This is a genomic window from Pseudomonas sp. microsymbiont 2 (assembly GCF_054788395.1).
This window is the reverse complement of record NZ_CM139112.1, coordinates 854,829-912,499: the sequence shown is the minus strand read 5'-3', so window position 1 is coordinate 912,499 and position 57,671 is coordinate 854,829. Positions and strand designations below refer to the sequence as shown.

Here is a 57,671-nt window from a genome sequence, read left to right as displayed (position 1 = left end):
CGTCGTTGAGCAGCGACAGCAGCCAGAGGAAATCGTCCGGCAGCGGCGAGGCCCACTCCATGCGCTCACCGGTGGTCGGGTGGTCCAGCGCCAGGAAGCGCGCATGCAAGGCCTGGCGCGGGAAGTTCTTCACCGCCTCGACCATGGCCACGCTGGCCGCGGGCGGAATGCGGAAACGCACACCATAGGTCTGGTCGCCGACCAGCGGATAACCGACATGCGCCATGTGCACGCGAATCTGGTGGGTGCGGCCGGTTTCCAGCTTGACCCGCACATGGGTGTGCGAACGGAAGCGCTTGAGCACGCGGTAGTGGCTGACGGCCGGCTTGCCGCCTTCGGTCACCGCCATGCGCTGGCGCTCGCCACCGTGACGGCCGATCGGCGCGTCGATCTTGCCGCCGGCGATCACCACGCCAACCACGATGCACTCGTAGACACGGCTGACCGAACGCTTCTGCAACTGGTCGACCAGGTTGGTCTGCGCCTGCAGGGTCTTGGCCACCACCATCAGGCCGGTGGTGTCCTTGTCCAGGCGGTGGACGATACCGGCGCGCGGCACGTTGACGATGTCCGGCACGTGGTGCAGCAGGGCATTGAGCAGGGTGCCGTCGGGATGACCCGCTGCCGGGTGGACCACCAGGCCCGCGGGCTTGTTGATCACCAGGATCTGGTCGTCCTCGTAGACGATGTCCAGCTCGATGTCCTGAGCCACCCATTCGCCCTGGGCCTCCTGCTCGGCCTCGAGGGCCAGGATGGAGCCGGTGTGGACGGTGTCGCGCGGTCGCAGCACCGCGCCATCGACGGTCAGGCGGCCATCCTTGATCCACGAGGCCAGGCGCGAACGCGAGTACTCGGCGAACAGTTGGGCGGCGACTTGGTCGAGGCGTTGGCCGCCCAGTTCGGACGGGACCTCTGCGCTAAGTTGAATGATCTCGGACATGCTCGAATCGACGGGCGTTCAGCCTTTGGTTTCGGCTGCGCGCTTGTGGTTAAATACGGCTTCTTTTGCCCCGGGGTTTGGCCGGGGGCGCTCATCATAACAGGACGGCACCGCCCAAGACAGCGGCCGTCAAAGGGACGCAAGCCGCCATGCAAGTGAAACACCTGCTGCTGATCGCCATCCTCGGGCTCACCGCTGCCTGTTCCTCGAACAAGGAAGTCATTGACGAGAACCTCAGCGAGGCCGAGCTGTACCAGCAGGCGCAGGCCGACCTGGACAACTCCAGCTATACCAGCGCCGTGAACAAGCTCAAGGCCCTGGAATCGCGCTATCCGTTCGGCCGCTACGCCGACCAGGCCCAGCTCGAGCTGATCTACGCCAACTACAAGAACTCCGAGCCCGAGGCCGCCAAATCCGCCGCCGAGCGCTTCATCCGCCTGCACCCGCAGCACCCGAACGTCGACTACGCCTACTACCTCAAGGGCCTGACTTCGTTCGACCAGGACCGTGGCCTGCTGGCGCGCTTCCTGCCGCTGGACATGACCAAGCGTGACCCGGGCGCCGCCCGCGACTCGTACAACGAGTTCGCCCAGCTGACCAGCCGCTTCCCCAACAGCCGCTACGCCCCGGACGCCAAGCAGCGCATGATCTACCTGCGCAACCTGCTGGCCGCCTACGAAATCCACGTGGCCAACTACTACCTGAGCCGCGAAGCCTACGTGGCCGCTGCCAACCGTGGCCGCTACGTGGTGGAGAACTTCCAGGAAACCCCGTCGGTGGGCGATGGCCTGGCGGTGATGGTCGAGTCGTACCAGCGCATGCACCTGGACGAGCTGGCCGCCACCAGCCTTGAAACGCTCAAGCTCAACTACCCGGACCACCCAAGCCTGGTCGATGGCCAGTTCGTCACCAAGGTGGACGAGAGCGGCAATCGCTCCTGGCTGTCCAAGGCCACCCTGGGCCTGATCGAGACCGACACGCCACTGCCGCCGGGCGAGACCCGTGCCAACCAGGACGTGGTCAAGCAATTCCAGGACGCCCGTTCGGAAATGCCAGCCGAGCTGCTGCCCAAGGACGAGAACGGCGACCCGATCCTGCCGGAAGGGCCGAAAGGCGCCGAGGAAGAACGCTCGTGGTTCAGCTACATGACCTTCGGTCTGTTCGACTGACCCACGCCGTGACACGAAAGGGAGGCCCGAGGCCTCCCTTTTTTATTGGCAGCGTCCTAGACTGTCGGCTTCTTTTCTCGACAAGCTGGACACCATGGTTCGCCTACTCTTCTGGATCGCCCTGATCGCCGCCGCGTTCTGGCTGTGGCGCAAGTTCAAAGCCTCTCAGCAATCGCCTGCCGAGCCGCGCCTGCAGGACCCGCTGAAGATGGTGCGCTGCGCCCATTGCGGCGTGCACCTGCCCAACGACCGGGCGTTGCAGCGTGGCCAGGAGTGGTACTGCAGCCAGCAGCATCTGGAGCAAGGGCCAGGCCAGCAACGCTGACCGACGCGCCTTACACGATCCCTGCAGGAGCGGCCTTGTGTCGCGAAAGGGCTGCGCAGCAGCCCCAGGGTTTCAGCGTTGACGCAAAGATTGTCGGGGCCGCCCTGCGGCCCTTTCGCGACACAAGGCCGCTCCTACAGGGGAGGAGAACGGCAAACTCAGCCCAACCGCCCCTCAGGCGCATACGGCGCCGGGTCAATGATCGGCTCGGCCCCTGTCAGCAAGTCGGTGAACAGCTGGCACGACGCCGGCGCCAGCACCAGCCCGTTGCGGTAATGCCCGCAGTTCAGCCACAACCCTGCCTGCCCCGGCACCTTGCCGATATACGGGATGCCTTCCGGCGACCCTGGGCGCAGGCCGGCCCAGTGCCCGACCACCTCGGCATCCGCCAGGGCCGGCAACAACTCCAGCGCCGAAGCCTTCAGGCTCTCCAGCGCCTCGCCAGTCGGGGTCTTGTCGTAACCGGCATGTTCCAAGGTGCTGCCCACCAGAATGTGTCCATCCCGACGCGGGATCGCATAGCGGCCTTTGGCCAGGACCATGCTCGGCAGGAAGTCCTCGGCGCACTTGAACAGGATCATCTGGCCCTTCACCGGTTCCACCGGCAGCGTCAGCCCGAGGCTGCGCAGCAGGTCACCGCTCCAGGCACCGGCACTGAGCACCACATCGTCGGCGGCAATCACGCCTTTCTCGGTCTGCACACCAACGACGCGCTCACCTTCATGGACGAAACCCGTGATCTGGCAATGCTCGCGCAGGGTCACGTTCGGCAACGCCTGCAGCGCGGCCTTGAGCGACTTCACCAGCCGCGGGTTGCGCACGTTGGCCACGCCCGCCATGTAGATGGCATGGCGGTAACCCGGGCCGAGCACTGGCACGGCGTCGTAGGCCGCCGAAATATCCACCGCGCTGAGCGGGCGATGCTCGCGCGCCGCCCAGGCCAGGGCCTCGGCCTCGTCGTCCAGATCCAGCCAGTACAGCCCGGTGGTGTGCACCTCGGGATCGACACCGGTGCTGGCGAACAGGCGCTCGCCCAGCTGTGGATAAAAATCCTGCGACCAGTGCGCCAGCGCGGTCACCGCCGGGCTGTAGCGCCACGGATACAGCGGCGAAACGATGCCGCCACCGGCCCAGGACGACTCACGCCCCACTTCGCCCTGGTCGCACACCACCACACGGTCGACCTCGGCCGCCAGGTTGAACGCCGTCAGCAGGCCGATGACTCCACCGCCGACAATCACTACTTGCTTGCTCATCGTTCGATCCAACATCTGAAGTAATTCCACGGTGCGCGGGCACCTCATGCGCTTCAGCTGCCCCAGCATGCGTCACTGCTTTCACCGCTGCCCGGGTTGTCGCGCCCGCCGCTCTGATCCAGGCGAAAGTCGCCGCAGCGGTCGTCGGCCATGAAAGCTTGTGGCAAGCGCGTGGCGAGCAACTGGAAACCGTCGTTGTCGCGTCGGGCCTGCAGGCGGTAGTAGCGATTGCCAGCGGGTAACGTAGTGGTCAGCTGCTCGGTGTCGGCATAACCGCCCGCGCGCACCCGATGCTGCTCCAGGCGCAACGCCGCGTCCTGCAGCAGGCCGACCACCTCGCTGCGCGCGGCGCGCCGCAGCTGGTCGCTGTAGCTGGGGTAGGCAATGGCTGCCAGCATGCCGATCACGGCCACGACAATCAATAACTCGATCAGACCAAGACCGCGCTGCATGTCAGTCGCCCTCCAAACGCTGGCGCCAGCTGACCCGGGTGACGCTGGCCATGTCATCAACGGCATACACCGCTTCCAATAGCTGACGAGCACGGACCTGGCGACTGACGGCAGTCACCCGCACCAGCGTCAGGCGATCGCCCGGCGGCATGCCTGCGACACGCGTACTAGGCCCAAGGGTCTGCAGCAGGACGAAGCCACTGTCGGTACGCAACCAGGGCAAGGACGGTTGCTCGCCCGGCTGGCCTGGCGGCTGGCACGGCAGGCATGGCGCAGGCACACCGTTGGCCAACAGGGCGGCGCCCTCGAACAGGCTCGACTCCGCCTGCTCGAAGGCCTGGGCGACGGCCAGTTGCTCGCCCAGCTGGCGTTGCTGCAGCAGCCCTTCGCGCACTGCCATGCTGGCCAGCAGGCCAAGCACCAGGCTCAAGGTGAGCGCCAGCAGCAGCACCACGCCACGCTGCCGGGTCATGACTCGGTCCGCCCGTTGCGTAGGGCGACGCTCACCGCATGCCGCTGCTCGAGCAAGTGCTGCCGATCGAACAGCGTCAGGCGGATATCCAGGCGCTCGCCCTCGCGCTCCCGCACCCGGCGCACCTCCAGCGCGCGCACGTTGTCGACCAGCGCGGCGTGCTGCGCATTGCTGGTGAGCATGAGGCTGCCGTTGCGCACGCGGTAGCTCACCCGGCGCACGGGCAAGGCCAGCCACTGGCCCTCCCCCACATGCTGCCCCCGTAGCACCTTGGCCCAGCTGCGGCAGTCGCTGAGCACCGTCCAGTCGGGCGGCCCGAGCAGCCCCGGCAGCTGTGCGCCAATCAGGGTGAGGCCGTCGTCGCTGATCTCGATGGGGTGGGCGAACGCCTGGGCGCTGGCAGGATCGTCGAAGTCTGCGGCCTCAAGGCTCAGACAACCGAACATGCCGGCCTGGCGGACATCCTCGACCAGTCGCTGCAAGGCCAGGCGCGCATCGTCCTGCAGGCGAGCCGACGCGCCCTGCAGGCGCGAGGCGTGATGGGCCGAGACGAACACCTGGCCGGTGACCGCCAGCAGCATGGCGCCAAGCGCCAGGGCCAGCAACGCCTCCATCAGGCCGAGCCCGGTCTGCCGGTACCTCATGGCGCGACCCGGCCTTGCAGGCTCAATGCCTGGCGCTGTTCTCCCGTGCCGGGCCAATCGAGCTCCACCGACAGCATGCCCGCCGACAGGCTCAGGTGCCCTTGCGCCGAGGTGCCCAGCTGCCGGATCACCTGGGCCTGCCACGCCGCCTGCATTCCGGCATCGAGCGAACCCGCCGCCCTGCCCTGCTCCAGCATGCCCTGGGCGAGCTGCAGCGCCTGGCCCGAAAGCCGTGCGCCCTCGGTCGCCTGCATGCCACGCAACTGCAAGGCCGCCGATGCGAACAGGCCCAGCGCCAGCACCGTCATCGCCAGCAAGATCTCCAGCAGGGTCATGCCCCCTTCCCTTGCACGCATCGCCCCTCCTGGGATCTTTCCTCGCCCGATAGCCGAACCGGCCGACTGGCGCCCATGCCACTCTGCCCGGAAGCTACAGCGAAGCACTTCCCGGGAGGAATGCACGGTGAGGCAACAGGGGGTAACACTGATACAAATGATGTGCATGCTGGCCGTGGCGAGCCTTCTGACTCACCTGGGATTGACGGCCTACAAAAACTTCAGCGAAGAACAGCATCTGGCGGCGGTGGCCAGGGAGCTGGAGCAGGCCTTGCGCGCGGCGCGCAACCAGGCGGCACTGTTGCGCAGGGCAGTGCTGGTCGAACCACTGGAAGGCGACTGGGGCAAGGGCTGGCGCTCGTCGCAGGAGCGCGATGGCCAGTTACTGGCCGAGCAGCGCCTGAGCAGGCCGGTGCCGATCAGCGCCACCTCAGCCAGGGCGGTGAGGTTCAGTGGTCGGGGGGCACCGTTGGGTATCGGCTTCGGCGGCACCACACTGGACATCTGCCAGCGCACCACCCTCGACAGTCGTCACCAGGTGGTGCTGAGCCCTACCGGCCGGGTCAGCCTGCGCAGCGACGGAGGCCGCCGCTGTGCAGGTGGCTGAGTCAGATCAGCGAGCGAACCCGCAGCTCCTTGGGCATGGAGAAGGTGATGTTCTCCTCGCGCCCGTCGAGCTCCTCGGCGCCGGTGGCGCCCCAGGCCTTGAGCTGCTCGATCACGCCACGCACCAGTACCTCGGGGGCCGAGGCGCCGGCGGTGATGCCGATGCGCTCGACACCGTCGAACCAGTCACGCTGCAGGTCTTCGGCGCCGTCGATCAGGTAGGCTGGCGTGCTCATGCGCTCGGCCAGCTCGCGCAGGCGGTTGGAGTTGGAGCTGTTGGGGCTGCCGACCACCAGCACCACGTCGCACTCGTCGGCCAGCTGCTTGACGGCGTCCTGGCGGTTCTGCGTGGCGTAGCAGATGTCGTCCTTGCGCGGGCCACCGATGTTCGGGAAGCGCGCGCGCAAGGCGTCGATCACCCGGCTGGTGTCGTCCATCGACAGGGTGGTCTGGGTGACGAAGGCCAGGTGGTCAGGATTACGCACTTGCAGGTTGGCGACGTCCTTCTCGTCTTCGACGAGATAGATGCTGCCGCCGTTGCTGGCGTCATACTGCCCCATGGTGCCCTCGACTTCCGGGTGCCCTTCATGGCCGATGAGGATGGTCTCACGCCCATCGCGGCTGTACTTGGCGACCTCGATGTGCACCTTGGTCACCAGCGGGCAGGTGGCGTCGAACACTTTCAGACCACGGCCGGCGGCCTCCTGGCGTACCGCTTGCGAGACGCCGTGGGCGCTGAAGATGACGATGACGTCGTCCGGTACCTGGTCGAGTTCTTCGACGAACACCGCGCCACGGTTGCGCAGGTCCTCGACCACGAACTTGTTGTGCACCACTTCGTGACGCACGTAGATCGGTGGTCCGAAGACTTCCAGGGCACGGTTGACGATCTCGATCGCCCGGTCGACCCCCGCGCAGAAGCCGCGCGGGTTGGCGAGTTTGATTTGCATGCTCGGCTCCAGGCTCACACGGCCTTCACGTCGAGGATCTCCACCTCGAAGTTCAGGGTCTTGCCAGCCAGTGGATGGTTGAAGTCGATGGTCACCTGGTGTTCGTCGAACGCTTTCACCACACCCGGCAGCTCGGTGTTGGCGGCATCGTTGAAGATCACCAGCAGCCCTTCGGACAGTTCCATGCCCTCGAACTGCGAACGCGGCATCACCTGCACGTTCTGCGGGTTGTGCTGGCCGAAGGCATGCTCCGGCGCCAGGCTCAGTTTGCGCTTGTCGCCGGCCTTGAAGCCGAACAGCGCGGTCTCGAAGCCCGGCAGCAGGTTGCCGTCGCCGACCTTGAACGTGGCCGGGGCCTTGTCGAAGGTGCTGTCGACGGTGTCGCCGTTTTCCAGGTGCAGCGCGAAGTGCAGGGTGACTTCGGTGTTCTGGCCGATACGGGTGTCAGTCATGGACGGCTTCCTCGGACTTCTTGCTCTTGAACATGTCCAGCGCCAGCATCACCGCGCCTACGGTGATGGCGCTGTCGGCCAGGTTGAAGGCCGGGAAGTACCAGCGGTTCTGCCAGTGCACCAGGATGAAGTCGACCACGTGGCCCAGCACGATGCGGTCGTACAGATTGCCCAGCGCGCCGCCCAGCACCAGTGCCAGGGCAACGGCCAGCCAGGTCTCGTTGCGCCCCAGGCGCTTGAGCCAGACCACCAGCACGGCGCTGACCACCACGGCGATCAGGGCGAACAGCCAGCGCTGCCAGCCGGAGCTGTCGGCCAGGAAGCTGAACGCGGCACCGGTGTTGTAGGCCAGGGTCCAGCTGAAGTAGTCGGGGATGACCACGATCTGCTGGTACATGCTCAGCGAGCTGTCGAAGTACAGCTTGGTGGCCTGGTCGAGGACCAGCACCACCAGGCTCAGCCAGAGCCAGGCAAGGCGCCCGAAGCGCCCCGCAGGAGCGTTAGGCATAGTGGCGCACCTCACCGGAACCGCTCAGGTTGTCCACGCAACGACCGCAGATCTCCGGGTGCTCCGGGTGGCTGCCGACGTCGGCGCGGAAGTGCCAGCAACGGCCGCACTTGGCATGGCCGGACTTGACGACTTTCAGCTTGAGGCCTTCGACTTCGGTTGTCACCGCGTCGGCCGGGGCCTGGACGAACGGCACCACGCTGGCGGCCGAGGTGATCAGCACGAAGCGCAGCTCGTCGCCGAGCTTGTTCAGGTCGGCGGTCAGGCCTTCTTCGGCGAACAGGGTGACTTCGGCCTGCAGGTTGCCGCCGATGACCTTGGCGGTGCGCTGGTTCTCCAGCTCCTTGTTGACCGCGGCCTTGACCGCCATCACGCGATCCCAGTAGGCGCGATCCAGCTCGGTGCCCTCCGGCAGCTCGGTCAGGCCCTGGTACCAGGTGTTGAGCATCACCGACTCGTTGCGCTCGCCCGGCAGGTACTGCCAGATCTCGTCGGCGGTGAACGCCAGGATCGGCGCGATCCAGCGCACCAGCGCCTCGCTGATGTGGTACAGCGCGGTCTGGCAGGAGCGGCGGGCGACACTGTTGGCGCCGGTGGTGTACTGGCGGTCCTTGATGATGTCGAGGTAGAAGCCGCCCAGCTCTTGCACGCAGAAGTTGTGCACCTTGGAGTACACGTTCCAGAAACGGTACTCGCTGTAGTGCTCTTCCAGCTCGCGCTGCAGCAGCAGGGTGCGGTCGACCGCCCAGCGGTCCAGGGCCAGCATGTCTTCGGCCGGCAGCAGGTCGCGGGCCGGGTCGAAGCCGGACAGGTTGGAGAGCAGGAAGCGCGCGGTGTTGCGGATACGCCGGTAGGCGTCGGCGCTGCGCTGCAGGATCTGCTCGGAAACCGCCATCTCGCCGGAGTAGTCGGTGGCCGAGACCCACAGACGCAGGATGTCGGCGCCCAGGGTATCGTTGACCTTCTGCGGCTCGATGGTGTTGCCCAGCGACTTGGACATCTTGCGGCCGTTCTCGTCCACGGTGAAGCCGTGGGTCAGCAGCTCGCGGTACGGCGCGTGGCCGTCGATGGCGCAACCGGTCAGCAAGGATGAGTGGAACCAGCCGCGGTGCTGGTCGGAGCCTTCCAGGTACAGGTCGGCGCGCGGGCCGGTGGCGTGACCGATGTCATGGGAGCCGCGCAGCACGTGCCAGTGGGTGGTACCGGAGTCGAACCACACATCGAGGGTGTCGGTGATCTTGTCGTACTGGCCGGCCTCGTCACCGAGCAGCTCGGCGGCGTCGAGTTTGAACCAGGCCTCGATGCCTTCTTTTTCGACGCGCTGGGCCACGGCTTCCATCAGCTCGACGGTGCGCGGGTGCAGCTCGCCGGTCTGCTTGTCGAGGAAGAACGGAATCGGTACGCCCCAGTTACGCTGACGCGAGATGCACCAGTCCGGACGGTTGGCGATCATCGAGTGCAGGCGCGCCTGGCCCCAGGCCGGGACGAACTTGGTCTCTTCGATGGCCTTGAGCGCGCGCTCGCGCAGCGGCTCGCCGGTGCTTGGCTGCTTGTCCATGCCGACGAACCACTGCGCGGTGGCGCGGTAGATCAGCGGGGTCTTGTGGCGCCAGCAGTGCATGTAGCTGTGGCTGATGGTTTCGGTGTGCATCAGCGCGCCGACTTCGCTGAGCTTGTCGACGATGGCCGGGTTGGCCTTCCAGATGAACTGGCCGCCAAAGAACGGCAGCGACTCGACGTACACGCCGTTGCTCTGCACCGGGGTGAGGATGTCGTCGTTGACCATGCCGTAGCGCTTGCAGGTGACGAAGTCGTCTTCACCATAAGCTGGCGAGGAGTGAACCACGCCGGTGCCGGCGCCCAGTTCGACGTAGTCGGCCAGATAGATCGGCGACAGGCGGTCGTAGAACGGGTGACGGAAGTTGATCAGCTCCAGGGCCGAGCCCGGCGCGGTGGCGATGATCGAACCTTCGAGGTTGTAGCGCTTGAGGCACGACTCGACCAGTTCCTCGGCCAGCACCAGCAGGCGCTCGCCGGTATCGACCAGGGCGTACTTGAAGTCCGGGTGGATGTTCAGCGCCTGGTTGGCCGGGATGGTCCACGGGGTGGTGGTCCAGATCACGATGGCGGCGGGCTTGGCCAGCGAGGCCAGGCCGAAGGCGGCGGCCAGCTTGTCGGCATCGGCGACCGGGAAGGCCACGTCGATGGTCTGGGACTTCTTGTCGGCGTACTCGACCTCGGCTTCAGCGAGCGCCGAACCGCAATCGAAGCACCAGTTCACAGGCTTGAGGCCCTTGAACACGAAACCTTGCTTGACCATCTCGGCCAGGGCGCGGATTTCCCCGGCCTCGTTGGCGAAGTTCATGGTCTTGTACGGGTTGTCCCAGTCGCCCAGCACGCCCAGGCGGATGAACTCGGTCTTCTGCCCTTCGATCTGCTCGGCGGCGTACTCGCGGCACAGCTCGCGGGTGCGATCGGCGGTCAGGTGCTTGCCGTGGGTGACCTCGACCTTGTGCTCGATCGGCAGGCCGTGGCAGTCCCAGCCCGGGACATAAGGCGCATCGAAGCCCGACAGGGTCTTGGAGCGGACGATCATGTCCTTGAGAATCTTGTTCAGCGCATGACCGATGTGGATCTTGCCGTTGGCATAGGGCGGGCCGTCGTGCAGGACGAACTTCGGACGATCCTTGCCAATCTCGCGCAGCTTACCGTACAGGCCAATGCTGTCCCAGCGCTGCAGGATCTGCGGTTCGCGCTGAGGCAGGCCGGCCTTCATGGGGAAGGCGGTGTCCGGAAGGTTAAGCGTGGCTTTGTAGTCGGTCATTTCAGGCTCTTCGTTAGCGGTTGAGCGTGCCAGTGGGCACGTGCGGCGGCGATGTCCGCGTCGATCGCCGACTTCAGCGCCTCCAGGGAGGCGAAACGCTGCTCTTCACGCAGCTTGTGGTGGAATTCCACCGTCAGGCGCCGGCCATACAGGTCGCCGGCGTAGTCCAGGAGATGAATCTCCAGGTGAGGACGCCCGTCACCGGCGACGGTGGGGCGCACTCCAATATTGCCGACACCCGGCCAGTGCTTGCCGTCGATCTCGATGCTGGCCAGGTAGACCCCGGACAGCGGCACGCGGCGGCGCTTGAGCTGGATGTTGGCGGTGGGGGTGCCGAGCTGGCGCGCCAGCTTCTGGCCGTGCAGCACGCGGCCGGTGATGCGATAAGGGCGGCCCAGCAGGTGCTCGGCCAGCTCGAAGTCACCCTCGGCCAGGGCCTTGCGCACTTCGGTGCTGCTGACGCGCAGGCCATCCTGGATCACGGTGTTGGCCGCCTCGACGGTGAAACCATGATGCTTGCCAGCCTCGGTGAGGAAGGCGAAATCGCCGGCACGGTCGCAGCCGAAGCGAAAATCGTCGCCCACTTCGAGGTGACGCACACCCAGGCCATCGACCAGCACTGCCTTGACGAACTGCTCGGCGCTGAGCTTGCTCAGGCGCTGGTTGAACGACAGGCACAGCACCCGGTCGATGCCCTCGCCGGCCAGCAGCTCGACCTTGTCACGCAGACGCGCCAAGCGCGCCGGTGCGCTGCCCGGGGCGAAGTATTCGCGGGGCTGCGGCTCGAAGATCACCACGCAGGTGGGCAGGCCCAGTTCCTGGCCGCGTTCGCGCAGGCGCGCGAGAATCGCCTGGTGACCCCGGTGGACCCCGTCGAAGTTGCCAATGGTGGCGACACAGCCCCGGTGCTCGGGGCGCAGGTTGTGAAGACCTCGAACCAGCTGCATAACGCGCTTCTTGCTCATAAAGTGGCCGATTATAACCACACCCGGGCGCTGACGACAGGCAGCAGCGCCACCATGGGGCGTGGAATGTGAAAAACCGACGCCTGACCCTCTTCCCGCCTCAGTGCAGGGCTTTGCGGGCGAAGTGCCGCGGACGGAAACCACACAGGTACAGGCAACCGAAATAGGTCACCACGCCCGCCAGGATCAGGGCGCCCAGGCGCACAAAGCGCTCGAGCATGTTGCCCTGCTCCCAGGCCGGCAGGTAGTGCATGCCCAGCAACAGCACGCCCGACATCAAGCTGACCGCCAACACCAGCTTCGACAGGAACAGCGCCCAGCCCGGCTGTGGCTGGAACAACTGCTGGCTGCGCAGTTTCCAGAACAGCAGGCTGGCATTCAGGCATGCGCCCAAGCTGATCGCCAGGGCCAGCCCGGCGTGGGCCAGCGGGCCGATCAGGGCCAGGTTGAACAACTGGGTGCAGACCAGGGTAAAGACCGCGATCTTCACCGGCGTGCGGATATTCTGCTGGGCATAGAAGCCAGGTGCCAGCACTTTGACCAGGATGATCGCCAGCAGGCCCACCGAATAGGCGATCAGCGCACGCTGGGTCATGGCCGCGTCGAAGGCGCTGAACTTGCCGTACTGGAACAGCGCCACGGTCAGCGGCTCGGCCAGGATCGCCAGGGCCAGGGTGCAGGGCAGCACCAGCAGGAAACACAGGCGCAGGCCCCAGTCGAGGATGCGCGAGTACTCTTCACGGTCCTTGTTGGCGTAGGTCTTGGCCAGGGTCGGCAGCAAGATCGTGCCCAGGGCCACCCCCAGCACGCCGGACGGCAGCTCCATCAGGCGGTCGGCGTAGTACATCCACGACACCGAGCCCGCCACCAGGAACGAGGCGAAGATGGTGTTGATGATCAGCGAGATCTGGCTCACCGAGACCCCGAGAATGGCTGGCAGCATCTGCTTGAGCACGCGCCATACGCCAGTATCGCGAAGGTTGAGCCGTGGCAGCACGAGCATGCCGATCTTCTTCAGCGCCGGCAGCTGGTACAGCAACTGCGCCAGGCCGCCCGCCAGCACGCCCCACCCCAGGGCCATGATCGGCGGGTCGAAGTAAGGTGTCAGCAGCACGGCGAAGGCGATCATGGCCACGTTGAGCAGCGTGGGCGTGAAGGCCGGGACCGTGAAGCGGTTCCAGGTGTTGAGGATCGCGCCGACCAGCGACGACAGCGAGATCAGCAATATATAAGGAAAGGTCACCCGCAGCAGCGAGGTGGTCAGCTCGTATTTCTCGGCGCTGTCGACGAAACCCGGCGCGGTGGCCCAGACCACCCAGGGCGCGGCGAGAATGCCCACGACGGTGACCAGGGCCAGGACCAGGGTCAGCAGGCCGCTGACGTAGGCGATGAAAGTGCGCGTGGCCTCCTCGCCCTGCTGGGTCTTGTATTCGGCCAGGATGGGCACGAATGCCTGGGAGAACGCGCCTTCGGCGAAGATCCGCCGCAGCAGGTTGGGCAGTTTGAAGGCGATGAAGAAGGCGTCGGTGGCGATGCCGGCACCGAAGACCCGGGCCAGGATGGTGTCGCGCACGAAGCCTAGCACCCGGGAAATCATGGTGATGGAACTGACCGCGGCCAGGGATTTGAGCAGGTTCATCGAAAAGTTTCACGCCAGGGGACAGAGGACGCTGCCAGAGCGCGTCCGAATGTGCGATACTCCCGCGCCTTCGCAGGGGAGCCAAAAATTCCCGAGTTTACAGGTCGCGTCGCAGAAAGGAATCTTTCCGCTCGTTGCCCCACCATTCGGCGGAACCCTGCAGGTGGCCTTGACATCCGTTCGACTCATCGGCATGATTCGCGGCCTATTTTGTTTGCTATTTACCTAAAGTCTTTCGAGGAGCTCGACGGTGGCCAACACACCTTCCGCCAAGAAACGTGCAAAACAGGCTGAGAAGCGTCGCAGCCACAACGCCAGCCTGCGTTCCATGGTCCGCACCTACATCAAGAATGTAGTCAAGGCCATCGACGCAAAAGACGCCGAAAAAGCGCAAGCCGCCTACGTTCTGGCTGTACCTGTAATCGACCGTATGGCCGACAAAGGTATCATCCACAAGAACAAGGCTGCTCGCCACAAAGGCCGTCTGAATGGCCACATCAAGGCGCTGAAAGAAGCTGCAGCTGCCTAAGCGACGTTCTTGTCGAAAAAACCGACCCTAGGGTCGGTTTTTTTATGCCTGTGATTTTTCACCGCCAGCACTCCCCTCTATCTGTAGGAGCGGCCTTGCCGAGGCCGCTCCTACAGGCACCAGGTCAACCGTTCGATCACTTGCCGATCTGGATCTTCGGCGCCCATTCCAGCCAGGCATCCTCGGCCTTGTCGAACAAGGCGAAGGTCTGTTGTGGCCGAGCAGGATTGCCCATCTGCTCGCCGTCCGGCGTGGCAAAGGCGATACCGCCTTCGATCAGGGTCTCGACCGACTCGGTGCGCACCGTGGCGCCCTTGAACAGCCCCCAGTCGAAGCCGAACCCACTGCTGTTCCAGAAACGGCTGCCGCCACGTACCAGCCCGGCGTAACGCGGTTCGATCAAGATGTGGATAAGTACCCGGTCGGCGGTCTGGCCCAGCTCGAAGCCGGTCACCCTGCCCACCGTGACCTCTCGATAGGTCACCGGCACACCCGGCTTGATCGAGCCTCGGCGCGCCGCGCTCAGGGTCAGCGGCAGGCCGACCTCCTCGCCTTTCACTTCCGGTGCATCGCTCAGGGCGATGAAGTCACGCTGCGGCCCCTTGTCCTTGAGCGCCGGCAGCACCTCCAGGTACTGGCCGCCGATCAATGTATCGAGGTTCTGGGTACGCACCAGACCCAAGGCCGGCTTGACCACCCAGAACTGGGTGCCAGCACGGGCGATACGCTCGGCCGCCTGGGTAATCCGCGCACGCAGCACCACGGCCTGCAGGTCGCTGGTCAGGTCGACACTCTCGACACTGCCCACGTCCAAGCCGCGGAAACGGATCGGCGTGCCCGGCTTCAGGCCTTCGGCACGGTCAACACGGATGGTGACCAGGGTGCCGGCACGGTTGGCCGCATCCTGGCTTTCATGCAGGCGGAAACGTGGAATATGGCGCTTGAGCGGCACATCCGGCTTTGGCGTATCGAAGGCAATACCGCCCGCCATCAGCGTCTGCAGCGACTCGCTCTTGACCTGGATGCCCGAGAGCCCGCCGGTCAGGGTGATGCCACTGGCGTTCCAGAAGCGAGTGGAGCCATTGACCAGCTTTTCGTACTCCTTCTCGATATGCACGCCGATCAGGATCCGCTTGCTGTTACGGGCGAACTGGTAACTCTGCACGCTACCCACGCGCACCTGGCGGTACATCACCGGGCTGCCGACTTCCAGCGAACCCAGGGTGTCAGCGAACAGCACCATGTGCAGGCCCGGCGCCTTCAGGTCCAGCGGCGGCGCCTTCGGACGCGCCTCGAACTCACGCAGAGGCTTGGCCCCCACCTCTCCCGGACGAACTGCGATGTAGTTACCCTTCACCAAAGCCTCGAGGCCGGTGATGCCAGCGAGCGAGATCGACGGCTTGACCACCCAGAACTGGGTGCCTTCGACCAGATAGTCTTCGGCCAGCGGGTCCAAGGTCAGCTCGGCCGTGGCGCTGGACAGATCGCCCTCGATCTTCAGGTCCTTGAGCGAGCCGATCTGGATACCTTTGTACAGTACCGGGGTGCGCCCCTTCTGCAGGCCTTCGAAATCACTGAGCTTGACCTTCACGCGGATACCGGCCTGAGCCGCGTCAAAGTCTTCGTAAAGGCGGAACGGCAGGCTCGGGTCGGTGGGCGGGCTGTCCTTGCGGTTCTCCGGGGTCGCGAAGGCAATGCCACCGGCAACGATGCTCGACAGCGACTCGGTGCGCACTTTCACCCCCGACAGGTCGGCATCGATACTGACCCCGCTGGCATTCCAGAACCGCGTGTGCTTGCGCACCAGGCTGGCATACGCGGGGGCGATGAAGACCTTGATCTCGACCGTGCCCTGGTCCTCGGAGAGGCGATAGCTCTTCACCCGACCAACTTGGATCTGCTTGTAGAACACTGGGCTATCTCGGTTGAGCGACCCCAGACGCTCGGCCTTGAGCGTGAGGTGTAGACCAGGCTCGGCATCGGACATTGGCGGAGCTTCCTTGAGCGCGGTGAAACGCTTGGTCGGCTCCCCCTCCCCCGGATCGACAGCGATATAGTTGCCCGAGACCAGCGTCTCCAACCCCGAAATGCCCGCCAGGCTGACGCTCGGCTTCACCAGCCAGAAACGCGTGCCCTTGGTCAGGTGCGGCCCCGCCTCCTTACGCATCTCGATGGTGGCGACGACACCACGGTTGTCCCCCTTGTCATCCAGCACCAGGGCAGTGACCTTGCCCACCGACATGCCTTTGAAGATGACCTCGGTCTTGTTGGCGACGATGCCCTCCCCGGTCTCGAAACGCACCTGGATCGCGATACCCGCGTCCTGGTAGGCCTGCCAAGCCAGCCAGCCACCGATGGCCAGGGCGATCAGCGGGAGAATCCAGATGGCCGACCAGTTCGAAGCAGGCCGGGTTTTAGCCGTTGGCAAATCACTCATGGTCGTCATCCGACTCCGTGTTATCCCAGATCAGTCGGGGATCGAAAGTTAAAGCAGCGAGCATCGTCAGGATCACCACGCTGGCGAAGGCGACGGCGCCCAGGTTGGCTTCGACACTGGCGATGCGGCCGAAATTCACCACGGCCACGAGGATGGCGATGACGAAGATGTCCAGCATCGACCAGCGGCCGATGAATTCGATGAAGCGGTACATCAGGATGCGCTGCCGCGCCGAGAGCGGCTGGTGGCGCTGCACCGAATACAGCAACAAGGCGATGCCCACCAGCTTGAAGGTCGGCACCAGGATGCTGGCGATGAACACCACCGCGGCGATCGGCAGCATGCCGTGCTTGAGCAACGTGATGACGCCGGACATGATCGTGTCAGGGCTACCCTGGCCCAGCGCACTGACGGTCATGATCGGCAGCACGTTGGCCGGGATATAGAGGACCATGGCCGTGATCAGCAGCGCCCAGGTGCGCACGATACTGTTGGGACGCCGGCCATGCACGACGGCACCACAGCGGGTGCAGGTCTGCGAGGCCGTATCAGGCTCCTGCCGGTTCAGCTCATGGCATTCATTGCAGACCAGGATGCCTGCATCAATCGCCCGCATGGACATCCTCCCCCGACAAAGCCACCCAGATCTGGTGTGGCGACATGACCACTTCGAGCCATACCTGAACCAGCAACAGGCTGATGAAGCAGAACAGGCCGAGACCAAGACTGAGTTCAGCCAGATCGACCAGCTTGACGATGGCGACCAGCACGCCCATGAAATAGACCTCGAGCATGCCCCACTCACGCAGATGGTGGTAGACACGATAGATCAGCAAGCCGTAGCTGCGGCCAATATCCAGGCGGATGCTCAGCAATACCGCCAGCTGGCAGAGCAGCTTGAGCAAGGGAATGGCCATGCTGCACAGGAACACCACCACGGCGATACCGCGCATTTGCGAATTGTACAGGCCGAGCACGCCACTCCAGACGGTGTCGTCGGACGTCTGTCCGAGCAGGTGCAACTGCATGATCGGCAGGAAATTGGCCGGCACGTACAGCAGCAAGGCCGTCAGCACTAACGCCAGACTACGGTTGACCAGGTTGTGCCGGTGGGCATAGAGCTCGTAGCCACAACGCGGGCACTGAGCCTTCTCATCATTTTGCAGCGTTGGCTTGCGCATCAGCAGGTCGCACTCGTGGCAGGCCACGAGTTCATCCAGCGGCAACTGCGCGAGCGCTTCAGGGTCGTCAGGGTTGGGCATAAATGCGTTCTGAATGGATACGTCGGCTCTATTCTAGTGTTCCGACTCGAATTGTGGGAGACGGCCATTGTGAGGAACTGTATGGGTGTGCGAGTCACATTTTTCGAATGCGATACGACGCCCCCTGTAGGAGCGGCCTTGTGTCGCGAAAGGGCTGCGAAGCAGCCCCGGCGATATCTGCTTGATGCATAAATCCTGGGGCCGCTACGCGCCCCTTTCGCGACGCAAGGCCGCTCCTACAGGGGGCGGTTTTGGTTTGGCGGATGCGGAAAAGACAAAACCCCTACCTGCTCGCGCAGATAGGGGTTTTGCGAAATGAATCTTGACGATGACCTACTCTCACATGGGGAAACCCCACACTACCATCGGCGATGCATCGTTTCACTGCTGAGTTCGGGATGGGATCAGGTGGTTCCAATGCTCTATGGTCGTCAAGAAATTCTGTTGCCAGAAGATCCGGATGGATACTCTAGCGAATTCGGATATGTGAATTTGTGGCTCTTTATTTCAAGAGCAGCGAACTTTCGGTTCTTTCGTCTTCACCACCACAATTTGGCTTTCATGCACAAATTGCTTGGGTGTTATATGGTCAAGCCTCACGGGCAATTAGTATTGGTTAGCTCAACGCCTCACAGCGCTTACACACCCAACCTATCAACGTCGTAGTCTTCGACGGCCCTTCAGGGAGCTCAAGGCTCCAGTGAGATCTCATCTTGAGGCAAGTTTCCCGCTTAGATGCTTTCAGCGGTTATCTCTTCCGAACATAGCTACCCGGCAATGCCACTGGCGTGACAACCGGAACACCAGAGGTTCGTCCACTCCGGTCCTCTCGTACTAGGAGCAGCCCCTCTCAAATCTCAAACGTCCACGGCAGATAGGGACCGAACTGTCTCACGACGTTCTAAACCCAGCTCGCGTACCACTTTAAATGGCGAACAGCCATACCCTTGGGACCGGCTTCAGCCCCAGGATGTGATGAGCCGACATCGAGGTGCCAAACACCGCCGTCGATATGAACTCTTGGGCGGTATCAGCCTGTTATCCCCGGAGTACCTTTTATCCGTTGAGCGATGGCCCTTCCATACAGAACCACCGGATCACTAAGACCTACTTTCGTACCTGCTCGACGTGTTTGTCTCGCAGTCAAGCGCGCTTTTGCCTTTATACTCTACGACCGATTTCCGACCGGTCTGAGCGCACCTTCGTACTCCTCCGTTACTCTTTGGGAGGAGACCGCCCCAGTCAAACTACCCACCATACACTGTCCTCGATCCGGATAACGGACCTGAGTTAGAACCTCAAGGTTGCCAGGGTGGTATTTCAAGGATGGCTCCATGAGAACTGGCGTCCCCACTTCAAAGCCTCCCACCTATCCTACACAAGCAAGCTCAAAGTCCAGTGCAAAGCTATAGTAAAGGTTCACGGGGTCTTTCCGTCTAGCCGCGGATACACTGCATCTTCACAGCGATTTCAATTTCACTGAGTCTCGGGTGGAGACAGCGCCGCCATCGTTACGCCATTCGTGCAGGTCGGAACTTACCCGACAAGGAATTTCGCTACCTTAGGACCGTTATAGTTACGGCCGCCGTTTACCGGGGCTTCGATCAAGAGCTTCGCTTGCGCTAACCCCATCAATTAACCTTCCGGCACCGGGCAGGCGTCACACCCTATACGTCCACTTTCGTGTTTGCAGAGTGCTGTGTTTTTAATAAACAGTCGCAGCGGCCTGGTATCTTCGACCGGCATGGGCTTACGGAGCAAGTCCTTCACCCTCGCCGGCGCACCTTCTCCCGAAGTTACGGTGCCATTTTGCCTAGTTCCTTCACCCGAGTTCTCTCAAGCGCCTTGGTATTCTCTACCTAACCACCTGTGTCGGTTTGGGGTACGGTTCCCAGTTATCTGAAGCTTAGGAGCTTTTCTTGGAAGCATGGCATCAACCACTTCGCGCTCTAATGAGCACTCGTCATCAGCTCTCGGCCTTGAGATCCCGGATTTGCCTAAGATCTCAGCCTACCACCTTAAACTTGGACAACCAACGCCAAGCTGGCCTAGCCTTCTCCGTCCCTCCATCGCAATAACTGGAAGTACAGGAATATTAACCTGTTTTCCATCGACTACGCTTTTCAGCCTCGCCTTAGGGACCGACTAACCCTGCGTCGATTAACGTTGCGCAGGAAACCTTGGTCTTTCGGCGTGCGAGTTTTTCACTCGCATTGTCGTTACTCATGTCAGCATTCGCACTTCTGATACCTCCAGCAAGCTTCTCAACTCACCTTCACAGGCTTACAGAACGCTCCTCTACCGCATCACCAGAGGTGATACCCGTAGCTTCGGTGCATGGTTTGAGCCCCGTTACATCTTCCGCGCAGGCCGACTCGACTAGTGAGCTATTACGCTTTCTTTAAAGGATGGCTGCTTCTAAGCCAACCTCCTAGCTGTCTAAGCCTTCCCACATCGTTTCCCACTTAACCATGACTTTGGGACCTTAGCTGACGGTCTGGGTTGTTTCCCTTTTCACGACGGACGTTAGCACCCGCCGTGTGTCTCCCATGCTCGGCACTTGTAGGTATTCGGAGTTTGCATCGGTTTGGTAAGTCGGGATGACCCCCTAGCCGAAACAGTGCTCTACCCCCTACAGTGATACATGAGGCGCTACCTAAATAGCTTTCGAGGAGAACCAGCTATCTCCGAGCTTGATTAGCCTTTCACTCCGATCCACAGGTCATCCGCTAACTTTTCAACGGTAGTCGGTTCGGTCCTCCAGTCAGTGTTACCTAACCTTCAACCTGCCCATGGATAGATCGCCCGGTTTCGGGTCTATACCCAGCGACTAAAGCGCCCTATTAAGACTCGCTTTCGCTACGCCTCCCCTATTCGGTTAAGCTCGCCACTGAATATAAGTCGCTGACCCATTATACAAAAGGTACGCAGTCACCTAACAAAGTAGGCTCCCACTGCTTGTACGCATACGGTTTCAGGTTCTATTTCACTCCCCTCTCCGGGGTTCTTTTCGCCTTTCCCTCACGGTACTGGTTCACTATCGGTCAGTCAGTAGTATTTAGCCTTGGAGGATGGTCCCCCCATGTTCAGACAAAGTTTCTCGTGCTCCGTCCTACTCGATTTCACTGGCAAGAGATTTTCGTGTACGGGGCTATCACCCACTATGGCCGCACTTTCCAGAGCGTTCCACTAATCTCAAACCAGCTTAAGGGCTGGTCCCCGTTCGCTCGCCACTACTAAGGGAATCTCGGTTGATTTCTTTTCCTCAGGGTACTTAGATGTTTCAGTTCCCCTGGTTCGCCTCTTGCACCTATGTATTCAGTACAAGATACTCAGCTTATGCTGAGTGGGTTCCCCCATTCAGAGATCTCTGGATCACAGTCTGTTTGCCGACTCCCCAAAGCTTATCGCAGGCTACCACGTCTTTCATCGCCTCTGACTGCCAAGGCATCCACCGTATGCGCTTCTTCACTTGACCATATAACCCCAAGCAATCTGGTTATACTGTGAAGACGACATTCGCCGAAAATTCGCATTTCGCTCATTGCTGAGCAGAACTCACAAATTTTACCTTAGCCTGAATAACCAGCAGTGAAACTGGCATTCAGTCTATCTATCACATATCCGAATTTTTAAAGAACGATCTGACAAAAGTCAGAAATCAACATTCATCAGCGAATGCTCATTTCTAAGTTCTGATCAACTAGACACTACTGCGAAAGTGGTGGAGCCAAGCGGGATCGAACCGCTGACCTCCTGCGTGCAAGGCAGGCGCTCTCCCAGCTGAGCTATGGCCCCGCATATTGGTAGGTCTGGGCAGATTTGAACTGCCGACCTCACCCTTATCAGGGGTGCGCTCTAACCAACTGAGCTACAGACCTATATAGGGTCTTGATCGTCTTCACATATGAATCAAGCAATTCGTGTGGGAGCTCATCAGCAGGCTGATGTCTTCGATTAAGGAGGTGATCCAGCCGCAGGTTCCCCTACGGCTACCTTGTTACGACTTCACCCCAGTCATGAATCACACCGTGGTAACCGTCCTCCCGAAGGTTAGACTAGCTACTTCTGGTGCAACCCACTCCCATGGTGTGACGGGCGGTGTGTACAAGGCCCGGGAACGTATTCACCGCGACATTCTGATTCGCGATTACTAGCGATTCCGACTTCACGCAGTCGAGTTGCAGACTGCGATCCGGACTACGATCGGTTTTGTGAGATTAGCTCCACCTCGCGGCTTGGCAACCCTCTGTACCGACCATTGTAGCACGTGTGTAGCCCAGGCCGTAAGGGCCATGATGACTTGACGTCATCCCCACCTTCCTCCGGTTTGTCACCGGCAGTCTCCTTAGAGTGCCCACCATAACGTGCTGGTAACTAAGGACAAGGGTTGCGCTCGTTACGGGACTTAACCCAACATCTCACGACACGAGCTGACGACAGCCATGCAGCACCTGTGTCAGAGTTCCCGAAGGCACCAATCCATCTCTGGAAAGTTCTCTGCATGTCAAGGCCTGGTAAGGTTCTTCGCGTTGCTTCGAATTAAACCACATGCTCCACCGCTTGTGCGGGCCCCCGTCAATTCATTTGAGTTTTAACCTTGCGGCCGTACTCCCCAGGCGGTCAACTTAATGCGTTAGCTGCGCCACTAAAATCTCAAGGATTCCAACGGCTAGTTGACATCGTTTACGGCGTGGACTACCAGGGTATCTAATCCTGTTTGCTCCCCACGCTTTCGCACCTCAGTGTCAGTATCAGTCCAGGTGGTCGCCTTCGCCACTGGTGTTCCTTCCTATATCTACGCATTTCACCGCTACACAGGAAATTCCACCACCCTCTACCATACTCTAGCTCGCCAGTTTTGGATGCAGTTCCCAGGTTGAGCCCGGGGCTTTCACATCCAACTTAACGAACCACCTACGCGCGCTTTACGCCCAGTAATTCCGATTAACGCTTGCACCCTCTGTATTACCGCGGCTGCTGGCACAGAGTTAGCCGGTGCTTATTCTGTCGGTAACGTCAAAACAGCAAGGTATTAACTTACTGCCCTTCCTCCCAACTTAAAGTGCTTTACAATCCGAAGACCTTCTTCACACACGCGGCATGGCTGGATCAGGCTTTCGCCCATTGTCCAATATTCCCCACTGCTGCCTCCCGTAGGAGTCTGGACCGTGTCTCAGTTCCAGTGTGACTGATCATCCTCTCAGACCAGTTACGGATCGTCGCCTTGGTGAGCCATTACCTCACCAACTAGCTAATCCGACCTAGGCTCATCTGATAGCGCAAGGCCCGAAGGTCCCCTGCTTTCTCCCGTAGGACGTATGCGGTATTAGCGCTCCTTTCGAAACGTTGTCCCCCACTACCAGGCAGATTCCTAGGCATTACTCACCCGTCCGCCGCTGAATCAAGGAGCAAGCTCCCGTCATCCGCTCGACTTGCATGTGTTAGGCCTGCCGCCAGCGTTCAATCTGAGCCATGATCAAACTCTTCAGTTCAATACTGCTTGGGTTTTTAAGAAACCCTAAACTTGGCTCAGCAATCTCAAATGACTATGTGATTTCTCGCATGGCCACTTGTGATGCTGATAATCTTGGCGACTATCAGTCCGTACTCACAAGCACCCACACGAATTGCTTGATTCAATTTGTTAAAGAGCGTTTGGTTAAGAGCTTTTCGCCTCAACCGAGGCGCGCATTCTACGCTTTCCTCATTTCGTGTCAAGCGTTTATTTTGAAGTTTTTCGTTTCACTTCAAACACTTGACTCGCTGCGATCTCTCGTAGCGGGAGGCGAATCATACAGCGTTACAACCTGCTGTCAACTGCCTTTTTCACCGCTGCCGATCGTGAGACCGAAGCCCTTTCAGCTTCTTCGAACTCGCTAACTCTTTGAATCTCAAGGAGTTTCGCGTTCCGTTGTCGCTGGAAGTGGGGCGCATTATAAGGGGATCTGAAAGCGCGTCAACCTTTAATTTCAAGAAAATGAAATATTTAGCGAAAGGACCGCGTCAGGGCCGCCAGGGGCCCGCCACAACCCTTGCAGCGCCTATCAGATCGAGCGCCGCCCGCGCGGCGCATCGCGACGCAAGGCCGCTCCTACATTTGTTGCAACGTGCCGAACCTGTCAGGCCATGGTTGCCCGCCTTGGTGCATGCCTTGAGACAGGTGAGGCGCCAGTGGTGCCCACACTGAAACCGCGTCGTACCAACAAGGCGGACCAGGTGATGGCCCAGGAGCGATTGGCCCGAAACAAATGTAGGAGCGGCCTTGCGTCGCGATGCGCCGCGCGGGCGGCGCTCGATCTCATAGGCGCCGGAGAAACCTCGGCGAACACCTCTGAGACACAGCACCATCCTCAAGACAGGCCCTACCCGCCCCTCTCCTCAAACCGCTCTCCCCCGGCCCACCAACCTCGGTACCCGCCGCCACACAGACGGAATCCTCAACACCAACAACACTCCACCAATCCCGGCATAGATCGCCCACTCCCTCAGATCCGAACGCACGATCCACAAAAAGTGCAGCAACCCCAACCCGAGAATCACATAGACGAGCCGATGCAGCTTCTTCCAGCGCGCGCCCAATCGCCGCTGGCTATAGCGATTGGACGTGACCGCCAACGCCAGCAACCCCAGAAAACCGAGCGCCCCCACAATGATGTAGGGACGTTTGCGTAACTCCACCCCAAACTGCCCCCAGTCCAGCCCCAGGATGAACACCAGGTACGCCATCAAGTGCAGCACTATATAAGCAAAGCACCACAACCCCAGTTGCCGACGCACCACGATCCACCCTGACCAGCCGCTCAACCGCTGCAAGGGCGTCATGCTCAGAGTAATCAACAGAAACACCAGCGCCCCCAGGCCAAGACGATCCATGAGGATCTTCCCCGGGTCCGGGTCGAGCAACCCCATCAGTGCCTCGTACAGCCACCAGGCTGGAAACAGACAACCCGCGATGAAGATCGCCAGGCGAAACCAGGGATAACGCATCAGTAGTTCTTCCGCAGGTCGAGGCCGCTGTACAACGACGCCACTTCATCGGCATAGCCATTGAACATCAATGTATCGCGCACATTGGGACTGAACAGCCCACTGGGCAGCCGCCGCTCCCGAGCCTGGGTCCAGCGCGGGTGATCGACCGTCGGATTGACGTTGGCATAGAAGCCATACTCATCCGGCGCCAACCCCTGCCAGGTGGTGTGCGGCTGCTCCGCCACCAGACTGATGCGCACGATCGACTTGATGCTCTTGAAGCCATACTTCCACGGCACCACGAGGCGCAACGGCGCGCCGTTCTGGTTGGCCAGCTCGCGGCCATACATGCCCAATGCCAGGATCGCCAGCGGATTCATCGCCTCGTCCAGTCGCAGCCCCTCCACGTAGGGCCAGTCGATCAAGGCGAACCCGGAACGCTGCCCCGGCATGCTCTTCGGATCCTGCAGGGTCTCGAAACGGATATAGCGCGCTTTCGAAGTCGGCTCGACCTGCTTGAGCACCTCCGCCAGCGGGAAACCCAGCCACGGAATGACCATCGACCAGGCTTCGACACAGCGCAGTCGATAGATACGTTCCTCCAGCTGGTATGGCTTGACGAAGTCCTCCAGCGCATAGCGCCCGGGCTTGGCCACCTCGCCATCGACCACCAGACTCCAGGGCTCGGTCTTCAGCGACCCGGCATTGGCCGCCGGATCACCCTTGTCGGGCCCGAACTCATAGAAGTTGTTGTAATGGGTAGCGTCCTTGAACGGCGTGATCGCCTCGCCCTGCACGGTCACCGCCTGCCAGCGCGCCGCGGCAAGCTTGTCGGCGAACCACGCAGGCGCCTTGCCGGGGACGACATCGGCATAGCGCGGCGCCTCGGCGGCGACACCCATTCGCGGCAGCGCGCCCAGCGCCAGCCCTGCAAGGGCTCCACCGAGCATGTGACGACGGGAAAGGTAGATCTGTTCGGGGGTGATCTCCGATGACTTGCACTCGGAGGATCGGGGAAGCTTGATGAGCATGGCGGCTCCACAGTACGGGCAACTGATGTACCCGTAAGACTATGGAGCCGGCAGGTTATTCCGCGATTAAATCTTTCAGCTTTTGCGACGACGGACGCGCAGCAGGTACTGCACGGGGCCGGAGATCGCGTAACCGAGGAAGATCAGCAGCAGAATGCGCGGCGGATCGCTGAACACCACGGCAAATACCAGCACCACGGCCAGGATCGCGACAAAGGGCACGCGCCCCTTGAGATCCAGTTCCTTGAAGCTGTTGTACTTGATATTGCTGACCATCAGCATGCCAGCCGCGGCCACCAGCAGCGCCACCAGGAACGACAGCTTGGAGCCTTGGATGCCGTAGTCGCTGAAAGCCCACACGGTACCGGCCACCACGCCTGCCGCCGCCGGGCTGGCCAGACCGATGAAGTAGCGTTTGTCGGCGGTGCCGACCTGGGTGTTGAAACGCGCCAGACGCAGCGCCGCACCCGCCACATAGATGAAGGCGACCATCCAGCCGACCTTGCCCATGTCGCCCAGTGCCCAGCCGAAGGCCAGCAATGCCGGGGCCACGCCGAAGGCGACCATGTCCGACAGCGAATCGTACTCGGCGCCAAAGGCGCTCTGCGTGTTGGTCATTCGCGCGACACGGCCATCGAGGCTGTCGAGGATCATGGCGACGAAGATCGCGATGGCGGCAAAGGCGAAATACTTGCTCGCCTCGCGCGGGTCACCGGCGCTCAGGGCGCTCTGTGCGCTCATCGAACTGATGATGGAATAGAAGCCGGCGAACAGGTTCGCGGTGGTGAACAGGTTGGGCAGCAGGTAGATGCCGCGGTGACGGACCTTGCGCCCTTCGGCGTCATGGCCTTCTTCGACGTGCTCATCGATAGGTAGCAGGCTTTCGGCGTCGGAGGGCTTGTTCGGCTCTTCGGGACGTTCGCTCATGAAATGTACCTTGCAACAGGTTGGAATATGTTCGACACGGGCTCGGAAAAACGGATCTAACTGCGAGCCACTGGTCGCTTTATACCAGAAGCTGACCGCGCAAACGAAAAAACGCGGCCGAAGCCGCGTTTTTCATTTATCGAAGCAGGACCTTAGTTCTTGGTCTTGTCGACGATCTTGTTGGCCGAGATCCACGGCATCATCGAGCGCAGTTGCTCGCCGATGATCTCGATGCCGTGGGCGGCGTTGTTGCGACGCTTGGCGGTCATCGAAGGATAGTTGGTGGCGCCTTCGCTGATGAACATCTTCGCGTACTCGCCGTCCTGGATGCGCTTGAGCGCATTGCGCATGGCCTTGCGGGACTCTTCGTTGATGACTTCAGGGCCGGTGACGTATTCACCGTACTCGGCGTTGTTGGAGATCGAGTAGTTCATGTTGGCGATACCGCCTTCGTACATGAGATCGACGATCAGCTTCAGCTCGTGCAGGCACTCGAAGTAGGCCATTTCCGGGGCGTAGCCGGCTTCGACCAGGGTTTCGAAACCGGCCTTGACCAGCTCGACGGTACCGCCGCACAGAACGGCCTGCTCACCGAACAGGTCGGTTTCGGTCTCATCCTTGAAGGTGGTCTCGATGATGCCAGTACGGCCACCACCGACGCCAGCGGCGTAGGACAGGGCGACGTTCTTGGCGTTGCCCGAGGCGTCCTGGTAGATGGCGATCAGGTCAGGGATGCCGCCGCCCTTGACGAACTCGGAGCGCACGGTGTGGCCCGGTGCCTTCGGCGCGATCATGATCACGTCGAGGTCGGCACGCGGAACGACCTGGTTGTAGTGGATCGAGAAACCGTGGGAGAAGGCCAGGGTGGCGCCCTTCTTGATGTTCGGCTCGATCTCGTTCTTGTACAGCTGGCCCTGGAACTCGTCCGGGGTGAGGATCATGACCAGGTCGGCAGCGGCGACGGCGGTAGCCACGTCAGCCACTTTCAGGCCGTGGGCTTCTGCCTTGGCAACGGTAGCCGAACCTTTACGCAGACCGACGGTAACGTCCACACCGGAGTCCTTCAGGTTGCACGCCTGGGCGTGACCCTGCGAACCGTAGCCGATGATGGCGACTTTCTTGCCCTGGATGATGGAAAGGTCGCAGTCTTTATCGTAGAAAACTTTCATGAAATACCCCTGTTATATCTCGGCCCCAGCGGAGCCATCGCTAGTTTTTGAAGTTAGATGCTGAGCACTTTGTCGCCACGGGCAATGCCGGTGACGCCACTGCGCACGGTTTCGAGAATCGATGCGGTGCCGATGGCCTGGATGAAGCTGTCCAGTTTGTCGCTGGTGCCGCTCAGCTGCACGGTGTACACGCTGGCGGTCACGTCGACGATCTGGCCACGGAAGATATCCGTGGTGCGCTTGATCTCGGCGCGCTGGGCCCCGGTGGCCTTGACCTTGACCAGCATCAGTTCACGCTCGATGTGAGCGCTTTCCGACAGGTCCACAAGCTTGACCACTTCGACCAGCTTGTTGAGGTTCTTGGTGATCTGCTCGATCACTTCGTCATGGCCAACGGTGGTCAGCGTCAGACGCGACAGGGTCGGGTCTTCGGTCGGCGCCACGGTCAGGCTTTCAATGTTGTAGTTGCGCTGGGAGAACAGGCCGACCACGCGAGACAAGGCACCGGGTTCGTTTTCCAGCAGCAGGGAAATGATGTGCCGCATATCAGGTACGCTCCGTCTTGCTCAGCCACATGTCACGCATCGAGCCGTCCTTGATCTGCATCGGATAGACGTGCTCGGTCCGGTCGACCGCGATGTCGATGAACACCAGGCGATCCTTCATCGCGAAAGCCTCTTCCAGTTTCGGCTTGAGGTCTTTCAGGCTGGTGATGCGAATGCCCACGTGACCATAGGCTTCGGCCAGCTTGACGAAGTCCGGCAGCGACTCGACATAGGAGTGCGAGTGGCGACCGTTGTAGGACATGTCCTGCCATTGGCGGACCATGCCCAGTACACCGTTGTTCAGGTTGACGATTTTCACCGGCAGACCGTACTGCATGCAGGTGGACAGCTCCTGGATGTTCATCTGGATGCTGCCTTCACCGGTGACGCAGGCCACGTCCTGGTCGGGGAAGTTGAGCTTGACGCCCATGGCCGCCGGGAAACCGAAGCCCATGGTGCCCAGGCCACCGGAGTTGATCCAGCGGTTGGGTTTGTTGAAGCGGTAGTACTGCGCCGCGAACATCTGGTGCTGGCCCACGTCGGAGGTGACGAAGGCATCGCCCTGGGTCACTTCGCATAGGGTCTCGATCACCTGCTGCGGCTTGATGATGTTGCCGTCGCCCTTGTCGTAAGGGAACAGCGCACCGTCGCCGCGCCATTCGTCGATCTGCTTCCACCAGGCATCCAGCGCCGCCTTGTCGGGCTGCTCGCCGATTTCCTTGAGGATGGCGAGCATCTCGCTCAACACGCTCTCGACCGGGCCGACGATCGGCACGTCGGCCTTGATCATCTTGGAGATCGACGCCGGGTCGATGTCGATGTGGATGATCTTGGCGTTCGGGCAGAACTTGGCCGGGCCGTTGACCACGCGGTCGTCGAAACGCGCGCCGACGGCGAAGATCACGTCGGCGTGGTGCATGGCCATGTTGGCGGTGTAGCTGCCATGCATGCCGAGCATGCCGAGGAACTGGCGATCGGTACCCGGGAAGCCACCGAGGCCCATCAGGGTGTTGGTGACCGGCAGGTTCAGCGTCTTGGCGATTTCGGTGAGGGCTTCGGAGCCACCGCCGAGGATCACGCCACCGCCGGAGTAGACGATCGGGCGCTTGGCCGCCAGGAGCATCTCGGCCGCCTTGCGGATCTGCCCGGAGTGACCACGAACAGCCGGGCTATACGAACGCAGCTTGACCTTTTTCGGGTAGATGTACTCGAACTTCTCGGCCGGGTTGGTCATATCTTTTGGAATGTCGACCACTACCGGGCCGGGACGGCCGGATTGCGCAAGATAGAAGGCTTTTTTCAGGACTTCGGGGATTTCCGAGGCGTGCTTGATCATGAAGCTGTGCTTCACGATCGGCCGGGAGATACCGATCATGTCGGTTTCCTGGAACGCGTCGGTGCCGACCATGGTGCTGGGCACCTGGCCAGACAGGATGACCATCGGAATGGAATCCATGTAGGCGGTGGCAATGCCGGTGATGGCATTGGTCGCGCCCGGGCCGGAAGTCACCAGTACCACGCCGGCCTTGCCGGTGGCACGGGCGTAACCGTCCGCCATATGGGTGGCAGCCTGCTCGTGACGGACCAGGATGTGCTGGACTTCCGGTTCCTTGAACAGGGCATCGTAAACATGAAGGAGAGCACCACCAGGGTACCCGTAGATGTGCTTAACGCCTTCGTCACGCAAGAAGCGGACGACCATCTCAGCGCCAGATAAAAGCTCCACGTTGTTCACCTCTAAAACGCCAGAATACCGCCCTCACTGAGCGGGTCTTAATAGGTTTACTGCCAAGCAGAGCATGAGCGAACGTCAGCACTGACTGAGCAAGTATTGGGAGTGCCCTGGTGTGTTGCGGGCCTTCCCACCCAGCGCGAGGTAACGCGTTGCGGGGTGTTACAAGTCGGCGCGGGTGTGCGCCTCATGATCTGCTTAGCGGGTCTGCTTCTGGCAGTCCCTCTACAGCGGAATCTGGATTCTTGTGATTCGGCGCGCACAAGTCAAGAAAAATTATTGCCAATTTTTCCGCAAGATGAATCACTGCAACCACTAAAAAGGTGACCAGCAGCAGATTTAAGAAGATTTCCATAAAAAAGGGCCACAATCTGCGGCCCTTGAAGGAAAAAGAGAAGAAATCAGGCGGAGGGGCTGATCAATTGGTCGAATTCTGCCAACAGCCGCCGTAGCTCGCGGCTTTGTTCCGGGCGGTCGACAAAAACCGTCTCGGCCATGACCAGGATGCCGGAGGCATTGGGCAATGGCTGGCCATGCTCGAGAATCAGTTTCATCCGCGGCAGGAAGATCCACTGCAGCCACTGCTCGAAAGCCATGCAGTCGACGGCGAACGGCACCACGCTGGCCAGGGCCTCGGCACTGGGTGCCTGATCGCTCCACCAGCCCTGGACCTTGAGTTCGCGCTCGATCAGCAGCAGGTGATCGGCGATATCGAGGATGCGCTGTTCCATCACAGGTTGACCCGCGCCTTCTGCCGCGCCAGCGCGGCGCCGGCGCTGTCACCCTGCTTCTCGCGGGCCTGGGCGATGGTGTTCCACAGCTGGGCCTGCAGGTCGGGGCGGCCGTTGGCGTAGGTCAGGGCACGGCGGGCCAGTTGCTCGGACTGCGCCGCATCGCCCTGGGACAGGCGTACCTGGGCCAGACGGAACAGCACTTGCGGCTCACGCGGGGCGATACGCTGGGCACGCTCCAGGCTCGACGCGGCGCCGTTGAAGTCGCCACTGCCCTGCTGCTGCTGGGCGGTGGTCAGCAAGGCCAGCACCGGGCCATCGAGCTGCTCGTCGGCGGACAGGCCACCACTGGCGACGTTACCCCGCGGAATACCGGTCGGCGCGCTGGTGACCGGCGCAGGCTTGCTCATCGAGGCGATGTCGAACGGCTCGTCGGCGATCGGGTTGGGGTTGGTGGTGATCGGCCCGCTGCTGACCGGGCCCGGGGTGATCGGGCCGGTGCTGATCGGCGCCGGGCCGCTGCCCGCCGGGAACGACTGGATCGGCGCGCCGCCAGTGCCCTGCGGGATCATCACGGTAACGCCGGAGTCTTCCGGCAACACCTGGGCCTGGCTGCTGCCGCCGCTGGTCGGGTAGGCCGCCGTGCGATTGGCCGAGACACGCTCGCTGTTGGAGACCCGGGTGCTCGAATCGACCACCGGAATGTTGCCACGCGGGACGCTGGCACAACCGTGCAGCACGCTCACTGCCGCCAGGGCAGGTATCCACCACTTGTTCACTTCACACCCTCTTCAGAAGCTCGTGCTCAATTCATCCAGCCCTTGACCCAGTCCATTACCGACTCGGCCGGGTTCTGCTCGCCACCACAGGTGGCGCCAGCGGCCGGTTCACTGCCGCGAATATACGGCATCTGCACCGCTCCCGGACAGCTGCCGTCGGAGCCCTGGCCGCTGTACGGATCTATCCAGGCCTGCACCACGTTGTCCGGCTGCGGCATGTCCAACGGCAGCGGGTCGGCCTTCTTCATGAAGCTGGTCCATACCTGCAGCGCGCCGGTGGCACCGGTGAACGGTGTCTTGCCGTTGTCGTCGCGGCCCAGCCAGACCACCGCCAGCAGGTCCTGGCTGAAACCGGAGAACCAGCTGTCACGGGAATCGTTGCTGGTACCGGTCTTGCCGGCCAGGGTCAGCGAGCCCGGCAATACGTTGTACACCGAACGGCCGGTGCCTTCGCGCATCACCCGCTGCATGGCGTTCTGCACCAGATAGATGGACCCCGGATCGAAGGTCTGCTGGATTTGGAACGGATAACGCTTGAGCGGCTCGCCCTCGGCGGTGAGCACGCTGCGAATGCCGCGCATCGGCGTGTTGAAGCCGCCGTTGGCGATGGTCTGGTACATGGTCGCCACCTGCATCGGCGACATGCCGCCAGCACCCAGCAGCATCGATGGGAACGCCGGCCAGTCGACCTGCACGCCCAGCCGACCGATGGTCTTGATCACATTGGGTACACCCACTTCCAGGCCAAGCTTGGCGGTCGACAGGTTGTAGGAGTTGGCCAGGCCCTGGTACAGGTAGATGGTGCCGTGCGGGCGGCGGTCGTAGTTCTGCGGACGCCACACCTGGCCGTCGGCGCCCTTGACCGAGAACGGCTCGTCCTGCATCCAGGTGGTCAGGGTGAACTTGCTCGGTTGCTCCAGCGCGGTCAGGTACACCGCAGGTTTGACCAGCGAGCCGATCGGGCGCACCGCATCGATGGCCCGGTTGAAGCCGGCGAAGCCCGACTGACGGCTGCCGATCAGCGCCTGCACCTCGCCGGTCTCGGGATTGGTGACGACCATCGCCGACTCGACTTCATCGGCGCCCTTGCGCCCGGCCAGACGCTTGAAGGTCTCGCTCATGGCGGTCTCGGCCTTCATCTGCAGGATCGGGTCGAAACTGGTGAAGATGCGCAGCCCCTCTTCGGTGAGGTCTTCGTCGCGGTAGTCCTGGCGCAACTGACGCTTGACCAGGTCGAGGAAGGCTGGGAACGAGCTGTCGGCCAGGCTGCCACGCTTGGTCACGCCCAGCGGCATCTTCTTCGCCGCATCGACCACCTCCTGGCTGACCACGCCCTGTTCGGCGAGCAGGTCGAGCACCAGGTTGCGGCGCTGCAAGGCGCGCTCGGGATAACGGCGCGGGTTGTAGTAGGACGGCCCCTTGACCATGCCCACCAGCAAGGCGATCTGGTGCAGCTTGAGTTCCTGCAGCGGCTGGCTGAAGAAGAACTGGCTGGCCAGGCCGAAGCCATGCACGGCGCGCTGGCCATCCTGGCCGACGAACACTTCGTTCAGATACGCCTCGAGGATCTCGCGCTTGTCGTAGTGCAGCTCGAGCAGCACGGCCATCATCGCTTCGGTCAGCTTGCGGCTGAGGCTGCGCTCGTTGGTCAGGAAGAAGTTCTTCACCAACTGCTGGGTCAAGGTGCTGCCGCCCTGGCGCATGGCGCCGGACGAGGTGTTGACCCACACAGCCCGGGCGATGGACTTGGGCGAAACGCCGAAGTGGCTGTAGAAGTCGCGGTCTTCGGTGGCGATCAGGGTTTCCAGCAGGTAAGGCGGCACCTGATCGATCTTGATCAGGATGCGGTCCTCGAGGTTCTTCGGATAGATGCCGCCAATCATCAACGGCTCCAGGCGCACCACATCGAGCTTGCCGCCGTTGGCCCCACTGAGACCGGCGACGTAATCGCCGGAGAAACGCACGCGCACGAACTGCGCTGGCTCCATCCCCTCATAGAACTGGAAGCCACGGGTATTGAGATCGACCGTGTTGCCGTTGACCGAGGCCGCGCCCGGGCCGTTGGCCGCGCTTTCGCGACGGTAGCCCAGCGCGTCGAGTTCGGTGAGGAAGTCGTTGCGGCTCAGCTTCTGGCCGACGAACAGCTCCAGCGGCCGGGCATACACCTTGGCCGGGATGGTCCAGCGCTTGCCGGAGAATTTCTCCTGGACGGTGGCGTCGAGGTAGATCGCGAAACCGGCGATCACCACCAGGCCGACCAGGCTGAGCTTGAGCGCCCAGCCCAGCCAGGCTCGTGCGCGGCCGGTCGGGCGTTTTTTCGGGGTACGGGAAGTTCGGGTACGAGTCATGGCGGCGGATTATACGCACTTTGCAAAAGGGAGGCAGGCGCCCCTGGGCGGTTTGCAGGGACGGCACCATTGACCATAATGTGCGATTCGAATTCCCTGACCCATGAAGGATGCTCCGTGAGCCAAGCCCTGATCAGCGCGCTGCAGAACCCCGCCCTCTATCCGCACCCGGTCGCGGGCTTCCAGCTCATCGAGACGCACATCTCCTGGGTCCTGCTCACCGGCGAGTTCGCCTACAAGATCAAGAAGCCGATGAATTTCGGCTTCCTCGACTTCACCGGACTGGATCAGCGCGAACACTTTTGTAACGAAGAGCTGCGCCTGAACCAGCGCCTGACCGAAGGCCTGTACCTGGAGGTGCTGCCGATCACCGGCAGCGTCGAGGCGCCACAGATCGGTGGCCAGGGCCCGGCCATCGAATACGCGCTGAAGATGCGCCAGTTCCCCCAGGGCCATATGCTCAGCACCCTGCAGGCCAACGGCGAGCTGAACGCCGGTCACATCGACCAGATGGCCCGGCAGATCGCCGAATTCCACCTGCAGGCGCCGAAAGTATCGGTCGAGCATCCGCTGGGCACTCCGGACGCGGTCATGGCGCCGGTGGAGCAGAACTTCGAGCAGATCCGCCCGTTCCTCACCGACAAGGCCGACCTGCAGCAGCTGGACAACCTGCAAGCCTGGGCCCAGGACAGCTTCAAGCGCCTGCACGACCTGCTCGAGGCGCGCAAGGCCAATGGTTTCATTCGTGAATGCCACGGCGACATTCACCTGGGCAACGCCACGCTGATCGACGGCAAGGTGGTGATCTTCGACTGCATCGAGTTCAACGAGCCGTTCCGCCTGACCGACGTCTACGCCGACATCGGCTTCCTGGCCATGGACCTCGAGGACCGCGGCCTGAAGTGCCTGTCGCGGCGCTTCATCAGCCAGTACCTGGAGCTGACCGGCGACTACGAGGGCCTGGAGCTGCTGAATTTCTACAAGGCCTACCGCGCCCTGGTACGCGCCAAGGTCGCCCTGTTCAGCCTGTCGCCCGACGCCGATGGCGTGCAGCGCGCCACTACCCTGCGCACCTACCGCAACTATGCCAACCTGGCCGAAAGCTACAGCGCCATCCCCTCGCGCCTGCTGGCCATCACCGAGGGTGTCTCGGCGGTGGGCAAGAGCCACGTGGCGATGCGCCTGGTCGAGGCCCTGGGCGCAGTGCGGGTGCGCTCGGACGTGGAGCGCAAGCGTCTGTTCGGCAAGCAGCAGGCAGCCGATGCCGGCCATCTGGAGGCCGGCATCTACGACAAGCAGGCCAGCATCGCCACCTACCAGCGCCTGCATGAGCTGGCGGCGATCATCCTGCGCGCCGGTTTCCCGGTAGTGCTCGACGCCACCTACCTCAAGCATGAGCAGCGCAAGGCGGCGGCGCATGTCGCCAGCGAAACCGGCGTGCCGTTCCTGATTCTCGATTGCCAGGCCCCCGACGCAGTGATCGCCAGCTGGCTGGCCCAGCGCCAGGCCGAAGCCATCGATCCCTCGGATGCCACCCTGGAAGTGGTCAAGGCCCAGCAAGCCAGCCGCGACCCGCTGGATGCCGAAGAGCTGGCGCAAAGCACCCGCGTCGACACCCAGGACGCCAACAACATGAACAAGGTGATCGAGCAGATTCGCCAACGCCTGCCCGGCCTTTGACCCGCCAGGCGTGAAGCAGTCGACAGTTCACGCCTGAAGTCCGGCGCCCCTCCAGTGATGGCATTACAATATCATCACACCCCACGGAGGAGGCGCCGTCATGAACCAACCCCGTCAACTGGACAACGTCCTGTACGCCCTGGTCCGCGACGAGAAGATCGCCGCCTTCAACCGTGAGAAGCCTGTGGATACCGCCATCGATTTTCGCGGCGGCGACTTTCGCGGCCTGGACCTGCGCGCCTTGGATGTGCGCGGCATCGATTTCACCGATGCCTACTTCCGCGCCGCCGACCTGCGCGGGCTGGATCTGCGGGACAACGGCCTGGAAGGCGCGAGCATCGCCCATGCGCAGATCTCCGGGACGTATTTCCCGGCCGAGCTGAGCGCCGACGAGATCCTGATGTCGGTGAAGTTCGGGACACGGATGCGTTATCGCAGCGCTCGCCAAGGGTAAGCGTCTGGCCTGCGCCAGGCTGTGCGCGCGAACGGTGTGGGACGGACATACGTGGGAGCGGGCTTGCCCCGCGACAGCGTCAGCCCATCGATCGCCATCGCCGGGCAAGCCCGCTCCCACGCCCCAACTCCTATAGGGTTCCATTGCGCGAAAGTACTGCATCCCGTCGCCGCCGATGGCAAAAGGCCGCGTTATTCACAACCCCCGCTACACTGCTCATTGACCTGCTCGCGATTTATCCACACGACCCGTTCAGCCATCGCAAGGAGGCTCGATGAACGATGAATTGCAGCATCTGAAAAACCTTGGCAAGACCTCCGCGCAGTGGCTGCACGCCGTCGGTATCCACAGTGCCTCGGACCTTCGCCGTCTGGGCGCCGTGGGCGCGTACCAGGCGGTGAGAACGCGAGGGTTCCGGGCTTCGAAGGTGTTGTTGTACGCCATTGAAGGCGCCCTGCTGGACATGCATTGGAACGATCTGCCGGCCGAACGCAAGCAAGCCTTGAACCAGCAGCTCGATGCGAAGTGCCCGACACAGAAGAACGAAAAATAAATTGGCGAAAGGCATTGACTGCGAAATGAGAATCGTTATGATTATCACAACTGGTCGCGAGACTGGTTGGGTAACCTGAAAGCTCCCTGGTTCGGACTCTCAGATTATCTCCTCATCAGGCTAATCACGGTTATTGACCCGGCATTTTGCCGGGTCTTTTTTTGCCTGCGATTCAGCGGCTTTCGCGCAGTTGGGCGCAGTAGTCCTGCGCAGGCAGCGCCGCGGTGTACCAGACGAAATCGGCCATGCCCACCTCGACCGGCTCCCCCACCTCCACCAAGAGCAGGACCTTGCTCTGCCCTTTGGCCCCCAGGTCAGCCAGATGCAACGGTACGCCCAAGTCCTTGCGCGCGTGATAGCTACCGGTGAACAACAGCCCAGGCTGCGGGGCCTCCAGCAGGCGCTCGGCGATCCGCCGGTCGCGCTGCTGCTGGACGGCGAGCATCGCCGGCAGTTGGCTCTGAGGCAACAGGTTGCAGTGACCAGCACGCACCTGCTCGAGCAGCGCCTCTTTTACCGCCTGGGCATTGGAACGCGGCCCGGGCGGGCTGACCGGCTGACGATAGGCTTGGCGGACTTCGCTCGGTGACAGATTGGCGGACAACAAGGGATACGGCCCGCCCAGGGCGGCACGGACGATCGGCCCATACAGCGTCCAGTCCCACCCCTCCTGCCAGTCCAGAGCCTTGGGCAGGTCCGCTGGCCATTGCGTGTTCTTCAGCGCATCCACCCGGGGCTGCTGCTCGGGCTGGAGCATTTCCAACAGCAGACTGCCCTGAGGCCGCTCGCTTGCCAGCGCCTCCAGCAGCCAGAGCTGCAGGGCATGGTGATCGGGATTGTCATGTTTCTCGCCCACCAGTACCCGCGGCGCATCGGCCAGGCGCAGGACCAGTTGTTCCGGGCTCAGGCGCTGTCCGCTGGCCAGGTCGACGATCTGTCCGAGTTGCGCGCTGTCGCGCCCCTCGCTGCTCTGCCAGGCCGGCAGTGGTGGCAGGCTGGCCCGGCAGGCGCCCAACGCCAGCGCCAGACAAACCGCAAGGGCGGACAGCAACGGATAGCGCATGGTCAGGCTCCTAGCGAGTGATGATCAGCGGATGGCCGCGCTCCGGATGCGGCTGTACCAGCACGTCGATACCGAACACGGCTTTCAGCGACACAGGGGTCAGGACCTGGTGCGGTGTGTCCAGCGCGTGGCAGCGTCCCTGCTCGAGCAGCAGGATCTGGTCACAGTAACGCGCGGCAAGATTCAGATCATGCAGGATCACCAGCACTGCCGCGCCCCGGTCGGCGAAACTGCGCACGGCCTGCAACGTGGTGTGCTGGTGCAACGGATCGAGGGCCGAGGTCGGTTCGTCCAGCAGCAGCGTGCTGCCCGCCTCGCCCGGCCACAGCTGGGCCAGCACCCGGGCCAGGTGCACACGCTGACGCTCGCCACCGGACAGCGCCAGGTAGCTGCGCTCGAGCAGGTGCAGCGCATCCGCCGCCTCCAGTGCCGCCCTGACGATCTCATGGTCACGCTGCCGCCCGCTGGCATGGGGCAGGCGCCCCATCCCGACCACTTCCTCGACCGTGAACGAGAAGCCGAGCGAGGACACCTGCGGCAGCACCGCCAGACGCCGTGCCCGTTCCTGGCCGGACCAGTCGCCCAGGGCGCGCCCATCCAGCCGCACCTGTCCGGCGCTGGCAGCCAGTTCGCCGCACAGTCCGCCCAGCAGGCTGCTCTTGCCCGCGCCGTTGGGGCCGAGTACGCCAAGGACCAGGCCAGGGCGCAGTTGCAGATGGATATCGTGCAACACCTGGGTGTTGCCACGCTTGAGCGACAGCCCCTCGACATCGAGCATCAGCTACGCCCTCGCACCAGCAGGAACAGGAAGAACGGCGCGCCGATGAACGCCGTGACGATACCGATCGGCAACTCCGCCGGCGCCAGGGCCAACCGTGCGATCAGGTCAGCGAACAGCAGCAGCGTGCCACCGGCCAGCAGCGATGCGGGCAGCAGGACACGATGGTCCGGCCCAGCCACCAGGCGCACCAGGTGCGGCACCACCAGGCCGATGAAGCCGATCAGGCCCGCAGCCGCGACCGCCGCGCCAACACCCAGTGCCGTGCAGAACACCAGCTCGCGCTTGAGCGCTTCTACCTCGATGCCCAGATGACGGGCCTCGGACTCGCCCAGCAACAGCGCATTGAGTGCCTGCGCCCGGCGCGGCAACCACAGGGCCACCGCGGCCGCCACCAGCAGCAGCGGCCACAGGCGCTCGTAGCTGGCGCCGTTGAGGCTGCCCAGGTTCCAGAAGGTCAGGGTGCGCAGGGTGGCGTCATCGGCCAGGTAGGTGAACAGGCCGACGGCGGAACCGCCCAGCGCGGTCATGGCGATGCCGGCGAGCAGCATGGTGGCGACGTTGGTCTGCCCATCCCGGCGCCCCAGGCGATACACCAGCGCGGTCACCCCCAGGCCACCGATGAAGGCGCACAGCGACAACAGGTACGGTGCGAACCATTCAGGGATGCCGCCCAGCCAGCTGCCACCGACAATAGCGACCGCCGCGCCGAGGGCCGCGCCGCTGGCGACACCGACCAGCCCCGGGTCGGCCAGAGGATTGCGGAACAACCCCTGCATCGCCACGCCGGACAGCGCCAGCACGGCCCCCACGGCGAGCCCCAGCAAGGTACGTGGCAGGCGGATCTGGCCAAGGATCATCTCGGCCTGCTCCAGGCCATCGCCGGAAACCGGCAGCCCGATCAGGCGCAGCCCGGCGCGCAGGGTGTCGAACAGTGGCAGGCTGACCGGGCCCAGCGCCAGCGACAGCCAGATCGCCAGCAAACACAGCAATACCAAGGCGCTGAACAAGGTACGTGGCTGAACCCGCTGCCTCATGGGTTGAGGCTGGCCTTGGCGGCAGGATAGAAGCTGGCGGCCAGCTCATGCAGGGTGGCGGGCAAGCGCGGGCCGAGGCCACCTACCAGCAGCGTCGGGTCGAGCGACAGCAGACGCTTGTCCCGCGCAGCGCGCGAGGCCGCCAACGCCGGGTTTTCCTTGAGCAATGCCTGCAAGGCTTGTTCGCCGCTGAGCGCGCGATCAGAGAACACCACCACATCCGGATTCAGCGCAGCCAGTGCTTCCACCGAAAAGTTCTTGTAGCCCTGATGATCGGCAAGATTGCGCCCGCCGGCCTGGCGCAGCACCCAATCACCGGAGGTGCCCTGCCCCGCGATCAGTGGCTTGGCGCCGGCATGGCCGACCAGCAGCAGCACGCCCGGCGCCTTCTGCCCGGCCTGGGCCTGCTTGATCCGCCCCTGCAAGCTGTCCAGTTGCTGCTTGTAGTCAGCTGCCAGCTCGCTGGCCTTTGCTTCATTGCCCAGCAGCAGGCCCAGGTGCTTCAGATTCTCGTCCACCGCATCGACCTCGGCCTTGCTGGAAAACAGCTCGACCCGCACCCCGGCCTTGCGGATCTGCGCCAGGACCGGCGGCGGGCCCATCTCCTCGGTGCCGACCAGTACATCCGGGCGCAGGCTGAGAATGCCCTCGGCCGACAACTGGCGCTGGTAGCCGATACTGGGCAGCGTCTTCAGCGATTCGGGGTGCTGGCTGGTGGTATCGACGCCGACCAGACGCTGCTCGCCGCCCAGGGCGCTGATCCACTCGCTCAAGGCACCACCGGCGCTGACCCAACGCTGCGGGAGTTCGGCGGCCAGGGCCTGGGTGGACAGGGCAATACCGGCGCACAGGGCGAGCAAGGCAGCGGGACGACGCATCATCGGATTCCTTTGCTGGAGGCGAGCCGCGCGCCTTGTGGCGGGCGGTGGAAGTGCGCACCATAGGCAGCCTGGCGCGGCGAATGCGAGCAATTTGATAATTATTCGCATTGAAGCGTCAAGCCATCCCTTTGTCACACGGCTTAACCGGAAACTCCGCTGCAATGCATTTTCTCTGTGCCTCCAACGACCTTGCCGAAGGCCACAGCCGCGCCTTCAGCGTAGCCGGCGTGCCGCTGTTCGGCGTGCGCCGCCAGGGCAAGGTCCACCTCTACCGCAACCGCTGCCCGCACCGGGGCATCCCGCTGAACTGGGCGGCGGACAGCTTTCTCGACGACAGTGCGAGCCTGATCCAGTGCGCCCATCACGGGGCCCAGTTCCTGATAGAAAGCGGCGAATGCATCACTGGCCCCTGCGCAGGCGAATGGCTGGAGGCCCTGGACTGCCGGGAAGACAGCCAGGGCATCTGGCTCACGGATTAAGCAGCACCGGCAACGGGCGGTCGATGACCAGTTGCCGCGCGTCCAGACGGGTGCCATAGGCCAGTACCTCGACCCCTTGCGCCACGGCGGCGCGCAGGGCCTGGGCATAGGCGGCGTCGATCTCCTCGGCAGGGCGCACGGCCTCGATGCCGGTCAGGTTCACGCAGTACAGCTGCACCGCGCGGATACCCTGGCGCGCCAGGCCCGCCAGTTCGCGCAGATGCTTGGCGCCACGCTGGGTGACGGCGTCCGGAAAGGCGGCCACGGGCGTATCCGGGTAGCCCAGGGTCACGCTCTTGACCTCGACATAGGCCTTGCCACCGTCGGCGAACTCCAGATAGAAGTCGATACGGCTGCGCTCCTCGCCATAGGCCACTTCACGCTTGAGCGTGGTGAAACCGGCCAGTTCGCTGATCATGCCAGCGCGCAATGCCTCCTCCACCACGGCGTTGGCGCGCCCGGTATTGACGCAGGCCAGCCGTCCCTGGGGCGTTTCGCTGATTTCCCAGGTGCCGGGCAACTTGCGCTTGGGGTCGTTGGAGCGACTGAACCACACCTGCCCGCCCTCGCGCATGCAGTTGAGCATGGAGCCGGTGTTCGGGCAGTGGATGGTGATCTGCTCGCCATTGGCCAGTTCGATGTCGGCCAGGAAGCGCTTGTAGCGGCGCAGCAGTCGCGCCTGTTCGAGTTCGGGGAAAAACATCGTCAGCCCTGCCAGGTCCGCAGGCCACGGGCAATGCGCTGCACCGCCTCCTCCAGGCGCGGCAGGCTCTGGGTGTAGGCGAAGCGCACATGGTGGCCGGCCTGGTGGCGACCGAAGTCCAGGCCAGGGGTGAAGGCCAGGTGCTCGGTTTCCAGGAAATGCCGGCAGAACGCGAAGGCATCGCCACCGAAGGCGCTGATATCGGCGTATAGATAGAAAGCACCTTGCGGCTCAACGGCGATGCCGAAACCCAACTCGCGCAGGGCCGGCAGCAGGTAGTCGCGGCGACGGGCGAACTCGGCGCGACGCGCCTCCAGGATCGCCAGGGTGTCTGGCTGGAAGCACGCCAGCGCGGCATGCTGGGCCATGCTCGGAGCACTGATATACAGGTTCTGCGCCAGCTTCTCCAGGTCAGCCACCGCCGACGGCGGGGCCACCAGCCAACCCAGGCGCCAGCCAGTCATGCCGAAATATTTGGAAAAACTGTTCAGGACGAAGGCCTGGTCGTCCACTTCCAGCACGCTCGGCGCGTCCATGCCGTAGGTCAGGCCATGATAGATCTCGTCCACCACCAGGTGACCGTGACGCTCGCGCGTGGCCCGGGACAGACTCGCCAGCTCGTCGCGGTCGAGGACCGTACCGGTGGGGTTGGCGGGCGACGCGACCAGCGCGCCGACGGTGTCCTTGTCCCAGTGGCGCTCGACCAGATCGGCGGTCAGTTGATAGTTGACGTCCGGCCCGACCGGCACCAGCTGCGCGCCGCCCTCGACCAGGCGCAGGAAATGACGGTTGCACGGATAGCCCGGATCGGCCAGCAGCCAGTGCTTGCCCGGATCGACCAGCAGGCTGCTGGCCAGCAGCAGCGCACCAGAGCCGCCCGGGGTGATGAGCACGCGCTCAGGGTCGAGATCCACACCATAGCGCTGGCCATAGAACCCGGCGATCGCCTCACGCAACTGCGGCAAGCCACGCGCCGCCGTGTAGCGGGTGTGGCCTGCGGCCAGGGCGGCCTGGCCAGCGGCGACGATCGGCGCGGCGGTGGTGAAGTCCGGCTCGCCGATCTCCAGATGGATCACATCGTGCCCGGCGGCCTGCAGCTCGTTGGCACGCGCCAGCAGGGCCATCACGTGGAAGGGTTCGATGGCGCGACTGCGCGCACTGTGTGGCTGAGCCATGGGCCTTCTCTCAATTGGGTCTAAACTGGTGATTCTACCTGTGCAAGCCAGCGAACGCGCCGCCCTGTTGGCTGTCAATAGCAGGCATAGGGCGGGGTAGCGCACCCCGGATCTATCTGGTAAGTTCGGCGGCTCGCAGTCGCAGGGCCGGCGGTCGCCGGTGATGGAAGCAGCCTGCGCATTGGATCAGATGAGTGAGAGGCGGTCTATTCATGTCCACCGTAGAAAAGCAAAAAGCCCAGACCATGTACGGTGTCGAGCCCTACGTCGAAAAGCAAGGTGAGGAGTACATGGGCGAGCCCATGAAGAAGCACTTCACCAAGCTCCTCGGTGCCTGGAAACAGGAACTGATGACCAGCGTGGACCGTACCGTGGATCACATGAAGGACGAAGCGGCCAACTTCCCCGACCCGGCCGACCGTGCCAGCCAGGAAGAAGAATTCGCCCTGGAGCTACGCAACCGTGATCGCGAGCGCAAGTTGATCAAGAAGATCGACAAGACCCTCGACAAGATCAAGGACGACGAATACGGCTGGTGCGACTCCTGCGGCATCGAGATCGGCCTGCGTCGCCTGGAAGCCCGTCCCACCGCTGACCTGTGCTTCGACTGCAAGGAAATCGCGGAGAAAAAGGAAAAGACGGTCGGCAAAGGCTGATCCCAGACCCTCGGAGACGGGGCGTATTGGTGGTGGGAGCGGGCTTGCCCCGCGATGAAGTCGTCGGGTTCACCGGCGCCATCGCGGGGCAAGCCCGCTCCCACCACCGGTACGCCCCGTCTTCATTTATATAGCTGTGCAATCCATGATCGACTCCCGCTACATCGGCCGCTTCGCCCCCACCCCCAGTGGCTTTCTGCATTTCGGTTCGCTGGTGGCCGCCCTCGCCTCCTGGCTCGACGCTCGCGCCGTGAACGGCCGCTGGCTGCTGCGCATGGAAGACACCGACCCGCCCCGGGAGATGCCCGGTGCCCGTGACGCGATCCTGCAGACCCTGGAACGCTACGGGCTGGAGTGGGATGGCGAGGTGGTGTTCCAGAGCCAGCGCCATGCAGCCTATGCGGCCGTTGTCGATCGCCTGTTCAACATGGGCCTGGCCTACGCCTGCACCTGCTCGCGCAAGCAGCTCGAAGGCTACGACGGCATCTACCCGGGCTTTTGCCGCGATGCCGGGCATGCGCGCGAAGGCGCGGCGATCCGCCTGCGGGTGCCAGAGCTGATCTACCGCTTCACCGACCGCGTCCAGGGCGAGTTCGAGCAACACCTGGGGCGTGACGTCGGCGACTTCGTCATCCAGCGCCGTGACGGGCTCTACGCCTATCAACTGGCCGTGGTGTTGGACGACGCGTGGCAGGGCGTGACCGATATCGTGCGAGGAGCCGACCTCCTGAACAACACGCCGCGCCAGCTGTACTTGCAGGAGCTGCTGGGCTTCACGCAGCCGCGTTACCTGCACATTCCGCTGATCGTGCAGCCGGACGGACACAAGCTGGGCAAGTCGTACCGTTCGCCGCCGCTGGAGGCGGACCAGGCCACGCCGTTGCTGTTGCGAGCCCTGCGGGCATTGGGGCAGCAGACCGATCCAGCACTGGCGGGGGCCAGCCCAACTGAAGTGCTTGCGGTGGCGCGGCAGCAATGGCGGCCGGAGCATATTGCCCGGCAGATGACGGTGCCCGAGGCTGAATTGCATTAGTGCCCTGGTCCGACCGGCCAATGCGATCCTTGTAGGAGCGGCCTTGTGTCGCGATGGGCTGCAAAGCAGCCCCGGCAATATCTGCGGCAACGCTGAAAACCTGGGGCCGCTACGCGCCCCATCGCGACACAAGGCCGCTCCTACAGAAACCGCGCAAAACAGAAAGCCGAGCGTTTCACCAAAATCAAAAGCCCAACAAATTCAACCTCTTGGCGAACCCCACCGATTCCCGCTAGCATCGCCGCCATCATTTGCGCCAATAATAAGTCCAAACCCGCAGCGCCCAACCCTCGAGGCCAGCATGTACATCTATCGTTTGGTCCTGCTTCTGGTCGTGGGGATCTACCTGTTCTCCCCGGCCATCATGGACTGGTGGATCGAACCGACCGGAGCCTGGTACCGCCCGTACCTGCTCTGGCTGATCCTGATCGTCGTCACCTTCATCCTGCAGAGCCAACGAGATGCCGATGAGCTTTAGCCTGACCCAGATGATCCTGATCAGCGCCGCCTACCTGCTGGTGCTGTTCGGCGTGGCCTGGATCAGCGAGCGTGGGCTGATCCCGCGCTCGGTCATTCGCCACCCACTGACCTACACCCTGTCGCTGGGCGTCTATGCCAGTGCCTGGGCCTTCTACGGCTCGGTCGGGCTGGCCTACCAGTACGGCTACGGGTTCCTCGCCTGCTACCTGGGCGTGTCCGGCGCCTTCCTGCTGGCACCGGTACTGCTCTACCCGATTCTCAAGATCACCCGTACCTACCAGCTATCCTCGCTGGCCGACCTGCTGGCGTTTCGCTTTCGCAGTACCTGGGCCGGCGCGCTGACCACGGTGATCATGCTGATCGGCGTGCTGCCGCTGCTGGCCCTGCAGATCCAGGCGGTGGCCGACTCCATCAGCATCCTCACCGGAGAGCCGGTCAAGGCGCGGGTGGCCTTCGCGTTCTGCGCGCTGATCATCCTCTTCACCATCTTCTTCGGCTCGCGCCATATCGCCACCCGCGAGAAGCACGAGGGGCTGGTGTTCGCCATCGCCTTCGAGTCGGTGATCAAGCTGGTGGCGCTGGGCGGTATCGGCCTGTACGCGCTGTACGGCGTGTTCGGTGGTCCCCACGGGCTGGAAGTCTGGCTGCTGCAGAACCAGACCGCCCTCGCGGCGCTGCACACGCCACTGCAGGAAGGCCCGTGGCGCACCCTGCTGCTGGTGTTCTTCGCCTCGGCGATCGTCATGCCGCACATGTACCACATGGCTTTCACCGAGAACCTCAGCCCGCGCTCGCTGGTCAGCGCCAGCTGGGGCCTGCCACTGTTCCTGCTGCTGATGAGCCTGGCGGTGCCGCTGGTGCTGTGGGCCGGCCTGCGCCTGGGCGCCAGCACCAACCCCGAGTACTTCACCCTGGGCCTGGGGATCGCCGCCGACAACGAGGCCCTGGCACTGCTGGCCTACGTCGGCGGCCTGTCGGCCGCCAGCGGGTTGATCATCGTCACCACCCTGGCGCTGTCGGGCATGGCCCTGAACCATCTGGTGCTGCCGCTCTACCAGCCTCCGGCCGAAGGCAACATCTACCGCTGGCTGAAATGGACCCGCCGCGCGCTGATCGTCGCCATCATCACCGCCGGCTTCGTCTTCTACCTCACGCAGAGCAATCACCAGAGCCTGGCCAACCTCGGCATCGTCGCCTTCGTCGCCACGCTGCAGTTCCTGCCGGGCGTGCTCTCGGTGCTGTACTGGCCGACCGCCAATCGCCGCGGTTTCATCGCCGGCCTGCTGGCCGGGACGCTGGTGTGGATGGTGACCATGCTGCTGCCGCTGCTGGGCAACGTGCAGGGCTTCTACATCCCGCTGCTGAACATGATCTACGTGCTGGACGACACCAGCTGGCACATGGCTGCCATCGCTTCGCTGGCCGCCAACGTCCTGCTGTTCACCCTGATCTCGCTGTTCACCAACGCCAGCAGCGAAGAGGTCAGCGCCGCCGAGGCCTGTGCGGTGGACAACGTGCGTCGCCCGCAACGCCGTGAACTGCATGCCGCCTCGCCCCAGGAGTTCGCCACCCAGCTGGCCAAGCCGCTGGGCGCCAAGGCCGCGCAGAAAGAGGTCGAACAGGCCCTGCGCGATCTCTACCTGCCCTTCGACGAGCGCCGGCCCTATGCCCTGCGCCGCCTGCGCGACCGCATCGAGGCCAACCTCTCCGGCCTGATGGGCCCGAGCGTCGCGCAGGACATGGTCGAGACCTTCCTGCCGTACAAGTCGGGCAACGAGAACTACGTCACCGAGGACATCCACTTCATCGAAAGCCGCCTCGAGGACTACCACTCACGCCTGACCGGCCTGGCCGCCGAGCTCGACGCCCTGCGCCGCTACCACCGCCAGACCCTGCAGGAACTGCCCATGGGCGTCTGCTCGCTGGCCAAGGACCAGGAAATCCTGATGTGGAACAAGGCGATGGAAGAACTCACCGGCATCGCCGCCAAGCATGTGGTCGGCTCGCGCCTGGTGACCATCGCCGAGCCCTGGCGCGGCCTGCTGCAGGGTTTCATCAACGTGCCCGACGAGCACCTGCACAAGCAGCGCCTGGCCTTGGACGGCCAGCCACGCTGGTTGAACCTGCACAAGGCGGCCATCGACGAGCCGCTGGCGCCAGGCAACAGCGGCCTGGTGCTGCTGGTGGAGGATCTCACCGAGACCCAGGCCCTGGAAGACAAGCTGGTGCACTCCGAACGCCTGGCCAGCATCGGCCGCCTGGCCGCCGGCGTGGCCCACGAGATCGGCAACCCGATCACCGGCATCGCCTGCCTTGCGCAAAACCTGCGTGAAGAGCGCGAGGGCGACGGCGAGATCATCGAACTGTCCAGCCAGATCCTCGAACAGACCAAGCGTGTGTCGCGCATCGTCCAGTCGCTGATGAGCTTCGCCCATGCCGGCGGCAGCCAGCAGAACAGCGAAGAACCGGTGTGCCTGGCGGAAGTCGCGCAGGACGCCATTGGTCTGCTGGCGTTGAACCGGCGCAATTTCGAAGTACAGTTCTTCAACCTCTGCGACCCGGAGCATTGGGCCGAGGGCGATCCCCAGCGCCTGGCCCAGGTGCTGATCAACCTGCTCTCCAACGCCCGCGACGCATCAAAGCCCGGCAGCGCCGTGCGGGTGCGCAGCGAAGTGAACGAACACACCGTCGACCTGATCGTCGAGGACGAAGGCAGCGGCATCCCGAAAAGCATCATGGACCGCCTCTTCGAACCCTTCTTCACCACCAAGGACCCGGGCGAAGGCACTGGACTGGGGCTCGCTCTGGTCTATTCCATCGTGGAAGAGCATTATGGGCAAATCACCATCGACAGCCCGGCCGACATCGAGCGCCAACGTGGTACCCGGATCCGCGTGACCCTGCCCCGGCATGTCGTAGCGACGTCCCCTGAAATTCGAGACCGTCGAGAGAATTGAATCAATGCCGCACATTCTGATCGTCGAAGACGAAACCATCATCCGTTCGGCCTTGCGCCGCCTGCTCGAACGAAACCAGTACCAGGTCAGCGAAGCCGGCTCGGTGCAGGAAGCCCAGGAACGCTTCAGCATTGCCACCTTCGACCTGATCGTCAGCGACCTGCGCCTGCCAGGCGCCCCGGGCACCGAGCTGATCAAGCTCGGCCAGGGCACGCCGGTGCTGATCATGACCAGTTACGCCAGCCTGCGCTCGGCGGTCGACTCGATGAAGATGGGCGCGGTGGACTACATCGCCAAGCCGTTCGATCACGACGAGATGCTGCAGGCCGTCGCCCGCATCCTGCGCGACCGGCAGAACGCCCCCGCCCCGGCACCTGCCGCCGAAGCACGGCCCGGCAGCGGCAAGGCCAATGGTGAAAAGGCCAGCGCGCCCGCCAATGGCGAGATCGGCATCATCGGCTCCTGCGCGCCGATGCAGGACCTGTACGTGAAGATCCGCAAGGTCGCGCCAACCGACTCCAACGTACTGATTCAGGGTGAATCGGGCACCGGCAAGGAGCTGGTCGCCCGCGCCCTGCACAACCTTTCGCGTCGGGCCAAGGCGCCGATGATCTCGGTGAACTGCGCGGCGATTCCGGAAACCCTGATCGAGTCCGAGCTGTTCGGCCACGAGAAGGGGGCGTTCACCGGTGCCAGCGCCGGTCGCGCGGGCTTGGTGGAAGCGGCCGATGGCGGCACCCTGTTCCTCGACGAAATCGGCGAGCTGCCGCTGGAGGCGCAGGCGCGCCTGCTGCGCGTGTTGCAGGAAGGCGAGATCCGCCGGGTCGGCTCGGTGCAGTCGCAAAAGGTCGACGTGCGCCTGATCGCCGCGACCCACCGTGACCTGAAGAACCTGGCCAAGGCCGGCCAGTTCCGTGAAGACCTTTATTACCGCCTGCATGTGATCGCCCTGAAACTGCCGGCCCTGCGCGAGCGCGGCAGCGACGTCAACGAGATCGCCAATGCCTTCCTCGCCCGCCAGAGCGCGCGCATCGACCGCGACGACCTGCATTTCTCCCATGAAGCCGAGCAGGCCATTCGTCACTACAGTTGGCCGGGTAACGTGCGCGAACTGGAAAACGCCGTGGAGCGTGCAGTGATTCTCAGCGAGAGCGCGGAAATCTCCGCCGACCTGCTGGGCATCGACATCGAGCTGAGCGACCTGGACGACGACGTGCTCGACAACCTGCCGGCACTGGCCAGCGCCAACAACGCCAGCCACGAACCGACCGAGGACCTGTCGCTGGAGGACTACTTCCAGCACTTCGTGCTCGAGCACCAGGACCACATGACCGAGACCGAGCTGGCCCGCAAGCTGGGCGTAAGCCGTAAATGCCTGTGGGAACGCCGCCAGCGCCTGGGCATTCCGCGGCGCAAGAGCAACGCCACCAGCGACAACTGATACAGCTTCATGCCTATCGCGGGGCAAGCCCGCTCCCACATGGTTCGTGGGAGCGGGCTTGCCCCGCGATGCTTTTGGGGCGCGCGCGGTAACCGCTCAGTTCCCGTAAAAATCTGTTACCCAAGCTGTCAGCCGTAACAGCCACCGAGGCGTACGGTAACGAAATTTCTACATTTGCCCGCCTCCCGCTCCTGCCAGAATCGCCGAAAGCCCCGATTTCACTGGGTTTTCAAAAGTTGGCACGGCATCTGCTATATCTCTGGTACAAGAACAATAACAAGCACTGCAACTCAAAATAAGAACAAGACGAAACGGCTCACGCATAACAAGAACAAGACGGCGGAGACGCAGCTAACTGATTCTTTTGGAGAGGAGTTGTGTTTGGGGCTTGCCCCACGATCAGACAGAGAACAACAAAAACTGCACTCAAAAGCAGCACCTGAACTGATTGGATCGAAAGATCAGCATCATCTCGGCGACCAAAGCAATCCGTTTGCTCTTTACCCTCGGTGTGAGGGTCGTCCACAAGCTTTTAGATTTGTGGACAGGGCGCTCAACAAAAACAAGAAGCCCAGCAGAAAAACAATAAGAGCACGCAACGACTTGATGGGGAGCTTCGGCTCCCCATGTCGTTTCTCCCGCTTCGACACCGCTTGACACACCGCCTACACCATTCCCCCAGTAAATGCTAGAATCCCCGCCCATCATGCGGCCATTCTCCTATCCTTGGCCGATCATTCCTTCAAACAGTGCATCCCATGCTGAAGAAGCTGTTCCAGTCGTTCCGCCCGCCCGTTCGTGGCCAGCACCACAGGCGCACCACGCCTGAAGTGATCAACAAGAGCCAGCACTCGCTGCAACGCAGCCAGTTCAGCCGCCATGCGGTGAGCATCGTCGAGCGCCTGCAGGCGGCCGGTTACCAGGCCTACCTGGTCGGTGGCTGCGTGCGCGACCTGCTGCTGGGCATCACCCCCAAGGACTTCGACGTCGCCACCAGCGCCACGCCCGAACAGGTGCGCGCCGAGTTCCGCAATGCCCGCATCATTGGCCGGCGCTTCAAGCTGGTACACGTGCATTTCGGCCGTGACATCATCGAAGTCGCCACCTTCCGCGCACCGCATTCGGACGAGGACCAGGCCGACAGCCACCGCTCGTCGCACAATGCCAGCGGCCGCATCCTGCGTGACAACGTGTACGGCACCCTGGAAGAAGACGCGCAACGTCGCGATTTCACCATCAACGCCCTGTACTATGACCCGGTCAGCGAGCGCGTCCTCGACTACGCCAACGGCGTCCACGACATCCGCAACCGCTTGCTGCGCCTGATCGGCGATCCGACCCATCGCTACCAGGAAGACCCGGTGCGCATGCTGCGCGCCGTGCGCTTCGCCGCCAAGCTCGACTTCGGTATCGAAAAGCACACCGTGCAGCCGATCCGAGAGCTGGCGCCCATGCTGCGCGACATCCCGCCCGCGCGCCTGTTCGAGGAAAGCCTCAAGCTGTTCCTCAACGGCCAGGGTGCGATCGCCTTTGAAATGCTGGTCGACCTGGAACTGTTCGAGCCTCTGTTCCCGGCCAGCAGCCATGCCCTCGAAGAACGCCCGACCTATACCCATACCCTGATCAGCCAGGCGCTGGCCAACACCGACCTGCGCGTCAGGCAGGGCAAGCCGGTGACCCCGGCCTTCCTGTTCGCCGCCCTGCTCTGGCCGGCCTTGCCAGGCCGTGCGCTGTACCTGCAGAGCCAGGGTGTGCCGCCGATCCCGGCCATGAACGGCGCGGCCCACGACCTGATCGCCGAACAGTGCGCACGCATTGCGATCCCCAAGCGTTTCACCCTGCCGATCCGCGAGATCTGGGACATGCAGGAGCGCCTGCCACGGCGCAGCGGCAAGCGTGCCGACATGCTGCTGGACAACCCGCGCTTCCGCGCCGGCTACGATTTCCTGCTGCTGCGTGAGAGCGCCGGCGAGCAGACCGACGGCCTGGGCGAATGGTGGACCGACTACCAGGACGCCAACGACAGCCAGCGCCGCGACATGATCCGCGAGCTGGGCAACCGCGATGACGGTGCCAGCACCGCTGCCGGCCCGCGCAAGCGCAAGCGCAGTGGCAGCAAGCGCAAGCGTGACGACGAGCAGGCCTGGGACTGAACGTGAGCATCCGTGCGTTCATCGGCCTGGGCAGCAACCTGGATGAGCCCGCCGAACAGCTGCGCAGCGCCCTGCAGGCCCTGGACCTGATCGCCGACACCCGCCTGACGGCGGCATCGGCGCTCTACACCAGCGACTCGCTGCTGCCCGGCCAGCCGCGCTACACCAACGCCGTGGCGGCCATCGACACGGCGCTGGCACCACTGGAGCTGCTCGACGCCCTGCAAGCCATCGAGAACGACCAGGGCCGTGTGCGCAAGGAGCGCTGGGGGCCACGCACCCTCGACCTCGACGTGCTGCTATTCGGTGACAGGGTCATCGACGAGCCACGCCTGACGGTGCCGCACTATCACATGCACGCCCGCCCGTTCGTGCTCTACCCGCTCGCCGAGCTGGTGCCCGCCGACTTCCATCTCGCCGATGGCCGCCCCCTGGCACAGTTGCTCCAGGACTGCCCGTTCGTCGGCCTGGAACGCCTGTAGTCCGGGTGTTGCAGACGGCGGTAACGCCAGTAACACCCACGCCGTAACATTGCGGTAACACAGCTGGTTGACTTCCCCCACCTCGCTCACGACTATAGGCGTCCCGCGGCGCCACTATGCCGCAATCACCCATTTAGGCTCGGACGGACCTGTGCCCGAACATCACGCCCGATGATGTGCCGCTCCGAAAGATGAATACACGCGTTGTACGCAGTTGTTTTTCACAGCGCCTGAACGAGGATTCCCCTACATGCCTGAAGTAACCCTGACCACCCTGCACGGCCTGAAGGCCAAGGGCGAGAAAATTACCATGCTGACCTGCTACGACGCGACCTTCGCCAAGGTCGCCAGCCAGGCCGGCGTGGAAGTGCTGCTGGTGGGCGACTCCCTGGGAATGGTCCTGCAGGGCCATGACAGCACGCTGCCCGTCACCAACAACGACATGGCCTACCACACTGCCTGCGTCAAACGTGGCAACGAAGGGGCGCTGATCCTCGCCGACCTGCCCTTCATGGCCCACGCCACCCCCGAGCAGGCCTTCACCAACGCCGCCCAGCTGATGCGTGCCGGCGCCCACATGCTCAAGATCGAAGGCGCCGCCTGGCTGGCCGAAACCATCCGCCTGCTGGCCGAGCGTGGCGTGCCGGTGTGCGCGCACATGGGCCTGACGCCACAGACCGTCAACGTGCTGGGCGGCTACAAGGTCCAGGGCCGCCAGGAAGCCCAGGCGCGGCAGATGCGCGCCGATGCCATTGCCCTGGAGCAGGCCGGCGCGGCCATGCTGCTGCTCGAATGCGTGCCCAGCGAACTGGCCGCGGAAATCACCCAGGCCGTGAGCATCCCGGTCATCGGTATCGGCGCCGGCAGCGCCACCGACGGCCAGGTACTGGTCCTGCACGATATGCTCGGGCTGTCGCTCAGCGGCCGCGTGCCGAAGTTCGTGAAGAACTTCATGGCCGGCCAGCCGGACATCCAGAGCGCCCTGGCCGCCTATGTCCGTGCGGTCAAGGAAGTCAGCTTCCCTGGCAGCGAACATGGGTTCAGCGCATGAATACCGTCAAGACCGTCCGTGAACTGCATGCCGCCGTGGCCCGCGCCCGTGGCGAAGGCAAGCGCATCGCCTTCGTACCGACCATGGGCAACCTGCACAGCGGCCACGCCGCCCTGGTGACCAAGGCCGCCCAGCGTGCCGACTTCGTGGTCGCCAGCATCTTCGTCAACCCGCTGCAGTTCGGCGCCGGCGAAGACCTCGACAAGTACCCGCGCACCCTTGCCGCCGACCAGGAGAAACTGCTCCAGGCCGGCTGCCACCTGCTGTTCGCCCCCACCGTCGAGGAAATGTACCCCGATGGCATGAGCGTACAGACCCGCGTGAGCGTGCCGCAGCTGTCCGAAGGCTTGTGCGGCGCCAGCCGCCCCGGACACTTCGAAGGCGTGGCGACGGTGGTCAGCAAGCTGTTCAACATGGTCCAGCCTGATCTGGCCGTGTTCGGCGAAAAGGACTTCCAGCAACTGGCGGTGATCCGCGCCATGGTCCGCGACCTGAACATGCCGATCCAGATCCTCGGCGAGCCGACCGTGCGCGCCGAAGACGGCCTGGCGCTGTCGTCGCGCAACGGCTACCTGACGCCGGAGCAGCGGGCCGCCGCCCCCGAGCTGTACCGTGTGCTGAGCGGCATGGCCGAGGCCATCCGCCGTGGCCAGCGGGACTTCCCCGCACTGATCGCCGATGGCCAGGTTCGGTTGGAAGCGGCCGGGCTGCGAAAGGATTACCTGGAAGTACGCCATGCCCTGACGCTGCGCCCGGCGATGATCGACGATCGTGACCTGGTGGTGATCGCGGCAGCCTACCTGGGTAACACCCGATTGATCGACAACGTCTACCTGCACCTGGAAGAGCAGAGCGCCTGAGGCCGACGCATGGGGGCGGCGAGGCGTCGCCCCCAACGCGAACCCCAGGTATCGGATCGGTGACAATTTTTAATCCGCGCCGCTCGCCTTCCCCATTCCCGCCTTGGTGCCAATGCCTATAATGTTCAGCTTGCAACCGGCAACGATTGCCACTGTCAAAGCCTGACCATGCACCAAGGAAACCACCCGCGATGGCGTATTACCGTACCCCCCACGATGTGACGGCGCTGCCCGCCTGGCAGGCGCTTCAGCAACACCGCGACGCCATGCAGGGCTTCAGCATGCGCGAAGCCTTCGCCGCCGACGGCAAGCGCTTCGACCAGTTCTCCTTGAGCAGCTGTGGCCTGTTCCTCGATTACTCGAAGAACCTGATCACCGAGCAGACCCGTGACCTGCTGGTGAACCTGGCGAAGGAAGTCGACCTCGAGGCAGCGATCAAGTCGATGTTCAGCGGCGAGATCATCAACGCCTCCGAAGGCCGCCCGGTACTGCACACCGCCCTGCGCCGCCCGGTGGGCGACAAGCTCAGCGTGAACGGCGTCAACGTGATGCCCGAAGTGCACAAGGTGCTCAACCAGATCACCGAGCTGGTCGGTCGCATCCACGACGGGCTGTGGCGCGGCTACAGCGAAAAGCCGATCACCGACGTGGTCAACATCGGCATCGGCGGTTCGTTCCTCGGCCCGGAACTGGTCTCCGAAGCCTTGCTGCCCTACGCCCAGCGTGGCGTGCGCTGCCACTATCTGGCGAACATCGACGGCAGTGAATTCCATGAGCTGTCGGCCAAGCTGCGCGCCGAAACCACCCTGTTCATCGTCTCGTCGAAATCGTTCAACACCCTGGAAACCCTGAAGAACGCCCAGGCCGCCCGCACCTGGTACCTGGCCCAGGGCGGCTCGGAAGCCGAGCTGTACCGGCACTTCATCGCCGTATCGAGCAACAAGGCCGCGGCCGTGGCCTTCGGTATCCGTGAAGAGAACATCTTCCCGATGTGGGACTGGGTCGGCGGGCGCTACTCGCTGTGGTCGGCCATCGGCCTGCCGATCGCCCTGGCCATCGGCACCGCCAATTTCAAGGAACTGCTGTCCGGCGCCTACACCATGGACCAGCATTTCCAGACCGCGCCGTTCGACAAGAACATGCCGGTGCTGCTGGCCCTGCTGGGCGTGTGGTACGGCAATTTCTGGGGCGCGCGCAGCCACGCGATCCTGCCGTACGACCACTACCTGCGCAATATCACCAAGCACCTGCAACAGCTGGACATGGAATCCAACGGCAAGAGCGTGCTGCAGGACGGTAGCCCGGTGAAGACCGATACCGGCCCGGTGATCTGGGGTGGCGTCGGCTGCAACGGCCAGCATGCCTACCACCAGTTGCTGCACCAGGGCACCCAGCTGATCCCGGCCGACTTCATCGTCCCGGTGGTGAGCTTCAACCCGGTGGCGGACCACCATCAGTGGCTGTACGCCAACTGTCTGTCGCAGAGCCAGGCGCTGATGCTCGGCAAGACCCGTGAGGAAGCCGAGGCCGAACTGCGCGCCAAGGGCCTGAATGAGGCCGATATCGCCAAGCTGGCGCCGCACAAGGTGATCCCGGGCAACCGCCCGAGCAACACCCTGGTGGTGGAGCGCATCAGCCCGCGCCGCCTGGGCGCGCTGGTGGCGATGTACGAGCACAAGGTCTTCGTGCAGAGCGTGATCTGGGGTATCAACGCCTTCGACCAATGGGGCGTGGAACTGGGCAAGGAACTGGGCAAGGGCGTGTACCAGCGCCTGGTGGGCGGCCTGGAAGACAGCGCCGAGGACGGTTCGACCCAGGGCCTGATCAACTACTTCCGCGGCCGTCATCGCGGCTGATGCCATAGGCCACACCGCCGCTCTCTGTAGGAGCGGCGTGTCCCCCAGGAACACCCCCACCTTCTACACTGTCCATCGAATAGCCGTTGCAGTCCCTCGCCCCTAACAAGAGCAGGACCACCCGCCATGTTCGATATCCGCGACTATCCCCAGGCCCTGGCCGTGAGCCAGTCCGCCACCCCCTCCGACGACGATTACCGCCGCCTCTACCGCCAGTCGGTGGATGACCCCGACACCTTCTGGGCCGAACAGGCCAAGCGACTGGACTGGGTCAAGCCCTGGTCGAGCGTGCAGCAATGCGACCTGAGGACCGGCAGTGCCCGCTGGTTCGACGGCGCCCAGCTCAACGTCAGCTACAACTGCATCGACCGCCACCTGGCAACGCGTGGAGAACAGACGGCCCTGCTGTGGGAAGGCGACGATCCCAACGACAGCAAGGCCATCAGCTACCGCGAACTGCACCGCCAGGTCTGCCGCCTGGCCAACGCCCTGAAGGCGCGCGGGGTGCAGAAAGGCGACCGGGTATGCATCTACATGCCGATGATCCCCGAGGCCGCCTACGCCATGCTCGCCTGCACGCGTATCGGCGCCATCCACTCGGTGGTGTTTGGCGGCTTTTCCCCCGACGCCCTGCGCGACCGCATCCTCGATGCCGACTGCCGCACCGTGATCACCGCCGACGAGGGCGTGCGTGGCGGCAAGCGCATCCCCCTCAAGCAGAATGTCGACAAGGCACTCGCCAGCTGCCCCAACGTCGATAACGTACTGGTGGTGAAGCGCACGGGCACCGATGTGGCCTGGAGCGACGGGCGTGACCTCTGGTACCACGAAGTCACCGAGAAGGCCGGCGACGACTGCCCGCCCGAACCGATGGCGGCCGAAGACCCGCTGTTCATCCTCTATACCTCCGGCAGCACCGGCAAACCCAAAGGCGTGCTGCACAGCACCGCCGGCTACCTGCTGCAGGCGACCATGACCTTCAAGACCGTGTTCGACTACCGTGACGGCGAGGTGTTCTGGTGCACCGCCGACGTCGGCTGGGTCACCGGCCACAGCTATATCGTCTATGGCCCGTTGGCTAACGGCGCGATCTCGCTGATGTTCGAAGGCGTGCCCAACTACCCCGACAGCTCGCGCTTCTGGCAGGTCGTCGACAAGCACCGGGTGAACATCTTCTACACCGCGCCTACCGCGCTGCGCGCACTGATGCGCGAAGGCGCCGGCCCCCTGCAGAGCACCTCACGCAAGAGCCTGCGCCTGCTCGGCAGTGTCGGCGAGCCGATCAATCCGGAAGCCTGGGAATGGTACTTCGAGGAAGTCGGGCAGAAACGCTGCCCGATCGTCGACACCTGGTGGCAGACCGAGACCGGCGGCATCATGCTCACTCCCCTGCCCGGCACGCCACGGCTCAAGCCGGGTTGCGCCACCCAGCCGATGTTCGGCGTGCAACCGGTGCTACTGAATGAGAAAGGCAAACTCATCGAAGGTCCTGGGGCCGGCCTGCTGGCGATCAAGGCCAGCTGGCCTGGGCAGATCCGCAGCGTCTACGGCGATCACCAGCGCATGGTCGACACCTACTTCAAGCCCATGCCCGGCTACTACTTCACCGGCGACGGCGCCCGGCGCGATGCCGATGGCGACTACTGGATCACCGGGCGCATCGACGATGTGATCAACGTCTCCGGCCACCGTATCGGCACCGCCGAGGTGGAAAGCGCCCTGGTGCTGCACGACAAGGTCGCCGAAGCGGCCGTGGTCGGTTATCCGCACGATCTCAAGGGTCAGGGCGTGTATGCCTTCGTCACCCCCATGAACGGCGTCGAGCCGGACGATGCGCTCAAGGCCGAGCTGCTGGCCCTGGTCAGCAAGGAAATCGGCAGCTTCGCCAAGCCCGAACTGA

49 protein-coding genes, 2 tRNA genes and 3 rRNA genes (2 of these 54 cut by a window edge) are annotated in these 57,671 nt (G+C 63.2%); 19 read left to right on the top strand and 35 right to left on the bottom strand.

Annotated elements, in window-relative coordinates; all coding sequences use genetic code 11:
- Positions 1 to 940: the 5' portion of a 23S rRNA pseudouridine(1911/1915/1917) synthase RluD gene (gene rluD, locus ACYUME_RS04160; RefSeq protein ID WP_279881934.1), read on the bottom strand. 23 nt of this gene lie to the left of the window's left edge; only the first 940 of its 963 coding nucleotides appear in the window; it begins with the start codon at positions 938 to 940; its stop codon lies off the left edge, out of view.
- A gap of 149 nt (positions 941 to 1,089) precedes the next feature.
- Here rluD and ACYUME_RS04155 point away from each other — a divergent pair, with 149 nt between their 5' ends.
- The gene (locus ACYUME_RS04155; protein ID WP_279881937.1) at positions 1,090 to 2,109 is read left to right on the top strand and encodes an outer membrane protein assembly factor BamD; all 1,020 of its coding nucleotides are present in this window, start codon (positions 1,090 to 1,092) and stop codon (positions 2,107 to 2,109) included.
- A gap of 94 nt (positions 2,110 to 2,203) precedes the next feature.
- The gene (locus ACYUME_RS04150) at positions 2,204 to 2,434 is read left to right on the top strand and encodes a PP0621 family protein (RefSeq protein WP_279881940.1); all 231 of its coding nucleotides are present in this window, start codon (positions 2,204 to 2,206) and stop codon (positions 2,432 to 2,434) included.
- A gap of 158 nt (positions 2,435 to 2,592) precedes the next feature.
- Here ACYUME_RS04150 and thiO read toward each other — a convergent pair whose 3' ends face one another.
- The 5 genes from thiO to ACYUME_RS04125 are packed head-to-tail and all read right to left on the bottom strand — an operon-like array spanning position 2,593 to position 5,614.
- Positions 2,593 to 3,690 carry a glycine oxidase ThiO gene (gene thiO / locus ACYUME_RS04145; RefSeq protein ID WP_460418126.1) on the bottom strand — a complete coding sequence of 366 codons (1,098 nt, stop codon included), beginning with the start codon at positions 3,688 to 3,690 and terminating at the stop codon, positions 2,593 to 2,595.
- Between the two features lie 53 nt (positions 3,691 to 3,743).
- The gene (locus ACYUME_RS04140; protein ID WP_279881944.1) at positions 3,744 to 4,142 is read right to left on the bottom strand and encodes a type IV pilin protein; all 399 of its coding nucleotides are present in this window, start codon (positions 4,140 to 4,142) and stop codon (positions 3,744 to 3,746) included.
- A gap of 1 nt (position 4,143) precedes the next feature.
- Positions 4,144 to 4,614 carry a hypothetical protein gene (locus ACYUME_RS04135; RefSeq protein ID WP_460418125.1) on the bottom strand — a complete coding sequence of 157 codons (471 nt, stop codon included), beginning with the start codon at positions 4,612 to 4,614 and terminating at the stop codon, positions 4,144 to 4,146.
- Positions 4,611 to 5,258, bottom strand: coding sequence for a PilW family protein (locus ACYUME_RS04130; RefSeq protein ID WP_460418124.1), 648 nt, complete (start codon positions 5,256 to 5,258; stop codon positions 4,611 to 4,613). The genes ACYUME_RS04135 and ACYUME_RS04130 overlap by 4 nt, the downstream gene beginning before the upstream one ends.
- The gene (locus ACYUME_RS04125) at positions 5,255 to 5,614 is read right to left on the bottom strand and encodes a type IV pilus modification PilV family protein (RefSeq protein ID WP_460418123.1); all 360 of its coding nucleotides are present in this window, start codon (positions 5,612 to 5,614) and stop codon (positions 5,255 to 5,257) included. Before ACYUME_RS04125 ends, ACYUME_RS04130 begins: the two co-directional genes overlap by 4 nt.
- Positions 5,615 to 5,759: 145 nt before the next feature.
- Here ACYUME_RS04125 and ACYUME_RS04120 point away from each other — a divergent pair, with 145 nt between their 5' ends.
- On the top strand, positions 5,760 to 6,200 hold the full coding sequence (locus ACYUME_RS04120; RefSeq protein WP_460418122.1) for a GspH/FimT family pseudopilin: 441 nt from the start codon (positions 5,760 to 5,762) through the stop codon (positions 6,198 to 6,200).
- Between the two features lies 1 nt (position 6,201).
- Here ACYUME_RS04120 and ispH read toward each other — a convergent pair whose 3' ends face one another.
- From ispH to murJ, 6 genes are all read right to left on the bottom strand, one after another.
- Positions 6,202 to 7,149 carry a 4-hydroxy-3-methylbut-2-enyl diphosphate reductase gene (gene ispH, locus ACYUME_RS04115; RefSeq protein ID WP_460418121.1) on the bottom strand — a complete coding sequence of 316 codons (948 nt, stop codon included), beginning with the start codon at positions 7,147 to 7,149 and terminating at the stop codon, positions 6,202 to 6,204.
- A gap of 14 nt (positions 7,150 to 7,163) precedes the next feature.
- Complete coding sequence (gene fkpB / locus ACYUME_RS04110; RefSeq protein WP_279881962.1) at positions 7,164 to 7,601, bottom strand: FKBP-type peptidyl-prolyl cis-trans isomerase; 438 nt, start codon at positions 7,599 to 7,601, stop codon at positions 7,164 to 7,166.
- Positions 7,594 to 8,109 (bottom strand): signal peptidase II, encoded by a 516-nt coding sequence (gene lspA, locus ACYUME_RS04105; RefSeq protein ID WP_279881964.1) that lies wholly within the window; start codon positions 8,107 to 8,109, stop codon positions 7,594 to 7,596. The genes fkpB and lspA overlap by 8 nt, the downstream gene beginning before the upstream one ends.
- On the bottom strand, positions 8,102 to 10,933 hold the full coding sequence (ileS, locus tag ACYUME_RS04100) for an isoleucine--tRNA ligase (protein ID WP_460418120.1): 2,832 nt from the start codon (positions 10,931 to 10,933) through the stop codon (positions 8,102 to 8,104). The genes lspA and ileS overlap by 8 nt, the downstream gene beginning before the upstream one ends.
- Positions 10,930 to 11,880, bottom strand: a complete 951-nt coding sequence (ribF, locus tag ACYUME_RS04095) for a bifunctional riboflavin kinase/FAD synthetase (RefSeq protein WP_460418119.1) — start codon at positions 11,878 to 11,880, stop codon at positions 10,930 to 10,932. Before ribF ends, ileS begins: the two co-directional genes overlap by 4 nt.
- Positions 11,881 to 11,998: 118 nt before the next feature.
- Positions 11,999 to 13,537, bottom strand: a complete 1,539-nt coding sequence (gene murJ / locus ACYUME_RS04090; protein WP_460418118.1) for a murein biosynthesis integral membrane protein MurJ — start codon at positions 13,535 to 13,537, stop codon at positions 11,999 to 12,001.
- Positions 13,538 to 13,787: 250 nt separating this feature from the next.
- On the opposite strand from murJ, the gene rpsT reads away from it, so the two are divergent.
- Positions 13,788 to 14,066 carry a 30S ribosomal protein S20 gene (rpsT, locus tag ACYUME_RS04085; protein WP_003247625.1) on the top strand — a complete coding sequence of 93 codons (279 nt, stop codon included), beginning with the start codon at positions 13,788 to 13,790 and terminating at the stop codon, positions 14,064 to 14,066.
- A gap of 136 nt (positions 14,067 to 14,202) precedes the next feature.
- Here the strand turns inward: rpsT and ACYUME_RS04080 are convergent, their stop codons facing one another.
- From ACYUME_RS04080 to mrcB, 17 genes are all read right to left on the bottom strand, one after another.
- The gene (locus ACYUME_RS04080; protein WP_460418117.1) at positions 14,203 to 16,503 is read right to left on the bottom strand and encodes a PqiB family protein; all 2,301 of its coding nucleotides are present in this window, start codon (positions 16,501 to 16,503) and stop codon (positions 14,203 to 14,205) included.
- The gene (locus tag ACYUME_RS04075; protein WP_279888974.1) at positions 16,496 to 17,119 is read right to left on the bottom strand and encodes a paraquat-inducible protein A; all 624 of its coding nucleotides are present in this window, start codon (positions 17,117 to 17,119) and stop codon (positions 16,496 to 16,498) included. The genes ACYUME_RS04080 and ACYUME_RS04075 overlap by 8 nt, the downstream gene beginning before the upstream one ends.
- On the bottom strand, positions 17,106 to 17,765 hold the full coding sequence (locus ACYUME_RS04070; RefSeq protein WP_279888975.1) for a paraquat-inducible protein A: 660 nt from the start codon (positions 17,763 to 17,765) through the stop codon (positions 17,106 to 17,108). Before ACYUME_RS04070 ends, ACYUME_RS04075 begins: the two co-directional genes overlap by 14 nt.
- A gap of 320 nt (positions 17,766 to 18,085) precedes the next feature.
- Positions 18,086 to 18,201, bottom strand: a 5S ribosomal RNA gene (gene rrf / locus ACYUME_RS04065).
- A gap of 149 nt (positions 18,202 to 18,350) precedes the next feature.
- A 23S ribosomal RNA gene (locus ACYUME_RS04060) occupies positions 18,351 to 21,243 on the bottom strand.
- 244 nt (positions 21,244 to 21,487) lie between these two features.
- Positions 21,488 to 21,563: transfer RNA gene (locus ACYUME_RS04055), tRNA-Ala, on the bottom strand.
- A gap of 6 nt (positions 21,564 to 21,569) precedes the next feature.
- A tRNA-Ile gene (locus ACYUME_RS04050) sits at positions 21,570 to 21,646 on the bottom strand.
- A 77-nt stretch (positions 21,647 to 21,723) separates the two neighbouring features.
- Positions 21,724 to 23,260 (bottom strand): 16S ribosomal RNA (locus ACYUME_RS04045).
- Together the 16S, 23S and 5S rRNA genes with 2 tRNA genes alongside form the textbook arrangement of a ribosomal RNA operon.
- 886 nt (positions 23,261 to 24,146) lie before the next feature.
- Positions 24,147 to 24,755 (bottom strand): protein-methionine-sulfoxide reductase heme-binding subunit MsrQ, encoded by a 609-nt coding sequence (msrQ, locus tag ACYUME_RS04040; protein ID WP_460418116.1) that lies wholly within the window; start codon positions 24,753 to 24,755, stop codon positions 24,147 to 24,149.
- Positions 24,755 to 25,768 (bottom strand): protein-methionine-sulfoxide reductase catalytic subunit MsrP, encoded by a 1,014-nt coding sequence (gene msrP / locus ACYUME_RS04035; RefSeq protein WP_460418115.1) that lies wholly within the window; start codon positions 25,766 to 25,768, stop codon positions 24,755 to 24,757. Before msrP ends, msrQ begins: the two co-directional genes overlap by 1 nt.
- Before the next feature lie 75 nt (positions 25,769 to 25,843).
- Positions 25,844 to 26,695, bottom strand: coding sequence for a CDP-diacylglycerol--serine O-phosphatidyltransferase (gene pssA / locus ACYUME_RS04030; protein ID WP_279887070.1), 852 nt, complete (start codon positions 26,693 to 26,695; stop codon positions 25,844 to 25,846).
- Positions 26,696 to 26,847: 152 nt separating this feature from the next.
- The gene (gene ilvC / locus ACYUME_RS04025; protein ID WP_027917653.1) at positions 26,848 to 27,864 is read right to left on the bottom strand and encodes a ketol-acid reductoisomerase; all 1,017 of its coding nucleotides are present in this window, start codon (positions 27,862 to 27,864) and stop codon (positions 26,848 to 26,850) included.
- 53 nt (positions 27,865 to 27,917) lie between these two features.
- Positions 27,918 to 28,409, bottom strand: coding sequence for an acetolactate synthase small subunit (gene ilvN / locus ACYUME_RS04020; RefSeq protein WP_003250040.1), 492 nt, complete (start codon positions 28,407 to 28,409; stop codon positions 27,918 to 27,920).
- Position 28,410: 1 nt separating this feature from the next.
- Positions 28,411 to 30,135, bottom strand: a complete 1,725-nt coding sequence (locus tag ACYUME_RS04015; RefSeq protein WP_460418114.1) for an acetolactate synthase 3 large subunit — start codon at positions 30,133 to 30,135, stop codon at positions 28,411 to 28,413.
- Positions 30,136 to 30,542: 407 nt separating this feature from the next.
- Positions 30,543 to 30,875 carry a YqcC family protein gene (locus ACYUME_RS04010; RefSeq protein WP_460418113.1) on the bottom strand — a complete coding sequence of 111 codons (333 nt, stop codon included), beginning with the start codon at positions 30,873 to 30,875 and terminating at the stop codon, positions 30,543 to 30,545.
- Positions 30,872 to 31,651, bottom strand: coding sequence for a tetratricopeptide repeat protein (locus ACYUME_RS04005; RefSeq protein ID WP_279887078.1), 780 nt, complete (start codon positions 31,649 to 31,651; stop codon positions 30,872 to 30,874). The genes ACYUME_RS04010 and ACYUME_RS04005 overlap by 4 nt, the downstream gene beginning before the upstream one ends.
- A gap of 26 nt (positions 31,652 to 31,677) precedes the next feature.
- Positions 31,678 to 33,999: a penicillin-binding protein 1B gene (mrcB, locus tag ACYUME_RS04000; RefSeq protein WP_279887079.1), complete on the bottom strand. Its 2,322-nt coding sequence runs from the start codon at positions 33,997 to 33,999 to the stop codon at positions 31,678 to 31,680.
- Positions 34,000 to 34,116: 117 nt separating this feature from the next.
- Here mrcB and ACYUME_RS03995 point away from each other — a divergent pair, with 117 nt between their 5' ends.
- From ACYUME_RS03995 to ACYUME_RS03985, 3 genes are all read left to right on the top strand, one after another.
- Positions 34,117 to 35,679 (top strand): bifunctional aminoglycoside phosphotransferase/ATP-binding protein, encoded by a 1,563-nt coding sequence (locus ACYUME_RS03995; protein WP_460418112.1) that lies wholly within the window; start codon positions 34,117 to 34,119, stop codon positions 35,677 to 35,679.
- Positions 35,680 to 35,779: 100 nt separating this feature from the next.
- The gene (locus ACYUME_RS03990) at positions 35,780 to 36,133 is read left to right on the top strand and encodes a pentapeptide repeat-containing protein (protein WP_460418111.1); all 354 of its coding nucleotides are present in this window, start codon (positions 35,780 to 35,782) and stop codon (positions 36,131 to 36,133) included.
- Positions 36,134 to 36,407: 274 nt separating this feature from the next.
- Complete coding sequence (locus ACYUME_RS03985) at positions 36,408 to 36,686, top strand: TfoX/Sxy family protein (RefSeq protein WP_279887084.1); 279 nt, start codon at positions 36,408 to 36,410, stop codon at positions 36,684 to 36,686.
- Between the two features lie 172 nt (positions 36,687 to 36,858).
- On the opposite strand, the gene ACYUME_RS03980 is transcribed toward ACYUME_RS03985, so the two are convergent.
- From ACYUME_RS03980 to ACYUME_RS03965, 4 genes are read right to left on the bottom strand one after another with little or no spacing between them, the layout of a single operon-like run.
- The gene (locus tag ACYUME_RS03980) at positions 36,859 to 37,749 is read right to left on the bottom strand and encodes a ChaN family lipoprotein (protein WP_460418110.1); all 891 of its coding nucleotides are present in this window, start codon (positions 37,747 to 37,749) and stop codon (positions 36,859 to 36,861) included.
- 10 nt (positions 37,750 to 37,759) lie between these two features.
- Positions 37,760 to 38,527, bottom strand: coding sequence for a heme ABC transporter ATP-binding protein (locus ACYUME_RS03975; RefSeq protein ID WP_279887088.1), 768 nt, complete (start codon positions 38,525 to 38,527; stop codon positions 37,760 to 37,762).
- Complete coding sequence (locus ACYUME_RS03970; RefSeq protein ID WP_279887104.1) at positions 38,527 to 39,510, bottom strand: FecCD family ABC transporter permease; 984 nt, start codon at positions 39,508 to 39,510, stop codon at positions 38,527 to 38,529. Before ACYUME_RS03970 ends, ACYUME_RS03975 begins: the two co-directional genes overlap by 1 nt.
- A gap of 50 nt (positions 39,511 to 39,560) precedes the next feature.
- Positions 39,561 to 40,445 (bottom strand): heme/hemin ABC transporter substrate-binding protein, encoded by an 885-nt coding sequence (locus tag ACYUME_RS03965; protein WP_460418109.1) that lies wholly within the window; start codon positions 40,443 to 40,445, stop codon positions 39,561 to 39,563.
- A 161-nt stretch (positions 40,446 to 40,606) separates the two neighbouring features.
- Here ACYUME_RS03965 and ACYUME_RS03960 point away from each other — a divergent pair, with 161 nt between their 5' ends.
- Positions 40,607 to 40,924 (top strand): Rieske (2Fe-2S) protein, encoded by a 318-nt coding sequence (locus tag ACYUME_RS03960; protein WP_279887092.1) that lies wholly within the window; start codon positions 40,607 to 40,609, stop codon positions 40,922 to 40,924.
- Here ACYUME_RS03960 and sfsA read toward each other — a convergent pair.
- Entirely contained in the window at positions 40,914 to 41,627 is a 714-nt protein-coding gene (gene sfsA / locus ACYUME_RS03955) for a DNA/RNA nuclease SfsA (RefSeq protein WP_460418108.1), read from the bottom strand. The genes ACYUME_RS03960 and sfsA overlap by 11 nt on opposite strands.
- Before the next feature lie 2 nt (positions 41,628 to 41,629).
- Entirely contained in the window at positions 41,630 to 42,802 is a 1,173-nt protein-coding gene (locus ACYUME_RS03950; RefSeq protein ID WP_279887096.1) for a pyridoxal phosphate-dependent aminotransferase, read from the bottom strand.
- A gap of 212 nt (positions 42,803 to 43,014) precedes the next feature.
- Between ACYUME_RS03950 and dksA the strand changes: the two genes are divergently transcribed.
- From dksA to acs, 11 genes are all read left to right on the top strand, one after another.
- Entirely contained in the window at positions 43,015 to 43,458 is a 444-nt protein-coding gene (gene dksA / locus ACYUME_RS03945) for an RNA polymerase-binding protein DksA (RefSeq protein WP_279887097.1), read from the top strand.
- Positions 43,459 to 43,606: 148 nt separating this feature from the next.
- On the top strand, positions 43,607 to 44,491 hold the full coding sequence (gene gluQRS, locus ACYUME_RS03940) for a tRNA glutamyl-Q(34) synthetase GluQRS (protein ID WP_460419284.1): 885 nt from the start codon (positions 43,607 to 43,609) through the stop codon (positions 44,489 to 44,491).
- Between the two features lie 301 nt (positions 44,492 to 44,792).
- Positions 44,793 to 44,969: a hypothetical protein gene (locus tag ACYUME_RS03935; RefSeq protein WP_003250005.1), complete on the top strand. Its 177-nt coding sequence runs from the start codon at positions 44,793 to 44,795 to the stop codon at positions 44,967 to 44,969.
- Positions 44,953 to 47,928 (top strand): sensor histidine kinase, encoded by a 2,976-nt coding sequence (locus ACYUME_RS03930; protein WP_279887101.1) that lies wholly within the window; start codon positions 44,953 to 44,955, stop codon positions 47,926 to 47,928. The genes ACYUME_RS03935 and ACYUME_RS03930 overlap by 17 nt, the downstream gene beginning before the upstream one ends.
- Before the next feature lie 4 nt (positions 47,929 to 47,932).
- Entirely contained in the window at positions 47,933 to 49,369 is a 1,437-nt protein-coding gene (locus tag ACYUME_RS03925) for a sigma-54-dependent transcriptional regulator (protein ID WP_279911522.1), read from the top strand.
- Positions 49,370 to 50,127: 758 nt separating this feature from the next.
- Positions 50,128 to 51,522 carry a polynucleotide adenylyltransferase PcnB gene (locus tag ACYUME_RS03920; protein ID WP_279888839.1) on the top strand — a complete coding sequence of 465 codons (1,395 nt, stop codon included), beginning with the start codon at positions 50,128 to 50,130 and terminating at the stop codon, positions 51,520 to 51,522.
- Positions 51,523 to 51,524: 2 nt separating this feature from the next.
- Positions 51,525 to 52,004 (top strand): 2-amino-4-hydroxy-6-hydroxymethyldihydropteridine diphosphokinase, encoded by a 480-nt coding sequence (gene folK, locus ACYUME_RS03915; RefSeq protein ID WP_460418107.1) that lies wholly within the window; start codon positions 51,525 to 51,527, stop codon positions 52,002 to 52,004.
- Between the two features lie 250 nt (positions 52,005 to 52,254).
- Entirely contained in the window at positions 52,255 to 53,055 is an 801-nt protein-coding gene (gene panB, locus ACYUME_RS03910; RefSeq protein ID WP_279888837.1) for a 3-methyl-2-oxobutanoate hydroxymethyltransferase, read from the top strand.
- Positions 53,052 to 53,915: a pantoate--beta-alanine ligase gene (gene panC, locus ACYUME_RS03905; RefSeq protein WP_460418106.1), complete on the top strand. Its 864-nt coding sequence runs from the start codon at positions 53,052 to 53,054 to the stop codon at positions 53,913 to 53,915. The genes panB and panC overlap by 4 nt, the downstream gene beginning before the upstream one ends.
- A 191-nt stretch (positions 53,916 to 54,106) precedes the next feature.
- On the top strand, positions 54,107 to 55,771 hold the full coding sequence (gene pgi / locus ACYUME_RS03900; RefSeq protein WP_279888834.1) for a glucose-6-phosphate isomerase: 1,665 nt from the start codon (positions 54,107 to 54,109) through the stop codon (positions 55,769 to 55,771).
- A 126-nt stretch (positions 55,772 to 55,897) separates the two neighbouring features.
- Positions 55,898 to 57,671 carry the 5' portion of an acetate--CoA ligase gene (gene acs, locus ACYUME_RS03895; RefSeq protein WP_460418105.1) on the top strand. Its footprint extends 161 nt past the window's final position, so only the first 1,774 of its 1,935 coding nucleotides appear in the window; the start codon lies at positions 55,898 to 55,900; its stop codon lies off the right edge, out of view.

Coding starts and splice junctions, on each gene's coding strand:
- murJ (WP_460418118.1), bottom strand. CDS start 13,537: ATGAACCTGCTCAAATCCCTGGCCGCGGTCAGTTCCATCACCATGATT.
- pgi (WP_279888834.1), top strand. CDS start 54,107: ATGGCGTATTACCGTACCCCCCACGATGTGACGGCGCTGCCCGCCTGG.
- ACYUME_RS04150 (WP_279881940.1), top strand. CDS start 2,204: ATGGTTCGCCTACTCTTCTGGATCGCCCTGATCGCCGCCGCGTTCTGG.
- lspA (WP_279881964.1), bottom strand. CDS start 8,109: ATGCCTAACGCTCCTGCGGGGCGCTTCGGGCGCCTTGCCTGGCTCTGG.
- thiO (WP_460418126.1), bottom strand. CDS start 3,690: ATGAGCAAGCAAGTAGTGATTGTCGGCGGTGGAGTCATCGGCCTGCTG.
- ACYUME_RS03990 (WP_460418111.1), top strand. CDS start 35,780: ATGAACCAACCCCGTCAACTGGACAACGTCCTGTACGCCCTGGTCCGC.
- ACYUME_RS03925 (WP_279911522.1), top strand. CDS start 47,933: ATGCCGCACATTCTGATCGTCGAAGACGAAACCATCATCCGTTCGGCC.
- ACYUME_RS03960 (WP_279887092.1), top strand. CDS start 40,607: ATGCATTTTCTCTGTGCCTCCAACGACCTTGCCGAAGGCCACAGCCGC.
- ACYUME_RS04135 (WP_460418125.1), bottom strand. CDS start 4,614: ATGACCCGGCAGCGTGGCGTGGTGCTGCTGCTGGCGCTCACCTTGAGC.
- ACYUME_RS03980 (WP_460418110.1), bottom strand. CDS start 37,749: ATGCGCTATCCGTTGCTGTCCGCCCTTGCGGTTTGTCTGGCGCTGGCG.
- fkpB (WP_279881962.1), bottom strand. CDS start 7,601: ATGACTGACACCCGTATCGGCCAGAACACCGAAGTCACCCTGCACTTC.
- ileS (WP_460418120.1), bottom strand. CDS start 10,933: ATGACCGACTACAAAGCCACGCTTAACCTTCCGGACACCGCCTTCCCC.
- ACYUME_RS04125 (WP_460418123.1), bottom strand. CDS start 5,614: ATGCGTGCAAGGGAAGGGGGCATGACCCTGCTGGAGATCTTGCTGGCG.
- msrQ (WP_460418116.1), bottom strand. CDS start 24,755: ATGCGTTATCCCTGGTTTCGCCTGGCGATCTTCATCGCGGGTTGTCTG.
- pssA (WP_279887070.1), bottom strand. CDS start 26,695: ATGAGCGAACGTCCCGAAGAGCCGAACAAGCCCTCCGACGCCGAAAGC.
- ACYUME_RS04120 (WP_460418122.1), top strand. CDS start 5,760: ATGCTGGCCGTGGCGAGCCTTCTGACTCACCTGGGATTGACGGCCTAC.
- ACYUME_RS03930 (WP_279887101.1), top strand. CDS start 44,953: ATGCCGATGAGCTTTAGCCTGACCCAGATGATCCTGATCAGCGCCGCC.
- ACYUME_RS03920 (WP_279888839.1), top strand. CDS start 50,128: ATGCTGAAGAAGCTGTTCCAGTCGTTCCGCCCGCCCGTTCGTGGCCAG.
- ACYUME_RS04140 (WP_279881944.1), bottom strand. CDS start 4,142: ATGCAGCGCGGTCTTGGTCTGATCGAGTTATTGATTGTCGTGGCCGTG.
- ilvN (WP_003250040.1), bottom strand. CDS start 28,409: ATGCGGCACATCATTTCCCTGCTGCTGGAAAACGAACCCGGTGCCTTG.
- panC (WP_460418106.1), top strand. CDS start 53,052: ATGAATACCGTCAAGACCGTCCGTGAACTGCATGCCGCCGTGGCCCGC.
- ACYUME_RS04080 (WP_460418117.1), bottom strand. CDS start 16,503: ATGAGTGATTTGCCAACGGCTAAAACCCGGCCTGCTTCGAACTGGTCG.
- ribF (WP_460418119.1), bottom strand. CDS start 11,880: ATGCAGCTGGTTCGAGGTCTTCACAACCTGCGCCCCGAGCACCGGGGC.
- ACYUME_RS03935 (WP_003250005.1), top strand. CDS start 44,793: ATGTACATCTATCGTTTGGTCCTGCTTCTGGTCGTGGGGATCTACCTG.
- msrP (WP_460418115.1), bottom strand. CDS start 25,768: ATGCTCATCAAGCTTCCCCGATCCTCCGAGTGCAAGTCATCGGAGATC.
- ACYUME_RS03950 (WP_279887096.1), bottom strand. CDS start 42,802: ATGGCTCAGCCACACAGTGCGCGCAGTCGCGCCATCGAACCCTTCCAC.
- ilvC (WP_027917653.1), bottom strand. CDS start 27,864: ATGAAAGTTTTCTACGATAAAGACTGCGACCTTTCCATCATCCAGGGC.
- panB (WP_279888837.1), top strand. CDS start 52,255: ATGCCTGAAGTAACCCTGACCACCCTGCACGGCCTGAAGGCCAAGGGC.
- dksA (WP_279887097.1), top strand. CDS start 43,015: ATGTCCACCGTAGAAAAGCAAAAAGCCCAGACCATGTACGGTGTCGAG.
- sfsA (WP_460418108.1), bottom strand. CDS start 41,627: ATGTTTTTCCCCGAACTCGAACAGGCGCGACTGCTGCGCCGCTACAAG.
- ACYUME_RS03975 (WP_279887088.1), bottom strand. CDS start 38,527: ATGCTCGATGTCGAGGGGCTGTCGCTCAAGCGTGGCAACACCCAGGTG.
- mrcB (WP_279887079.1), bottom strand. CDS start 33,999: ATGACTCGTACCCGAACTTCCCGTACCCCGAAAAAACGCCCGACCGGC.
- ACYUME_RS04075 (WP_279888974.1), bottom strand. CDS start 17,119: ATGCGGGCGATTGATGCAGGCATCCTGGTCTGCAATGAATGCCATGAG.
- ACYUME_RS04130 (WP_460418124.1), bottom strand. CDS start 5,258: ATGAGGTACCGGCAGACCGGGCTCGGCCTGATGGAGGCGTTGCTGGCC.
- ACYUME_RS04155 (WP_279881937.1), top strand. CDS start 1,090: ATGCAAGTGAAACACCTGCTGCTGATCGCCATCCTCGGGCTCACCGCT.
- ispH (WP_460418121.1), bottom strand. CDS start 7,149: ATGCAAATCAAACTCGCCAACCCGCGCGGCTTCTGCGCGGGGGTCGAC.
- ACYUME_RS03985 (WP_279887084.1), top strand. CDS start 36,408: ATGAACGATGAATTGCAGCATCTGAAAAACCTTGGCAAGACCTCCGCG.
- ACYUME_RS04070 (WP_279888975.1), bottom strand. CDS start 17,765: ATGCCCAACCCTGACGACCCTGAAGCGCTCGCGCAGTTGCCGCTGGAT.
- ACYUME_RS03965 (WP_460418109.1), bottom strand. CDS start 40,445: ATGATGCGTCGTCCCGCTGCCTTGCTCGCCCTGTGCGCCGGTATTGCC.